Source organism: Ectopseudomonas chengduensis (assembly GCF_900102635.1).
Taxonomy (GTDB): Bacteria; Pseudomonadota; Gammaproteobacteria; order Pseudomonadales; family Pseudomonadaceae; genus Aquipseudomonas; species Aquipseudomonas chengduensis.
Genome location: NZ_FMZQ01000002.1, coordinates 277642 through 333499 on the forward strand (window position 1 = coordinate 277642; position 55858 = coordinate 333499).

Sequence of the window (55858 nt, forward strand, 5' to 3'; positions counted from 1 at the left end):
CCGGGGCGCGACAGCGTGCTCGACGTGCAATCGAAGGTCTACCTGCGTGAGAACGTCGAAAAGCTCGGCATCGCGCCGCTGACCAGCATGTACCTGTTCGGTGCCAACCAGCCCTGGCCGCGCCCGAATTACCGCCCGCAGCTGCATGACTCCGATGGTCTGGCCATCCATGCCGGCAATGGCGAGTGGATCTGGCGCCCGCTGAACAACCCGCAGCGCCTCAACGTCAGCAGCTATCGTATCGACAACCCACGTGGCTTCGGCCTGATGCAGCGTGGTCGCGACTTCAATCAGTATCAGGATCTCGACGACCGCTACGAGCTGCGCCCGAGCGGCTGGGTGGAAACAGTCGGCGATTGGGGCGCTGGTCATGTCGAACTGGTGGAGATCCCCACGCCGGACGAAACCAACGACAACATCGTCGCCCTGTGGCGCCCCGAGAAGCTGCCGGCACCGGGTGAGTCGTTGGATGTGGCCTATCGCCTACACTTCAGCCGTGACGATGCCAAGCTGCATGACCCGCAACTGGCCATGGTCAGCCAGACCCGGCTGTCGGAGGGTGATATCAAGCAGGCCAACCTGATTCGTCAGGCTGATGGCAGTACTGCGCTGGTGGTCGATTTCGTCGGTGAGGAGCTGGCCAAGCGTTCGCCTGACGCGGCGCCGACCGTTCAGGTCAGCGTCGACGGCAACGCCGAGTTGCTGGAAGACAGCCTGCGTTACAACCCGGTCAGCAAAGGCTGGCGCCTGATGCTGCGCATCAAGGTCAAGAACCCGGCGCAGCCGGTGGAGATGCGTGCTGCCCTGGTCGAGGACGGCAAGCCCTTGTCGGAAACCTGGAGCTATCAGCTGCCTGCCCATGAATAACACTCTAGACCCTACGCAAATCCAGGAGTATCTGGGAGAACTGCCGCTCGATCATGAGCGGCAGCAGGCTCTGGCTCATCGCCTGGAAGAGGAGGGCGGGGATCTCGCGACCTTGCATCGTGCCCTGCACGAGGAAGATCTCGTAGCCGCCGAGCCTTTGGAAGAAACCCGCGAGATGCTCGACTCGGTGCCAGCCCGCCTGGCACTGGGCTGGCCGGATGCGCTCGAGCGCGGCTGCCGCATCGTGCAGGATCACCAGGGTCGGCCCACCATCGATTCGACCCCTCCGATCAGACGCACGCGTATGGTGCCGGAGCCCTGGCAGACCAATATCCTGGATCGCGGCTGGCGCCGTCTGAAGGGCGAGAAACCCGCCCCGCGACCTCGTACACGCGAGAGCGAAGACTTCGCCGAAGAGCGTTGGCGGCATGTCGCGGCGGTGCGTCGTGCCGCGCTGCTAGTATTGATGATCACGCAGACCGTGGTCGCCACCTGGTACATGAAGTCGGTGCTGCCCTATCAGGGCTGGTCGCTGGTCGATCTGGGCCTGGTGTTCGAGCAGCCCTGGCAGGAGTCGGCGCGGCAGATCCTGCCCTATGTGGTGCAGACCAGCATCCTGGCGCTGTTCGCCCTGCTGTTCTGCTGGGTGTCGATGGGCTTCTGGACCGCGCTGATGGGCTTCTTCCAGCTGCTCAAGGGGCATGATCGCTACAGCATCTCGGCCACCAGCTGCGGTGATGAGCCGATTTCGCCACGGGCGCGTACGGCACTGGTGATGCCGATCGCCAACGAGCACGTGCCGCGCGTGTTCGCCGGTCTGCGCGCGACGTTCGAGTCGCTCAAGGCTACTGGGCAGCTCGATCACTTCGACTTCTTCGTTCTCAGCGACAGCAACGACCCGGATATCTGCGTGGCCGAACAACAGGCCTGGATGGAGCTGTGCCGCGAGGTGGAAGGCTTCGGCCATATCTTCTATCGCCGCCGTCGGCGTCGGGTGAAGCGCAAGAGCGGCAACATCGACGACTTCTGCCGGCGCTGGGGCAGCAACTACCGCTACATGGTGGTGCTCGATGCCGACAGCGTGATGAGCGGCGAATGCCTGACCCGCCTGGTACGCCTGATGGAGGCCAACCCGGGTGCCGGCATCATCCAGACCGCGCCCAAGGCGTCCGGGATGGACACCCTTTATGCGCGGCTGCAACAGTTCGCCACCAGCGTCTACGGGCCGCTGTTCACGGCTGGCCTCAACTTCTGGCAGCTGGGTGAGTCGCACTACTGGGGCCACAACGCGATCATTCGGGTCAAACCCTTCATCGAGCACTGCGCCCTGGCGCCGCTGCCGGGCACCGGTTCCTTCGCTGGCGCGATCCTCTCCCACGATTTCGTCGAAGCCGCGCTGATGCGCCGCGCTGGTTGGGGCGTATGGATCGCCTACGACCTGCCGGGCAGCTATGAAGAGTTGCCGCCGAACCTGCTCGACGAGCTCAAGCGTGACCGTCGCTGGTGCCATGGCAACCTGATGAACTTCCGCCTGTTCCTGGTGCGTGGCATGCACGCGGTCCACCGCGTGGTGTTTCTTACCGGGGTCATGTCCTACCTGTCCGCGCCGCTGTGGCTGTTGTTCCTGGTGCTCTCGACCTGCCTGCTGGCGATTCATACGCTGATGGTGCCGGAGTACTTCCTGCAGCCCAACCAGCTCTATCCGCTGTGGCCGCGCTGGCAGCCACACGAGGCCATCGCCCTGTTCTCGGCGACCATGACCCTGCTGTTCCTGCCCAAGTTGCTCAGCGTGCTGCTGATCTGGATCAAGGGCGCGGAGGCCTACGGTGGGCGTACGCGGGTGCTGTTGTCGATGCTGTTGGAGGCGTCCTGCTCGGTGCTGCTGGCGCCGGTGCGCATGCTGTTCCACAGCCTGTTCGTCACCGCTGCCTTCCTCGGTTGGTCGGTGCAATGGAACTCGCCGCAGCGCGTGGATGACTCGACCCCCTGGAGCGAAGCCTTCCGCCGTCATGGCACCCAGGTACTGATCGGTATCAGCTGGACGGCGCTGGTGGCCTGGCTCAACCCGGACTTCCTCTGGTGGCTGGCACCCATCGTCATTTCACTGGTGCTGTCGCCAGTGGTCTCGGTGCTGACCAGCCGCACGGCACCGGGCTTGGCAGCACGGCGCAGCAAGCTGTTCCTGATTCCGGAAGAACACAAGGTGCCGGTGGAGCTGAGCAACACCGCCGAGTACGAGCAACTGAACAGCTCACGGGCTCTGCGTAAGGGCTTCCTGCGTGCAGTGGTCGACCCGCTGTACAACGCCCTGGTCTGCGCCATGGCCCGTGCCCGCCACGCCAAGGTGGTGCCTGCTGCCGAAGCGCTGCGCAACGAGCGTATCGATGAGATCCTCAGCGCCGGACCTGAGGGTAAGGTCGAGGCGACCCGCTGGCGTCTGCTCAACGATCCTGACGGCATGGCGCGCCTGCACGCGCGCATCTGGCAGGAGCCGCAATATCACGCCTGGCGCGAAGCCCTGCGCGACGCCTGATCATCCGTCACGCCCCCGCCTGCCGGGGGCGTGACGTGATGCCCTTCTGACATACCCGCTAACATCTATAGGCGCATCAACGTTCTGCTGCACGGCACCATTGCGTCTGGGGCGGGTCTTTGCCTCGGATGGGGCATTCGGCCGTCTGGCCCGAACACCGTTTTCGTACATGACATTGGAGAGGAACCACGATGTCGAATCTGCATGATTCCGCGCAGCGCTATGGTGCGGTTACACGCTGGCTGCACTGGGGTATGGCCGTTTTGCTGGGGTGGCAATTCTTGACCGTACTGGCGCATGCCCTGATGGAAGACAGCGCGCTGGATAAATTCCTCTGGGGGACGCACAAGGCGACCGGGCTGTTGCTCATGGTGCTGGTGGTGATTCGCCTGCTCTGGGCGCTGTACAACAGCAGCCGCCGGCCGGCGCCTGTCAGCACACTGGCACGCGTCGGCCATCTGGCGTTGTATGGCCTGCTGTTCGTGATTCCCTTTGTCGCGCTGCTACGCCAGTACGGCTCGGGCCGCGAGTTCGTCGCCTTCGGCATGACCATCATGCCCGGCTTCAGCGACGCCAAGATCGAATGGATGATCGCGCCCGCCAGCCTGCTGCACGGCAACCTCGGCTGGCTGCTGCTGTTCATGGTCATCGGCCACGCGGCTATGGCGTTCGTTCATCGCCGCCAGGGCGGCGAGGACGTGCTGGCGCGAATGATCGGGCGCTGACTCTGTGTGGTATGGCAAAAGGCTTACACGGCCTGGCGGCAACCACCACTGTTGCCATTGCGAGCCGATCTCTAATCTACACACATCCCCTGCAGCGACTGATCGCTGAGGATCAAGGACGATGACCAAGCCAGGAATGGCTACCGACAGGATGTCGGATGGTTGGGAAGAAACCCGCTTCGGCGGGTTTTTTGTTGCCTGCGATTTTTGGCAACAAGCGCTCGGGCCTCGTAAGCGACGTCAAAAATTGTTCCCGACGGTTCCTGGTTGTCCACAAATGCTCAGCCCAATGTCAGGTGATTGCGACCGGCCTGTTTGGCCTGATAGAGCAAGTCGTCGACTTGGCGATACAGCTCTTCGCTGCTTTCGCCGTCCATGGCCAGGCGTGCGCCCATGCTGACGGTGAGGTGGTCGGCCGTCGGTGAGGCGGCGTGGGCAATGTTCAGGGTGGCCAAACCGCTACGTAGCGCCTCTCCGAGTGTTTGCAGCTGTTCAGCATCGCAGCCATACAGCAGCAGGGCGAACTCTTCTCCGCCTAAACGTACTGCCATGTCCATGGGGCGACGAGCGAAATTTTGCAGCAGTCGACCTACCCGGCGCAGAGCATCGTCGCCGGCCTGATGTCCGTAGTGATCGTTGAAACGCTTGAAATGATCGATGTCGAGCATCAGTAGCGCAACCTTGGCTGACTCGCGGTTACCCTGGCGCAGAACGAGATCCAGATGCTGAGTGAAGCTGCGGCGGTTGTGCAGAGCGGTCAGCGGATCGTGGTTGGCTTGCCAGTCCAGCAATTGCAGCAGCAGAAATTGCTCGCGCTGAGTGTGATCCCTGACATAGGCACCCATTGCACAGATCAGCAGTGCCAAGCTGAAAATGAAGCACAAGCGCAGGTGATCGACGTGTTGCGTCTCCGATAACAGCCACAGCCCAGGCGCCACGACCAGCGGCAGGCTGGCCGCCGCCAGCAGCAGATTGCCGCGAAACGACAGACCGAGCGGGAAGAACAGTGTGATGGCCATCAGTAACAGCACGCTGTTGGAGATTGGGACGCTCAGATTCTGGTAAAAAATGATCGTCAGCGTGGTGCCCAGCACCAGGCTCAGCAGGGTGACGGTGACCACCTGCGGGCCATAGTGCTTACGGCTGCCGTTGAGCAGTAACAGGGCGAGCAGGCAGAGCGTGAAGATGATCGAGCCGCGCACCAATAGCAGGCCCCAGAGCGCTGCTGGATAGTCTGGGAAGCGTTGCCACAGATCCAGGCGCAGTGCATCGACAAGGCTGAAAATCATCCATATGCCGAGCCCCAGGAGCACGGCGATTTTCTGATAGCGCGCCTGTACCTTGCTGATGTACTGGTGATATTCCTGTTCCAGCGGCTGGCTGAAACGCAAGAAACGAAAACCGCGGCGTAACTGTTCGGCGTAGCGGTTTTCCGGGATTGCACGGAGAGCTTCCGGGGCTGAATGCATGACGACTCCTTGTTTCACTGAGCATAAGGTGCCCGGCGGGATCGTCAATCAATAACGCTATGGCAAATGTCTTACACGCTCTGGAGCCAACCGCTGCTATTGCTACTCAGGCACGATCATTAATCTAGACACATCCCCTGCAGCGACGGATCGCTGAGGATCAAGGACGATGACCAAGCCAGGATTGGCTACCGACAGGATGTCGGATGGTTGGGAAGAAACCCGCTTAGGCGGGTTTTTTGTTGCCTGCGATTTTTATACTGCGCCGGCGCCTTCACCTCTCCTTGCCAATGAATGCCAGCAGTGCCAGCAGCGGCAACCCGGCGGCCAGTAGCGCCGTGCCTGACCAGCCGAAGCGCTCGTAGACCGGGCTGGCCAGTGCCGAGCCGATGGCGCCACCAACGAAGATGCTGGTCATGTACAGCGCATTGAGCCGGGCGCGGCTCTGCGGCTCCAGTGCGTAGATGCTGCGCTGACCCAGCACCATGCTCATCTGCACGGCGAAATCCAGCACGATGGCAGTGACGACCAGGCCGATCCAGCCCAGTCCGGCGCTCAACAGGTTGGGAGCGAAGGCCAGTGGTGCCAGGATCAGCGCCACCAGGCTGGCGCACCAGGTATGGCCGGCATCGGCCAGACGCCCGGCGATAGGCGCCGCGACTGCGCCGATGGCGCCGGCAAGGGCGAACAGGGCGATGTCCTGCTGGCTCAATCCCAGGTGGCGCGACAGTTCCAGCGGCGCGACCGTCCAGAACAGACTGAAACTGGCGAACATCAGGCCCTGATAAAGCGCACGGCGGCGCAGTGTCGGGTAGCGGCGCAGCAGGTGAACGAGCGAGGCCAGCAGTTGCCCGTAGCTGGCGCGGTGGCTGGGGGCGTGACGCGGGATGGTGGTGGCGATCACCAGGGTGATCAGCAGCATCAGTCCGGCTGCCATCAGGTACACCGCGCGCCAGCCGAATTCACCGGCTACCAGACTCGCCAGCGGCCGCGCGAGCAGGATACCCAGCAGCAGGCCGCTCATGATGTTGCCCACCACACGGCCACGGCTGGCCTCCGGCGCCAGGTTGGCGGCCAGGGGGATCAGCATCTGTACCGAAACCGAGCTGAGGCCGATCAGCAGTGCCAGGCCAAGAAACACATCCGGCTGATTCGCGAAGGCCGCCGCCAGCAGGCAGAGCAGGGCGGCTGCGGTGGTGATCAGCATCAGTCGGCGGCTTTCCAGCAGGTCGGCCAGCGGCACCAGGAACAGCAGGCCGAGGGCATAGCCGATCTGCGTCAGCGAAACGATCAGGCTGGCGCGCTCGGCGCTGAGGCCGACATCCGGGGCGATCAGCTCGATGATCGGCTGGGCGTAGTAGAGGTTGGCGACGATGGCGCCGCAGCACAGGGCGAACAGCAGCACCAGTGCCTGCGGCAGGGCTGGCGACTCGCTCGTGAGTGAGGAGGTCTGGCTAGTCATGATGGGATCTCGGTGAGAGGGAACGACAGGCGCAAGGTTAGGCAGGCGACGTCAGGCGGAGAAGCCGTCGAATCGGCAACAGTGCGTTGCGCACTGTGCAAAGGCATTCAGCGCTGCAGCAGCGCCTGAAGGAACTCACTGAACGCGGCGATGCGCTTCGACCCCCGGTGATTGGGCAGGTACAGCAGATGAATAGTGCCTTCGTGCGGGCCAGGGGCAACTTCGTAGTCGGGCAGCAGGCGCTGCAGCTTGCCACTGTCCACATCATCGCGTACCAGCCAGTCCGACAGCAGTGCCACGCCCTGACCGGCCACGGCTGCCTGACGCAGGATATCGGCGTTGTTGCTGCGCAGGCTCCCCGTGACCGGCACCTGCAAGGTCGTTCCGTCCTGCTCGAAGCGCCAGTAGTGCGCCGGGCTGCCGTAGTCGTACTGCAGGCAGGTGTGCGCCTGGAGTGCATCCGGATGTTCGATGGGCGAGGTGCGTGCCAGATACTGCGGACTCGCCACCAGCCAGCGCGTGAAACTGCCGACGCGCTGGCTGACCACGTCGTCGCTGACGATGGAAGAGCCCAGGCGCAGCGCCAGATCGACCCGTTCGCTGAGCAGGTCGACCACCTCGTCGGTCACGCGCAGGGTCAACTCCAGCTGCGGGTGTCGCTCCAGCAGTTCGCCGAGGTGCGGGGCGATGATGCGCCGAGCGAACTCCACCGGCACGCTTACCGCCAGGCGACCACGCACCTCTTCGCCGTTGTCGGTCACGGCGGCATCGGCTTCGTCCAGGGCGTCGAGGATGGCCAGGGCGCGCTCGAAGTAGTCGCGTCCGGCCTCGCTGACGCTGATCTGCCGCGTGTTGCGGTTGAGCAGTACGCAGCCCAATTCCTGTTCAAGAGCGTTGACCGCACGGGTCACCGACGAGGTGGCCAGGCCCAGCTGCCGCGCCGCAGTGGAAAAACCACCGCAGCGAACGGTGGCGACGAAGGTGCGCAGAGCCAGCAGTTTGTCCATGGAAACGCCCGAAATACCGATCAGCCTGAAGCTTGCGCGATTGGCCGGCTCGCTGCCAAGCATTGCGTGGCGCCCTGGGCCTTGCGTGTGTACCACAGCACCCGGCTTACGCCACGGGTGATGGCCACATAGGCCAGGCGCCGGGCTTCGTCCTGCATGGCCTGGTCGTAGCTGCCGGCGAAGAAGCCGCAGTGGGCGTAGAGCGCGTTGCGCAGCGGGTGCTTCTCCACCGGCAGGCAGTCGTCGAGGATGATCGCCACTTCGGCCTGCAGGCCCTTGGCGCGGTGGATGGTCATGGCTCTGACCGGCAGCGCCTTGTCCAGTTGCGCGCGCACCTGTTGCAGTGGCTCGTTGCGCCGGCTGAGCAGCAGCACGGCGGTACGATCCGCATTGGCGCGCTGGCTGACGTGTTGGCACTGCGCGGTGATTTCCTGGAGCAGCGCCGGCAGGCCGCTGGCCAGGTCGAAGCGCTGGATCAGCCTGACGCCATGGTCGCCCGGTTGCATCGCCTTGGCCGCGACGCAGGTCTTGGCCTGCTTGTTCTGGACCTCGGCCAGCACCTTTTCACCATCGCGGATCACCGGCTCGATGCTGCGGTAGTTGGTGCCCAGCAGCAGGGTGGTGCTCTTGCTGCGGCCACGGCTGGGGAAGTGCCGGTCGAAATCGATGAACAGTTCCGGCGAGCTGCCGCGCCAGCCGTAGATCGATTGCCAGTCGTCGCCGATGGCCATCAGGCTGATGCGCTCGCCCGCCGCGTGCAGGCGGCGATGCACGGCCTGCAGCCACAGCACGATCTGCGGCGAGATGTCCTGGAATTCGTCGATCAGCAGGTGGCTCAGGGCGAGCAGGGCCGGGCCGGGTTTGCCGTCGTCGCTGCTCAGCCGCTCGCTCAGTTGCGCGAAGGCACCGTTGAAGCTGATCAGCCCCTGATGCTTCAGCAGGTTGTTGAAGTGCTGGTGGAAGCGCTGCATCGCCTCGATGAAGTCACGCTCGCGTGCTGCGCAGCCCAGGGTTTTCACCTCCAGACGGTCGAGGCGAATCCCCAGGCTCTCGGCGAAGTCGATCTGCCCGTGCAACAGCTCGAACAAGGGCAGTGCAGTGAATTCACCGGGCAGTTTGCAGGCGTCCAGTGGCGCCTTGGCCTTGCCCTGTGGCGGCTCCTCGGGCGCCGGCAGCTTGAGCAGGCGGTGAGTCAGGACGCGAAAGCGCGCGTCCTCGGCGTAGGCGTTCTGGTAGGCCTGCTTGAGCAGGCGCTGCTGCGCGGGGCGCAGGCGCCCCCCGGTGAGCGGGTTGTCTGGTTCGTCGCCGGGTTCGTCCAGTTGCTCGAACCAGCGCGGGTTGCCCAGGTGTTCCTTGGCCAGTGTGGCCATGGCCGCATGGAAGGTGCGCACGCACTGGCGCGCATCGTGCGGGTAGTGCCAGAAGTCGAGCAGACGTTGCAGGCGCTCGCGCAACTCGCTGCAGGAGGCGTTGGTGAAGGAAATCACCGTCAGGCGCTTGGGATCGACCTCCAGGTGGCAGAGCAGGAACACCACGCGCAGTACCAGCGTGCTCGATTTACCGGAGCCGGCGCCAGCGAAGATGCGTGCCAGCGGCGCACGGCAGAGGATCATCGCCCATTGTTCGGCCGACGGTGCGCCGATCAGCCTGGCGTTCACCGCCTGCGCCACGCGTTCGCGCATCGCCTGTACCTGAGCATCTTCAACCTTCAGCCGGGTGCCGGGGTAAATCCCTGCAGGGCCGGGTTTACCGCTGTCAGTCTTGCGACCGCTGGCTTTCTTGTTGCCAGTGGACTTCTTCTTGCTTTGCTTGCGCGCAGGTTTACGTGGCTGCGCGGCTTCGCGCTCGGCACGCAGGTAGGCGGTGGTGTGAGGGAAGTAGCGGGCGAGGGCGCTGGACAGCAATTGTTTGTAGCGCGCGACTGCAGAAAGCATGCGTTGAGAATGACCTGACGGATAAAACCCGCATGATAAAGCCTGCAGCGCGATGGCAGGCAGTGATGGCGCAGCGATAAATGCGCAACTTTGTGCAAGCGCCTGGCGCCTATCGCTTCCAGACTGTGCTCAGTCTTGGGAGATACTCGATGAACCTGTCGCTTTACCTGCTTACCGTACTGATCTGGGGTACGACCTGGATCGCCATCAAATTGCAGATGGGCGAGGTGGCCGTTGCCGCTTCCATCGCCTATCGCTTCGCGCTGGCATCGCTGGTGCTATTCGCCATGCTCTGGTTCAGCGGCCGCCTGCAGCCGCTGGATCGCCGTGGTCAGGGCATCTGCCTGGTGCAGGGGTTGTGCCTGTTCTGCCTCAACTTCCTGTGTTTCTACACCGCCAGCCAGTGGATACCCAGTGGCCTGATCGCGGTGATCTTCTCCACCGCCACCCTGTGGAACGCGATCAATGCAAGGCTGTTTTTCAAGCAGCGCATCGCCGCCAACGTGCTGCTCGGTGGTGCGTTGGGGCTGGTCGGTCTGGGCTTACTGTTCTGGCCGGAGCTGGCTGGGCACCAAGCCAGCCGCGAAAGCCTGCTGGGCATCGGCCTGGCGCTGCTCGGCACGCTGTTCTTCTCTGCTGGCAACATGCTCTCCAGCCTGCAGCAGAAGGCCGGGCTCAAGCCGCTGACCACCAACGCCTGGGGCATGCTCTACGGCGCGCTGATGCTGGTGGGCATCTGCCTGGTCAGCGGTACGCCGTTCGCCTTCGAGTGGAACGCGCGCTACGTCGGCTCGCTGCTGTACCTGGCGATTCCGGGCTCGGTGATCGGCTTTACCGCCTACCTGACCCTGGTCGGGCGCATGGGGCCGGAGCGCGCGGCCTACTGCACGGTGCTGTTCCCGGTGGTGGCGCTGAATATCTCGGTGTTCCTGGAGGGTTACCAATGGACGGCCCCGGCGCTGCTCGGCCTGGGCCTGGTAATGCTGGGCAACGTGCTGGTGTTTCGCAAGCCGAAGCCGGTACTGACCGAGGCGAGGGTATAGGGTCGATCGAAATGCTGGTTGCTCATCGTAGAGCGGACTCATCAGGAGCGCCAGCGAACAGTCCGCCGGTTCATGCCGAGCCTGGTACCGAAACGCTCCATTGAAACTTAAACGGCGTACTGCTACGCGAGTACGCCCTACATCACTGCCTGGGTGATCAACTCCCGCGAATCAACTTGCGCAGCATGAAGCGATTGGGGTGGCAGGCCTCGGCCACCTCACGTGGCAGCGGCAGGGGCTCGTTCTCCAGCCAGGCAGCGATCAGCTCGCCGGCAAGCGGCGCCGTGATCAGCCCGCGCGAGCCGTGGCCGCTGTTGATGTACAGGCCGTGCAGCCAGGGGCAGGGCGCGTCCGGCACCTGGCGGGCGTCCTTGGCCAGTACCGCATAGGTCTCGGTGAAGGTTTCGGCATCGGCCAGCGGCCCGACTATCGGCAGGTAGTCCGGGCTGGTGCAGCGGAACGCGGCGCGGCCTTCCAGCGTCGCCGGGTCGAGTGTCTGTGCGTCCAGGCGTTCGGCGAGATCCGTGGAAATTTCCCGTAGCAGCTCCAGGTTGCCGGTATGCTCGGCCACGCTGGGCGTGAGGTCGTCGCTGTGGAAGTCGAAGCTGGCGCCCAGGGTGTGCTCACCGTCGCGTGGCGGCGCGACATAGCCTTCGGCGCAGACCACGGTACGTAATTGACTGCTGAGCGCGTTGGCCGGCAGACGGCTGATCTGCCCACGGATGCGCTTGAGCGGCAGGTTCGCATGCGGCAACAGGCGGCCGATCTCGGCGGCGCAGGCCAGTACCAGCACCGGTGCCTCGACCAGCGTGCCGCTAGGCCCGTCGACGCGCCAGCGGTCATCCTGCCGGCTCAGACTCAGCGCCTCCTGGTAGGGGCGCAGTTCGATCAATGGGTGTTGCACCAGTTGCCGGCACAGCGCCGGTGGGTGTACCCAGCCGGCGTCGGGGTAGAACAGACCGCCAGTCGGCAGACCAATACCCGCCAGCGCTTCGGCCTGCTCGCGCCCCACGGAATGCAGCAGATCTGCAGGGAAGGCGGCGGCCAGCTTGGCCTGGCGCGCGGCTTCCTTGTCATCGAAGGCCAGCTGCAGCACGCCGCAAGCGTCCCAGTCGGCACCGCGCTGCAGGCGTTCGAGCAGCCGACGAGTATGACCGAAGCCAGCGACGATCAACTGCGACAACGCGGTGCCATGGGCCGAGAGCTTGAGGTAGAGCACGCCCTGCGGGTTGCCCGAGGCCTCGCAGGCAACCGCCGCGTGGCGCTCCAGCAGGCTCACTCGCCAGCCGCGAGCGGCCAGGCTGGCGGCAGTGGCGCAGCCGGCCAGACCAGCGCCGATCACCACCGCGTGTTTTTCCTGCGTGGGGCGAGCGGGGCGGGCGAACCAGGGCTTGCCGACGCTTTGCGGCCCACCGATGAACAGCCCTTTAGCCACCTCCCATTTTTTGCCCAGACCGGGCACGCGTTTCATCTTGAAGCCGGCTTCATTCAGTGCGCGCCGTACCCGGCCGGCGCTGGAAAATGTGCCGATGGTTGTGCCGGGGGCCGACAGGCGCGCCAGTTCGGCGAACAGCTCGGGCGTCCACATCTCGGGATTCTTCGCCGGGTTGAAGCCGTCGAGAAACCAGGCGTCGATGCGCGCATCCAACTGCGGCAATTGCTCCATCGCGTCGCCGATCAACAATGTCAGCACCACCCGACCACCCGCCAACAACAGGCGCTGGAACCCGGGGTGAATGGCGCGGTACTGCGCTAGCAGTTCTGTGCTGAACGGTGCCAGCTCCGGCCACAGGGCCAGGGCGCGCTGCAGGTCGTCGTGATGCAGCGGATATTTTTCGACACTGACGAAGTGCAGACGCGCGCCAGCGGGTGCCTGTTGCTCGAACAACTGCCAGGCGCAGAGGAAATTCAGCCCGGTGCCGAAACCCGTTTCGCCGATGTTCAGGCATTCACCGTCGGCGAGAGCGGCGAAGCGCGCCGCCAGATCGTTGTTGGCGAGGAAGACGTAGCGTGTCTCTGCCAGGCCGTTTTCCTGGGAGAAATAGATGTCGCCGTAGCTGCGCGACAGAGGTTGGCCGCGCTCGTCCCAGTCGAGCTGGGCGTGATGGGTGTCTGACATGGCTGGGTTCCGCTGGATCGTGCGGCGATTCTACCGTGCACAGGTGTCGCGGCGCTGGAACAAGGCAGCGTGTCAGCGGGCAAAGCGTTGGATGTTCCGTTAGGCTGTGAGGATGACTCCAGGGAGGTTGCTTTATGTTCGAGTCCGCCGAAATCGGCCGCAGTATCGACAAGGCCACGTTCGAGGCCGAAGAGCCGGCGCTGCGCGAGGCGCTGCTGGAAGCGCAGTACGAGCTCAAGCAGCAGGCGCGTTTTCCGGTGATCGTATTGATCAACGGCGTCGAGGGCGCCGGCAAGGGCGAGACGGTGAAACTGCTCAATGAGTGGATGGACCCACGGCTGATCCAGGTCAGCACCTTCGATATACAGACCGACGAAGAGCTGGCGCGGCCGCCGGCCTGGCGCTACTGGCGCCAACTGCCGCCCAAGGGGCGCATGGGCGTGTTCTTCGGCAACTGGTACAGCCAGATGTTGCAGGGGCGGGTGCACGGCAAGTTCAAGGACGCGGTGCTGGACCAGGCCATCGACGGTGCCGAGCGCCTGGAGCGCATGCTCTGCGATGAAGGCGCGCTGATCTTCAAGTTCTGGTTTCACCTGTCCAAGCAGCACATGAAGGCGCGACTGGAGGCGCTCAAGGACGACCCGCTGCACAGCTGGCGCATCAGCCCGCTGGACTGGCAGCAATCGAAGACCTACGACAAGTTCGTGCGCTACGGCGAGCGTGTGCTGCGCCGCACCAGCCGTGACTATGCGCCCTGGTATGTGGTCGAGGGCGTCGATCACTATTACCGCAGCCTCACCGTCGGGCGCATCCTGCTCGAAGGCTTGCAGGCGGCGTTGGCCAGTCCGCAGCGTACCCAGCTGCAACCGCATGCTGCGCCGCTTGTTTCCAGTCTGGACAATCGCGGTTTGCTGGCCAGCCTGGACATGACCCAGGCACTGAGCAAGGACGACTACAAGGAGCAGCTGGCCACCGAGCAGGCGCGCCTGTCCGGCCTGATGCGCGACAAGCGCATGCGCAAGCACGCCCTGATCGCGGCATTCGAGGGTAACGATGCCGCCGGCAAGGGTGGCGCCATCCGTCGCGTCACCGGCGCCCTCGATCCGCGCCAGTACCGCATCGTGCCGGTGGCTGCGCCGACCGAGGAAGAACGTGCCCAGCCCTATCTGTGGCGCTTCTGGCGACACATCCCGGCGCGCGGCAAGTTCACCATCTTCGACCGCAGCTGGTATGGCCGTGTGCTGGTGGAGCGGGTCGAGGGGTTCTGCAGCCAGGCCGATTGGCTGCGCGCCTATGGCGAGATCAACGATTTCGAAGAGCAACTGGCCAATGCCGGAGTGATCCTGGTGAAGTTCTGGCTGGTCATCGACCAGCAGACGCAGCTGGAGCGCTTCAAGGAGCGCGAGCAGATCCCGTTCAAGCGCTTCAAGATCACCGAAGAGGATTGGCGCAACCGCGACAAGTGGGACGACTACGGCGATGCGGTGGGTGACATGGTCGACCGCACCAGCACCGAGATCGCGCCCTGGACGCTGATCGAGGCCAATGACAAGCGCTTCGCCCGGGTCAAGGTGCTGCGCACCATCAACGAGGCCATCGAGGCGGCGTTCGCCAAGGATTGAAGCGTTAATCGCGGCTAAAGCCGCTCCTACGGTATTCACTGCACTGTAGGAGCGGCTTCAGCCGCGATGCTTTTGTGTCGATCCCAAAGCCCCGGATTGCATCCGGGCTACGCCCCTGGCCCGATCTCCCCGTATACGCCAGATCAATGATGCTCGCGCCCAGGGATGGGCTGGATTTATCTTCATGCCATTCGCCATCCAATAACAACGAGGTGCGTCATGCGTGAAGTGGTGATCGTCGACAGCGTCCGGACCGGCCTGGCCAAGTCCTTCCGCGGCAAGTTCAATATGACCCGGCCGGACGACATGGCCGCCCATTGCGTCGATGCGTTGCTGGTGCGCAACGGCATCGACCCGAAGCTGGTCGATGATTGCATCGTCGGTGCCGGTTCCAACGAGGGTGCGCAGGGCATGAACATCGGCCGCAACGTCGCCGTGCTCTCACGCCTGGGTAATCCGGTGGCGGGCATGACCCTCAACCGCTTCTGCTCCTCAGGCCTGCAGGCCATCGCCATCGCTGCCAACCAGGTGGCGTCCGGCTGCAGCGACATCATCGTCGCCGGCGGCGTCGAGTCCATCACCATGACCCTGAAAAGCATGAACATGGACAACCTGTTCAACCCGCTGCTGCAGCAGGACAACCCCGGCATCTACTACCCCATGGGCAAGACCGCCGAGATCGTCGCCAACCGCTACGGCATCAGCCGCGAGGCCCAGGACGCCTACGCCCTGCAGAGCCAGCAGCGCACCGCGCGGGCCCAGGCCGAAGGCCTGTTCGCCGACGAAATCGTGCCGATGGCGGTCAAGTACCAGATCGAGGACAAGGCCACCGGCGAGAAGAAGATCGTCGACGGCGCTGAGTCCTGGCGCCGCTTCTGCTTGGGTTACTCTGTGTCTATGCAATAGAAAAGGCTATGTCTGCGTTAGCTGTTGCCAAGCGGTTCTAGGAAGGCTCTGAGCCTTGTAGGGTGGGCTTTTGTACCAACGCCCAACACTTAACGCAGGTATAGCCATAGAAAGCCAGGCGGTGACGATGGATCGGTTTCAGGAAATGAGGGTGTTGCTGGCGGTGACCGAGGGCGAGAGCTTCGCCGGAGGCGCCAAGCTGCTGGGCATTTCGCCGCCCAGCGTCACTCGCGCCATCGCCGCGCTGGAGGCACGTCTCGGTACGCTCTTGCTGGCCCGTAGCACGCGCAGCCTGCGCCTGACCGAGGCTGGCCAGCGTTATGTCGAGGACTGTCGGCGCATCCTGCTGGAGCTCGAGGAGGCCGAGGAGCTGGCCGCCGGTGGCAGTGTGCGCCCGCGTGGACGACTCACCGTGACCGCGCCGGTGATGTTCGGCGAGCTGTTCCTGATTCCGCGCATCGCCCAGTACCTCGACACCCACCCGGACGTGGAGGTCAATGCGCTGCTGGTCGACCGCGTGGTGAACATGATGGAGGAGGGCATCGACGTGGCCGTGCGCATCGGCTCGCTGCCGGAGGGCGATCATCCGGCGTTGCAGGTCGGGCAGATCCGCCCGGTGGTGTGCGCCTCGCCAGATTTTCTCGACCGCGTCGGGCGCCCACGCCACCCGGATGAGTTGCGCGATGCGCCCATCGTCATGTCCAGCGCCAGCACGCTGCTGTCGCACTGGCAGTTCGTCGGCACGGACGGCCCGTTCGGCTTCATGCCGCAACCGCGCTTCACCGTCAGCTCCAACCAGGCGGCGATCAGCGTGGCGCGCCTGGGCTGGGGCTATACCCGCGTGCTGTCCTACCAGGTGGCTGCCGCGGTGGCGCGCGGCGAGATCGAGCTGGTGCTCGAGGCGTTCGAACCGCCGGCCTTGCCGGTGCATATCATTCATCAGGGCGGTCGCCAGATTTCGGCCAAGGTGCGCACCTTCGTTGACCACTGCGCTGCCAGTTTTCGTGCCGACCCAGCCCTGCGCGCGGCTGGTGCAGCGCCTGTTTCATGAACGCTCATCGCGAGATGCAGGTGTTTCTCGTCGTGGCCCAGGCGGGCAGCCTGGCCGCTGCTGCTCGGCAGTTGCAGCTGTCGCAGGCCACGGTAATGCGCATCGTGGCTGGGCTGGAGAGTCGTCTGGACAGCACCCTGCTTCTGCGCGGGCCGCGCGGTGTGAGCCTGAGCGCGGCGGGTACCGCTTTCGCCGAGAGTTGCCAGCGCATCCTGCAGCGGGTGAAGGAGGCCGAGCGCTCCGTGACCGGCCTGCACGCCAACCCCGTCGGACAACTGACCCTGGCCCTGCCGCTATTGATGACGCATCAGGTGCTAACCCCCATCGCGGTCGACTACCTGGCGGAATTTCCCGAGGTGAGCCTGGCCACCCTGGCGCGCGAGGAGCCGCCCAGGTTGCTGGAGGAGGGCATCGACCTGGCCGTGGTGGTCGGCCATCTGCCCAGTTCGTCCGGTTTCGCCGTGCCGTTGGGATGGGCGCGACCGTTGGTCTGTGCGGCACCAGCCTATCTGCAGCGCTGGGGCTGGCCCGCCAACCCGCAGGCGTTGCACGCGCACCGCATCATCGCTCGTTCTTCGACCGGCCATGCGGGGGAATGGGGCTTTGTGGACGGCGCGGTGAAGCTCGCGCCGCGGCTGACTTGTAGCACGCCGCAGGCCGCGATCCGCGCGGCGCTCGCCGGTTTTGGCCTGACCCGCTGCCTGAGCTACGAGGCCTATCAGGAGTTGCAGAGTGGGCAGTTGCAGGCGGTGCTGGAAAACTTCGCCGCAGCGCCTTTGCCGGTGCAGCTGTATTACCGCGAAGGGCGCCGGGCGGCGGGACGGGTACGTAGCTTCCTCGACTTTGCCGTGCCGCGCCTGCGTGCTCATCCGGCGTTTCAGGCCTGACGTGAGAAAATTGCAGAAATTGAAATAGTGGATTGTTCTTTGTGGTGATTCTTATCCGAGTTGGATAGGGCGAACATGGCCCCATCGTCGCGAAGGCCAGTCGTCTCGCGGTGACCTTATCCAATCACGCTCGAAGGAGTCATCGTCATGTCCCGTCCCGCCATCAAGCTGTACAACTTCCCTCGTTCCGGCCACGCTCACCGCGCCGAGCTGATGCTCTCGCTGCTGCAATTACCCACCGAGCTGATCTTCGTCGATCTGGCCAAGGGCGAGCACAAGACGCCGGAGTTCCTGGCTATCAACCCCTTCGGCCAGGTACCGGCGATCGATGACAGCGGCACCATCATCAGCGACTCCAACGCCATCCTCGTCTACTTGGCCAAGCGCTACGGCAATGACGACTGGCTACCGCAGGAGCCCGCTGCCGCTGCCCGTGTGCAGCGCTGGTTGTCGGTGGCTGCTGGCCTGGTCGCGTTCGGCCCTGCTGCCGCGCGCCTGGTTACCGTATTCGGCTACTCGTTCAACACCGAAGAAGTGATCAATCGCGCCCATGCGCTGTTCACCGTGATGGAAGGCGAGCTGGGCGAAACCCCATTCCTCACCGGCGACAAGCCGAGCATCGCCGATGTCGCCAACTACTCCTACATTGCCCACGCGCCAGAGGGTAACGTCTCGCTGGAACCCTATCCGAACATCCGCGCCTGGCTGGCACGCATCGAGGCACTGCCGGGTTTCGTACCGATGCCGCGTACCGCCGCCGGCTTGCAAGCCTGAGTCGCCGATAGCTGCCGGGATCACTCGGCAGCTTCTTGCGTGGAGGACAGAACATGCAACAGCTCCCCAGCCATCGGCACTCGCCCTGGCATGCCGGTGAAAAGCAACTGCAGGAAAAGGTCGGCGTCGGCGAACGCATGGAAGTGCTCGGACAGAAGGTGATCCGCGACTACATGCCGGATCAGCACCGCGAGTTCTACCAGCAACTGCCGTTCATGATCGCCGGTGCTGTGGATGGTACAGGCCAGCCCTGGGCCACCTTGATCGAAGGCGAAGAGGGCTTCGTCACCTCGCCCGATGCACATCACCTGTCGTTCGACCTCGCCGCCATGGCGCTCGACCCGCTCGACCCGGCCACTCCCGGTCTGGACAGCGGCGAGGCCATCGGCCTGCTTGGCATCGAGCTGCATTCGCGGCGGCGCAATCGCATCAACGGGCATATTCATCAGGCGTCGGCACAGCGTCTGGACATCACCGTGGAGCATTCCTTCGGCAACTGCCCGCAGTACATCCAGCTGCGCCATTACCGCCGCGTACCCGAGCGGGGCGTCGAACGCCTGGAAGCGACCGAACTGGATGCGCGTACTGCCGAGATGATCCGTAGCGCCGATACCTTCTTCGTTGCCAGTTACGTCGAGCATGACGATGGCCGCCGTTCGGTGGATGTCTCGCACCGTGGTGGGCGCTCCGGCTTCGTGCGGGTAGAGGGCAATCGCCTGACCATCCCCGACTACGCCGGCAACCTGTTCTTCAACACCTTGGGCAACCTCAGCGTCAATCCGCGCGCGGGCCTGCTGTTCGTCGACTTCACCACGGGCGACGTGCTGCAACTGGGCGGACGCGCCGAAATACTCCTCGACAGTCCGCTGATAAACGTCTTCGAGGGGGCCGAACGGCTGTGGACACTCGACGTCGAGCAGGTGGTGCTGCGCCCGGCCGCGACTTCATTGCGCTGGGCCTTCGAGGAGTATGCGCCGACCAGCCTGATGACCGGCACCTGGGCAGAAAGCGATGCGCGCCTGCGCGAACGTGAGCAGCGCAACCAGTGGCAGCGCTGGCGTGTGCTCAGCCTGCAGCAGGAGAGCAGCGATATTCGCTCGTTCGTGCTCGCGCCGGAGCAGGGCGCTGCGCCGTTTTTTGCGGCTGGGCAACACCTGCCGATTCGCATCACCACCGCCACGGGCGACACCCTGCTGCGCACCTACAGCCTGTCCAGCGCGCCGTCCGACGGTCAACTGCGTATCAGCGTCAAGGCGCAGGGCCTGGTCTCGCGCCACCTGCACGAACAGGTTCAGGTCGGCGATGTGCTGGAAGTACGTCCGCCGCTAGGGAGCTTCACCCTTAATCGCGACACCAACCGGCCGCTGGTGCTGATCGGTGCCGGTGTCGGTATCACGCCGTTGCTGTCGATGCTGCGCGAGCAGGTGGCGCTGGGGCAGGGCAAACGCATCCATTTCTTCCAGAGCGCGCGGACGCTGGGCGACCTGCCGTTCCAGACCGAGTTGCACGAGCTGGTGCAGCGCGCGGGTGGTTTGCTAACGATTCACCGTGCCCTCAGCGCGCCCGAGACGGACGCTGTGCTGGGGCGCGACTACGAGCAGCAGGGACGTCTCGATCTGGCGCAGATCAAGGCGGCGCTGTCGTTCGACGACTACGACTTCTACCTGTGCGGCCCGGCCGCCTTTACCCAGGCGATCTACGACGGCCTGCGCGACCTGAACGTCGCCGACGCACGCATCCACGCCGAGGCGTTCGGCCCCTCGACACTGACGCGTCGCACGGACGGTCAGACCGACGCCTTTGTGCAGCCGCCAGCGGCAACCGAGCCGGTACCCGTTTACTTCACCACTTCAGCCAAGGAAGCACGCTGGCTGCCGGAGGGTGGCAGCCTGCTGGAGCTGGCAGAAAGTCGTGGCCTGACGCCCGAATTCAGCTGCCGTGGCGGTTCCTGCGGCACCTGCAAGACGCGCCTGGTCAGCGGCCAGGTGCATTACCCGAACCCGCCAGCCGAGCTGCCGGAAGGCGATAGTGTGCTGATCTGCTGCGCGGTGCCGGCACAGGGTGAGGATGGCGTGCAGCCCCTGGTGCTTGATCTGTAAGAGGGCCGAACTGATGAGCATTCGATCTGAACGTCGTTACGTCTGGGCTGATGTTGAAGCAGGCGATGCGCATAGCTCGCCTGGAAGTTACGAGCACGGCGAAATGGAGGTCGGCTATCTGGCATCGCAGTTGTTACTGCCGCGCGAGTTGCCGAGGTACGCACCTGAACGCTCGAGGGTCTGGCAGCAGGTGGTGCGGTGCCTGCGTTATTGGCCGTCGAGAGATTGTCGGGGCTTGCGGGCTGTTGGCGGGGTAGCGTCGGTGGCTCGGTTGAGGGCGCAGGGTGCGTTGGGCTGAGCGCTTGTCTGAAGCTGTTGCCGTTTCGATCGAAACGGCAACAGCCTCTGCTTATCCTTGCGGCTGCGCGTCTTCCAGCGCCTTGCGGTAGGCATCGGCTTCGTCCTGGGATGGGAAGATACCGACCAGCTCTCCATTCTGAATCACATCCCAGATCACCATCCCCATGGCACGGGCTTCACGGGAAAGATGTTCGCTGTCACGTTCGTGCACGATCACGTTCATGCTTGTCTCCTCGTAATACGAATGCGGCTAAATGTAGCAGTTCGTTTATACGCCTCGTTAGCAAGCTTATTAAACCGGGGATTTGGCAAAGGACTGTTCTTTTAATGCAACGAACAATGGAATTTTAGTTTGGTCGTTTCCTGCTTGGGACGTTTTGAAGCATCTTGAAATATTCAGTGGTGAGGATTGGCAGGAAACCCCGTTTCAAATCTCTGTGTATTACTGACGCCCGTACTGCTGGCGATATTGCGCAGGGGTCAACCCAGTCAGCGCCTTGAACATACGCCGCAGGTTGGCCGGGCTGCTGAAACCCAGTTCAGCGCTCAGGGTACTTAGCGGCGACGAGGTCATGGCCAGACGTTCGCTGAGTTGGTAGAGCTTGATGCGCCGCGCGTAGCTCGCCACCGGCTCACCGGTTTGCGCGCTTACCTTGCGCGCCAGGGTACGTTCGGACATCGCCAGTTGGTCCGCCAGCATCTGCACCGTCAGTTGCTCGGCAGGCGTTTTTTCGATCAGGGCATGCAGGCGGCGCAACAGACCCACGGGCTGCTGCATCAGGCTGGCGCTCTGGAACGCACTGTGCGGGACGGCTGGGCGGGGCAGCACCATCAGCTGACTGATGTCTCTGAAGGCCTGTTCGCTGAGGTGTCGCTCGATCACCCCCTGAGCGATGGGCAGGTAGCCGTTCACCCCGGATGCAGTGGCTACGCCCAGATCGAACACGCAGCTGCTCTCGCTCTGCCAGCGCACCCGGCCGAAGCTTTCACGCATCGCATCCGCCAGCCACCAGGTCACCGTTGCCGCCTGGCCGTTCAAACGGCCGCTGGCTGCAAGCAGGCCGACGCCGGTGCAATAACTCCATAGCTGGACGCGCTTACCGATTGACGCCAGCGCTCTGATCAGTGCGGCATTGCCGCTCAGCACTGCCTCTGCCTGCTCCGCCGACTCGGCCCAGAAGCCTGGAATCAGCAGGGCATCGAGTTCGCGTGGATCGAGAGCCGCGCCTGCCTGCAGACTCATCCCATGGGCGCATGGCACGGGCCCGGCGTGCTGGGCGACATAGATAGCCTCGAACAGTTGCCGTCCACTTCGGCGATTGGCAGCGTGCAGCAGATCGCCGAAGGCGAACAGCCCGGCAGGCATGCAATCGGGATACAGCAGCAAACCAATGCGCATGAGTGGGTGGCCTGAAATGAATCGAAGATGTCCAATACTGCCATTATTGCCCTGACGCCGGATAGGCAGCATGGAGCCCTCAGACCCCGAGGGCTTTTCATGAAGATTCAGCAGCTGCGCAACGCCACCATCATCATCGAGTTCGGCCAGCACCGCGTTCTGGTCGATCCCATGCTGGCCCGCCAAGGCGCCTTGCCACCGCTGCGATTGTTCGGTGCCCGTCAGCGCAATCCACTGGTCGAGTTGCCAGTCAGTGCTCGCGCCGCGCTGGAATCGGTCACCCACTGCCTGATCACTCATTGCCAGAAAGGCCATTTCGATCACCTGGATCGTGCCGGCGTGCGGTGGCTGCGCGAACGCAAGATTCCGGTGATCTGTACGCCACATGATGTGGACTACCTGGCGCAGCGCGGCCTGAACGTCCGGCCGCTATTGTCGGAACACGAATTTCCCGGCCCGTTTCTCGGTGGGCTTATCCGCACCATCCGCTGCACCCATGGCCGGGGACTGGTGGGGCGCCTGATGGAGCACGGCGTAGGTTTTCTGATCGAAATACCAGGCGAGCCGAGCCTTTATCTGGCCGGCGATACCCTGCTCACCGACGAGGTGCGCGCCTGTGTACGCGAGCACCGTCCAGCCATCAGCGTGGTGCCGGCAGGCGGGGCGCGTTTCGACCTGGGCGGCGACATCATCATGGGCATCGACGAGGTGATCGAGTTCGCCCAGTTGAGTGGCGCGGCAGTGGTTGCCAATCACCTCGAGGCGATCAGCCACTGCCCGGTCAGCCGCTTGGCGTTGGCCGAGGCTGCTAGCCACGCGCAAGTCGAGCTACTGATTCCGCAGGATGGCGAGGTGCTGGAATTCTGAGTGGTGGGGCGTAGTCACCGCGCCTGTCGCCGCGCCATCCGACGGCGATATTGGCGAGTACGGAAGAGGTCTTTCACCTGCTGCGTCACCAGCGCCCACAAGGGGGATACGCCGGGCTGGGAGTCCCGGCCCTGGCTAAGCTGGTGCAGCTGGTACTTCACCACCGCCATGTTCGCCAGCGAGGCCAGCACCTTGTTGTTCCAGGTGATCGGCGGCAGCTGGGGAGCGCTGCAGAGGCCGAGCTGCCAGTCACGCGGCAGGTTCGGGTCGATGGCCAGGGCCGTGCCGATGCCGACCATCTCGATGCCGCTATCCAGCACCTGTTGTGCAACCGGTGCACGGCGGATACCGCCGGTGACCATGACTGGCATGCTTGCCACGGCGCGAATCTCACGGGCGAATTCAAGGAAGTAGGCTTCGCGCGCCAGGGTGCGCCCATCGCGGGCCTGGCCCTGCATGGCCGGCGCTTCGTAGCTGCCACCGGACAGTTCGACCAGATCCACGCCCAGCCCGTCGAGCAGGCGCACCACCTGCTGCGCGTCCTCGGCGCTGAAGCCGCCGCGCTGGAAGTCTGCCGAGTTGAGCTTGACCGCCACGGCGAAGCTCGGCGACACCACGGCACGCACCGCCTTGACGATCTCCAGCAGCAGGCGCGCGCGATTTTCCAGCGAGCCGCCCCATTGGTCGTTGCGCTGGTTGGTCAGTGGCGACAGGAACTGGCTGAGCAGATAGCCGTGCGCCGCGTGGATTTCCACGCCCGTGAAGCCGGCCTGCTCGCCCAACTGCGCGGTGCGGGTGAAGCGCTCGATCACCTCCTGAATCACCGCCGGGGTCATTTCCTGCGGCGTGGCGAAACGCTTGGACAGGTTGCCCAGCTCCAGCGCTACGGCCGAAGGCGCCCAGGTTGGCTGGCCCAGGTTGGACTGCATCTGCCGGCCGGGATGATTGATCTGCAACCAGAACTGCGCCCCTTTGCCGCGGCCGATGCGTGCCCAGCGCTCGAATCGGGCCAGGTGCGTGTCGTCTTCCAGCACCACGCCACCCGGCCCGGTCAAGGCGCGGCTGTCGACCATCACGTTACCGGAAATGAGCAGGCCGGCGCCGCCCTCGGCCCAGGCCTGATAGAGGCGCATCAGGTGCTCGGACGGTGCGTGGTCGGCATCCGCCATGTTCTCTTCCATCGCCGCCTTGGCGATGCGGTTGGGCAGGGTCGAACCATTGGGCAGGACAAGGGGATCGAACAGGGTCATGGGTGCTTCCTCGGTTGAGCCAGAGGTGACCTTAACTTTAAAGTTCACTTTAATGTCAATGGGTATCTGCGCCCGCTTCAACGCGTTACCGCTTTGAAACAATCTCATCGGTTTGGCTGCTTGACCTTAAAGTTCTGTTTAACCTTAGGGTTGCCGCGTCTGCTTCTCGGAGACCATTCCGGTGGGCAGGGAACTTATGAATCTCTCAACGCGGATAACAACGATGAAGCAGTTTGCCGAGCTTACGAAACGTCTGAAACGCCAGCGCACTGCGCTGCTGGTCGGCGTGATTCTCAACGCCGTCGCCATGCCCTCGTGGGCACAGGAGGCCGATGCGCCCGCTGCCACGGTCGATATTGCCGGCCATTCGGTGCCGGTGGAGGCGGGCGGGCTTTACCAGCGTTTTCACTCCAATCCGCCACTGTCGGTGATCGCAGAAGAGGCGCCGGATATCGATCTCAGCTGGTTCCGTGGTCTGCAGAAAACCAAGGTGGACATGGGCTTCGAGTCCTACTCACCGAACTTCTACTACCGCAACACCCGCGTCACCGCCGTCTTCACCGCTGACCTCGACAGGCTGCGCGAACTGATGCCGACAGAGGTACTGGAGCAAGTGCAGCCACTGCAGATCTGGCCGGGCAGGGGGCTGGTCGCTTTCACTGCCTACGCCTATCACTACTGCGATAACGACAGCTACAACGAGATCGCGCTGTCCATCGTCACCAACAAGCCTGGCAATGCCAACCTGGGGCCCATCAGCCTGGTCGGGCAATCACTGTCCAAGGACTTCTGGGGTTACGTGCTCAAGCTGCCGGTCAACACCGAGCTGGCGCGTGTGCGTGGTGTGGTCGGTTACAACCTACCGAAGTGGCTGACGCCCATCGATTATCGCGAGACCGACAAGCGTCTCGTCTTCGAAATCGCCGACAGCGAAACCGGCAAGCTCGACGTTACCTTCGACGTAGAAAAACTTGCTGAGGTATCTAGCGAGCCTGAATGGGTGACCAATAGCTTCACCAATATTGGTCACGATGGTGAGCTTGCCTACGGCTACGCCGTTTCTCGGCAGATGAGTCACGCTTCCAACTCGAATGCGGATTCGGTGAACCTCAAACTTGGCGATGGCAGCCTCTCGACCTACATCGAGTCACTGAAGCTGGGCAAGATGCTGAAGTACGAATACGTGCCGGACTTCCAGAGCGCGCTCTATGCGCCGGAGCCGCTGGCGCAGATGCTCAGTCAGGAGTAAAGGCGCTTCCTTGTCGACTGCGGGACAAGTGCTTTTCGTAGGAGCCAGCTTGCTGGCGATGCTCTGTGCTTTCAGGCAGATCGCCAGCAAGCCGGCTCCTACGGATGTAGCGAGCACTCGTTTATTTCTTCGCGCGCTTGGGTGTCTCGCTCGGCTCGCCCGGGTTCATTTTCGACAGCACCCGCTTGGCGTTGGTGGCACAGTCGATATCGTCCGGTTTGCTTTCAATCTCGTCGATCAGCGCCAGCAGGTGCGCCTTGCTCTGTGCCAGGCGCTGCTCCAGCGCTTCGATGTCCTTCACTTTTGCCTGCAGGGTATCGAGCAGCTTGCCGTGTTCCCACTGCGCCAGATCCTGCGGCAGCAGGGTGCGCAATTCGTCCAGGCTGAAGCCGGCCTGCTGTGCGGTGGTGATCAGGTTGAGCACCAGCACGGCCTGTTCCGGGTAACTGCGATAGCCGTTGGCCTGGCGCTCCACCAGCTTGAGCAGGCCAATGCTTTCGTAGAAGCGAATGCGCGAGGCCGCAAGGCCTGTGCGTTGCGCCAGTTCGCCGATCTTCATCTGGGTAAATCTCCGTGGCAGGAGCGTTGTGAGCTCAAGGTTAACTTTAACCTTCGGCTTTGGCCATGAGGCTGCAACACTGGCATAACGTCTATGCTTGCCGAGCCCCCTGATCAGAGCCGCTCTTGAACTGCATCCCCTCCAGCAGGTACAGCCCGTGAAGCACTCGATACTCATCGCCGCGCTGCTCTGCCTGCTGATGGGTGCGCTTGCCAGAGCCGAGACGTATCAGCTCGTCACCGAAGAATGGGCACCCTACAACTACCGGGAGAACGAGCACATCACCGGCATGGCCACGGAGGTGGTGCGGGCCATCATGGCGCTGACCGGCGACGACTTCGAGATCAGAATGAGGCCCAGCATGCGTGCCTCTCGTGTACTGCAGACTCAGCCCAGAACCATCATGTACTCGATGTTTCGCACGCCAGAGCGCGAGCCCTTGTTCAAGTGGGTCGGGCCCATCGCCGAGGAATCCATCTACCCCTACCAGTTGGCCATTGCAGCGCAGCCGATCCACACCCTGGAGCAGTTGCTGCACACCCCACGTATAACCACCCGGCACGCCGGCCTGGTGCCAACGATGTTGGCTTCGATGGGGTTCGACAACCTCGACACGAGCGCAACGGAGAGTGAGCAGCTCTACCGCATGCTGTTGGCCGGGCGTACCGAGGTCATCATCGGCGACACCGACACCGGCGTGGCCTATTACAGTCGCCAGCTGGGTATCGCCCCGGGCTCTCTCAGGCGGGTGCCCATCGAGCTGTACCGCTCCTCGCTGTATATCGCCTTCAGCCGCGACAGCGACGATGCGCTGGTCGCGGCCTGGGCCGCTGCCCTGGCCAGGTTGCGCCGCTCGGGTGAGCTGGCGCGCATCCAGCGCCGCTACGAACGGCGCGACGATCAGTGACCGGCTGAAATGCCCTGATCGATGGCCAGGTCAGCACCGGTGATCGACCGCGCCCCAGGCTGGCAGAGGAAGAACGCCAGTTCCGCCACTTCTTCCGGCTGGATGAAACGCGCCTGATCTCCCTGTGGATATTTCCCCAGCAACTCCCGGTAGTAGGCGTCCGGATCGCCATTACCGTAGTGCTCGGCCTGGAACTTGAGCATCGGTGTCTCGATATCGCCAGGCGAGACGGCGTTGCAACGCACGCCGTAAGGTGCCAGATCCAGCGCCAGTGCCTTGGTGAACATGCTCAGGCCGCCCTTGCTGGCGCAGTAGGCGGCCGCATTGGGGTTGCCCTGGCGTCCGGCGTCGCTGGAAATATTGACGATGGCGCCTCGCGTCTGGCGCAGGTGAACAATGGCCGCAGCGCACATGAAGAAGCTGGCCTTGAGGTTGACGTCCAATACCAGGTCGAAATCCTCCTCGCTGAAGGCTTCCACCGGCCCTTCGCGCCATACCCCTGCCGCGTTGATCAATGCATCCAGTCGGCCAGCTGCTTCGATCACTGCCGTCACCACTGCATTGCAGTTGGCAGGCTTGCGGATATCCGTCGCCAGGTTGCCTACCAGCGCATGGCGCTGGCCCAGCTCGGCCAGGCCGGTAGCGTTGGCGTCGGTGGCGAATACCGCCCAGCCACCGGCCACGAAGCGTGCCGCCAGCGCACTGCCCAAGCCGCCAGCCGCGCCGGTGATCAGCACCACGGGGCTGATTTTTGGCTCGGTACTCATGGGGCCTTGTCCTCGATCAGGCAGTTGCCGCCGTCGACCACCAGCACCTCGCCGGTGATGTAGCTGGCTTCAGGGGAGGCGAGGAAGGCCACGGCTGATGCCACTTCCTCGGGGCGGCCGGCACGGCCTATCGGCACATAGGCCGCGGCGCGCTGTTCATGCGGCGTGCTCGAGCCCGTGGCGATCCAGCCCGGCGCCACGGTGTTGACCGTGATGCCCTGGCGTGCGACCTCCAACGCCAGGCCCATGTTCATGCCCACCATACCGGCCTTGGCGGCGCTGTAGGCCGCCTCGCCGGGATTGCCGCCACGCGTGCCGGTGGTGGAGCCGATGTTGACGATCCTCCCGTAGCTGCGCGCCTGCATGCCGGGGAGCAGGGCGCGGGTGAGCAGGAAGGCACTGGTCAGGTTGCGGGCGAGCGAGAGATTCCAGACCTCCAGGCTCATGCTGGAAAGCTCCGCGAACGGCTCGGGGCTGCCCTGCATCGCCATGCCGGCGTTGTTCACCAGAATATCGACGCGCCCCCACAGCTCTTCGGCCCAGGCGGCGAACGCCTGCACGCCGGCTTCGTCGGTAAGGTCGACTGCCCGGCCTTCGGCCTCGAAGCCTTCGGCGCGCAGCTCGGCGACGCGCTCGGCAATGCGCACACTGCTGGCGGTGACGATCAGCTTCGCGCCAGCCGCGCCCAAGCGCCGGGCGATGGCCATGCCGATGCCGTGTTCGCTGCCGGCACCGCTGACCAGCGCAACCTGGTCTTTCCAGTCCTGTTTCATGCAAGGCTCCCATCGGGTTGTCGATGGCTGGAAGTTAGAGGGAGTAAGCTGATAAAAAAAGACGATAGTCATCAGGAAAATTGACAACACCATGGCATTCAACAGCGAAACCCTGCGCGTGTTCCTCGCGGTGCTGGACGGTGGTTCCTTTTCTTCCGCTGCACGCCAGCTTGGGCGCGTGCCTTCGGCGGTAAGCATGGCCATCGCCCAGCTTGAGGCGGAGCTGGATCTGGAGCTGTTCGACCGTAGTACGCGCAAGGCCCTGCCAACCCAGGCTGCGCGGGCATTGGAGCCCCAGGCACGTCAGGCGGCGCGCCAACTCAACCGGCTCGACGCCCAGGCCCTGCAGATGCACCAGGGCCTGGAACGGCGGCTGGTCATCGCCATGGCGCCGGAGTTGCAGAGCGGCATGTGGAGTCAGCCACTGATCGACCTGGCGAACGAATTCCCCCTGCTGGAGGTCGAGGTGCGCTCCGCCTCGCAGGCTGAAGCCGTGCGCCTGATGCACGAAGGCAGTGTCCACCTGGCGCTGGTGTTCGAGCGCCCCGGCATCGATGAGCGGGAAAACTTTCTCGAAGCCGGCAGCCAGCTACTGACGGCAGTAGCGGCACCGGACTACCTCAGGCAGATGGATGAGCAGGGGATGGTCGAGGCGCGGCAGATCATCGTCGCGGCCGGCTCACCGTCGGCGACCGACCCACAGATGATCCTGTCCCATCACCTGTGGCTCACCGACAGCGACCTGGCCACCCTCAACCTGGTGCAGGCCGGGCTCGGCTGGGCTTATCTGCCGCATCCGCTGGTTGCCGCCCTGATCGAGTCGGGCAACTTGCGGACGGTGGCCTTCGACAACATGGCCAACCAGTTGCGTCTGTGGGTGGATATCGTCTGGAGCAGCAGCCGGCCACTTGGGCTAGGCGCGCGGCGTTATCTGGAGCTGATCCGCCAGCGCATGGCTGGGCAGCCGGCGCGTGGCTAGGGCGCGCGGATATCGCTGCGACCGGGTTGTCCGGTCGCAGCGGGGGCGATCAGATCGCCTGACCGCCGGATACCTCGATGCGCTGGGCGTTGACCCAGCGATTCTGCTCGCCGAGCAGGCTGGCGATCATCGGGCCGATGTCGTCCGGCACGCCGACCCGACCCAGCGCCGTCATGTCCGCGAACACCTTGTTCAGGTCCGGCATGTCACGTACGGCTCCACCCAGGAAATCCGTTTCGATGGCACCGGGCGCCACTGTGTTGACTGCGATACCCCGGCTGCCCAGCTCCTTGGCCATGTACAGGCTCAGCACTTCCACTGCGCCCTTTACCGCCGAGTAGGCGGAGAAACCGGGGTAGGACACACGGGTCAGCCCGGACGAGATATTGACGATACGACCGCCATCGGCCATCAGTGGCAGCAAGGCCTGGGTGAGGAAGAACACCCCTTTGAAATGCACGTTCACCAGGGCATCGAATTGAGCTTCAGTAGTGTCGGCAATCGACGCCATGTCGCCATGGCCGGCGTTGTTGATCAGGTGGTCGAAACTGTCGCGTTGCCAGGTCTCGTTCAGCGCCTGGCGCAGGCGTTGTACGAAGGCCGGAAAGGTGCTGACGTCGCCAGCGTCGAGCTGCAGAGCGACCGCCTTGCGTCCCAGGGCCTGGATATCGGCAACCACGGCCTGTGCGGTGTCGGCCTGGCTGTGATAAGTGACGACCACATCGATGCCCTGACGCGCGATGTTCAGCGCAGTGTTGCGGCCGAGACCACGGCTGGAGCCGGTTACGATGGCGATCTTGGTCATGGTAAAAATCCTCTCATGGGTGAACGGGATTTCATTGTGTGGCTCGTGGCGCAACCCCGTCGTTACCGAAACCTCGACGCTTTTTGCCTATTTCTCCAAGAGGAAAAGACATGCTCTGGATCAGCATCAGGAGCCCACGATGAGCGCAGCGCTGCTGGAGGTCGTCCGCGGTTATCTGGATCGACATGGCGAACCCGGCGGGCTTGCCCAAACCCCTATTCCCGGCTTGACCATCATTCGCACGTCAGAGCCCAGTGGGCTGGATTACGCCATCACCCGGCCTCTGGCCTGCCTGGTGTTGCAGGGCAGCAAGCGCGTCATGATGGGTACCCGGAGCTTCAACTTCAGCGCCGGTGATTCGCTGTTGATCACCGCCGACGTACCGACGGTCAGCCAGATCATCCAGGCGAGCCACGAGGTCCCGTACATCTCGCTGGTGATCGACCTCGATCCTGCACTGCTCACCGAATTGATGGAGGAGATGAAGGCCGTGCCGAGTGCGGAGCTGGAGCCCATCCGCATCGAACCGACCGATAGCGAAGTCGCCGAAGCGGCACTACGCCTGATGCGACTGCTCGAGCGCCCGGCTTCGGCGACGGTGCTGCATGCTTCGCTTGTGCGCGAACTGCACTACTGGCTGCTGGCTGGCCGACATGGCCCGGCGATCAGTCGCCTGGGCTGGCCGGACGGCCATGCGCAGCGCATCGCCCGGGCGGTGAAGGTGCTGCGCACCGAATTCACCCGGCCGCTGCCGGTGGAGCACCTGGCGTCCGTGGCCGGTATGAGTCCGTCGTCTTTTCATCACCACTTTCGCAACCAGACATCATTGACGCCGCTGCAATTTCAGAAACAGCTGCGACTGATCGAGGCGCGTCGCCTGATGACAGGGGAGGGCGCCACCGCCAGCAGTGCGGCGTTCGCGGTGGGTTACGAAAGTGTGTCGCAGTTCAGCCGGGAGTACCGCCGGCTGTTCGGCCTGCCGCCAGCGAGAGACGCCAGTGTCGCCTGCTGACACAGGCAACCGCCTTGCTCACACCTGCCTCAAGGAAAAAACCGCAGGTTCGAAGCGTTCGCTCGCGTCCATGCGAATCCCCCGCAGGCTGCGCGTCTGCAGATAGGACGCGTACAGTGGCTCGGCGAAGTAGCTGATCAGGATCGAGCGGCGACGTGTGCCGAGCCGGTTCAGGCTGCCGGCGTGTATCAGGTCCACATCAAACACCAGGATGTCGCCGGCCGCACCCGCAAGCTGCACTGAGCGGGACTCGTCGTTGAAGTCGAAGGGGGGCTCGCTGGCAGGCGGACGGTGGCTGCTCGGGACGATACGGGTGGCTCCATTGTCTGGGCCGTAGTCGTCGAAGTAGACCATGGCATTGGCGATATCGCCCGGGCGCTGCGCCGACAGATCGCGATGCAGTTGCTGATGACCGCCACCAGGCAGTGGCTCACGACCCTCCACCTGGGCGAGGAAGAAACGTTCGCCGATCAGCTCGCCGACCACTGCCAGCAGCTGTGGCAGGCGGCACACGGCCTGAATCATGGCGTCGTCGTCCAGCAGCGAGTGATGCCAGTCTGCGCCACGCGGTACCGGCCACTGATCCGAGGGGGTAATGCCCGCATCGAACAGGGTGCGCAAGCCATCCAGCCACCCGACAGGAACCGCCTGGCGCAGCAACGCATAGCCGTCGTGGTGGAGTTGTTTACGGTCCGTCATGGTCAGGCTCCCGTCATCCATGCATCCCGAAGAAAACAGGTGGAAGTCGAAGAGGCAAGCCCGTTCTTCAATGCATGACTCTCCGTCTGCAAATTCAGCCGCAGGCGATGACCAAGACTGAATACAATGGCGCCTGAACTTTCCGCGCCATGCACATGGCTGTACCGAACGAGGAACGCCCCATGGCCTCCGCAGACAAACAGAAGAAGCGCGCCCAACGGGCCAAGACCAAAGCCAGGCAGAACCGCATGGGCAAGCCCAAGGCGCTGGCCAATGTCGTCCATCCGATTCTCGCCAACCCGCTGATCAACGAGCCGTTCGATGACGTCGAGATCGACCTGAGCACCTTCGATTTCAAGGACATCGAAGAGAATGGCTTCGACCCCGCGCATTTCGATGACCTGTTCCAGGCGATGAAAGCCGGCGAAGGCATCAGCCTGCTCGCCCTGTGCCTGATATTCCTGCAGTACCCGGTGCTGGAGCTGGTGGTCGCCGAGGAATCGGAAGACGCCGCGACCGACTTCATGATGGGCCTGCTGATCGTCTACCGCGGCATCTTCCACGATGAAGACGAAGACGCCGCGATCATCTGGATCGGCAGCGACGCCTTCCAGAGCGCCTATAACGAAGCATCGCTGATCCTGCAGAAGAAGAACGCCCGCGTCTGATTCATCTCAGTCAGCCCTTCAGCGCAGCCTCGATTCTGGCGATGTCGATCTTGCTCATGGTCATCATCGCCTCGAAGGCGCGCCTGGCGGCTGCGCGATCAGGGCTGGCGATGGCGGCGCTGAGGATGCGCGGGGTGATCTGCCAGGAGATGCCCCATTTGTCCTTGCACCAGCCGCATTCACTGGCCTGGCCGCCGTGGTCGATGATCGCGTGCCACAGGCGATCCGTCTCGGCCTGATCGTCGGTCGCCACCTGAAACGAGAACGCCTCGTTATGCTGGAACACCGGGCCGCCGTTGAGGCCCAGGCAGGGAATGCCCATCACGCTGAACTCCACCGTCAGCACGTCGCCCTGCTGGCCAGAAGGATAATCGCCGGGCGCATGGTGTACCGCCAGCACGGCGCTGTCGGGAAAGGTCTTGGCGTAGAAAGTCGCAGCCTCCAGCGCGTCGCGGTCGTACCAGAGGCAGATGGTGTTCTTGCTGGTCATCCTGAGTCTCCCACCATGGTTTGAGAATCAGGAGTCTAGACGGCTGTGGGGCGCTGGCTTGTCCTTGCCTGTTCGTCGTTACGGCTGCGGCTCTCTCATCCAGAACGTCGGGAACTGATCGAACGGGTAGTGCTTGCCGTCGTAGCGGACGGTGGTGCTGACCTTGCGTAGCACGGGCTCCTGCCGGCCAGCACGAACATGAGCGGTTACCACCAGGTCGGCATAGCCATGAGCATGCTTGGGCCCAAGGCCCAGCGTCAGGTCGGCCTGCTCCGACTCGAAATCACCATCCAGTGCGCAGGCCATGCCCTTTACCGTCGTCCACGAGTACAGATAAGTGGCAAACACCGGCCTTAGCCGAGGCCCTTGCGGCACCACCAGCGTCAGCAGGTTATTGAAGCCGGCATCCGGACAACTTGCCCCACGCGCGACACTGCGCACCACCACACCGAAGGCGCGAACGTCCGGCGCCAGGTGATAACGCGCGGTATCCAACCACAGGCTACCGGCATCGATTTCCAGCGCAGCATCTTCGCCAAGGTAGTCGTCATAGCGCTCGCGCAATTGCCCGCTCTGCGCGTCCACCTTCGCCACCAGCCAGTTGAGATAGCGCTCGCCCGCTGGCGTGGTGTCCTCGGCGTCACGGTAAGCCAGGGTCACCACGGACAACGCCGGATCATCCGGCCAGGGCTTGCAGGCAGCCGCCACCAACGGCCCGTCACCACGCTCGTCAGGGGGCGTCCAGCCTTGTTGTCCCAGTTGGGTGGCCAGTGAGTCCAGCAATGCAGCGTTGCAGGGCTGAGGTTGGCGCGTGTCGGCGTGAGCGAGGGAGAGCAGGCAGAGCGCGAAGGCGGGGAGGGTGCTAGGTAAACGGTCCATGTTGGTGAGTCCTTGTTCGACCCCATTCGTCTGAGCGGAAACCGCAGGTGTGTGGGGGCGACTTTACGCTGAAAGAGGGGAGAGGGTGGAGTAGCTGGACTATGTGGGGACTGCTATCGGCCAGAAGCGGACTGATCAGCCGCGACTTAGCTGGCCATCCTTGATGGTTTGAGGATCTATGGGAAATCGGGCCTTGTCTCAAGCGAACTCAAGGGAAACTCAGACACCATCAAGGTATTGAGTCCCAGCTCATCAAAACACCGGGCAAGCAGATCTCTCTGACCGAACCCGAAGCCTGCACAATGAAGAAGTATTCTTGTGAACTCGACGCCTCGTTACGGGCTCGGTTACCGTTACAGACTTTCAACCGCTGATACAGGATATACCTGAATGGGATCTCGTTGCGTGGGGTTTGTTGTTGCAGGTGAGGACATCATTGTCATCGATACGGAGATCCCGGACGACGCTGATGAGCCCATCACGATCGTCATGGACGCGACTTGGAACCTTGCCAAAGGTGATCGCGGTGCAGCCTATGCCACGATGTTTCAACGTTGTGGTGACTACTTGCGGGAGAACAAGATTGCCAAAGCCGTGATCAAGGCAAGTGCACTCCCACAAGCCGCTGCGAAGCTTAGCCTCCTCGAAAGCGCAGAGCTTCGAGGTGTGATCATCGCCGCCTGCGCTTCGGTATGCGAGACGAAGGTACTGAAGAAGGCCCAGATCAGTCGTACATTCGGCGATCGTAAGGTCGATGAGTACGTCAAGGACGACGGCTTTTGGGATGCCAATGTGGAGGGCGGCAAGCTAAGAAAAGGTAGCCGCGAAGCCGCGATGCAGGTGATTGCCGCGAGGAGTCGTAAGTGACTGCAATACTCCCGAAGCTCGTCATCGGCGCGAAGCTAGGCAATGGGCATTTCGGTGAAGTGTTCCAGGGTGACGACAATGTCCACGGTCGGGTGGCGGTAAAGGTCCTTTCCCGCAAGCCCACCCACACCGATGCAGATTGGCAGAAGCACAAACGCGGCTTCTTGGCCGAAGCACAGTTCCTTTCAAAAGCCACGCACCGAAATGTGGTGCAGGTGTACCACATCAGTGAGGAAGGCGATTCTATCCACTTTGTCATGGCGCACTGCGCAGGCGGATCGTTGATGAGCGCCTACGAGATAGGGCCTATGACGCTGTCCTCCGTCCGCAAAGCCGCGACCGAAGTCTTGCTTGGGCTAAGCGCTTTGCACGCTCGCGGGATGCTGCATCGCGACATCAAGCCTGGAAACATCTTGATCGACCACACCGGCGTCGCGTTGCTTGGCGACTTTGGACTTGTGACTGACGATCTCTTGCTCGGGTATGCAGATCAGGCAGGCTACCGTGATCACATCGCATTCGAGGTTTGGCATGGCTCAGGTACCAGTGCCAGAACGGACATTTGGGCGTTGGGCATGACACTCTACCGGTTACTGCATGGCAAACAATGGTATGACTCAGAAGTCGGCCGCCCCAGGGACACCGTCAGGGATGGAGCCTTTGCCGATCGGCTTAAGTGGCTCCCTCATGTACCGACGGCGTGGCGACGAACCATACGCAAGATGCTGTGCGATGAGCCAGCTGCTCGGTTCCAGACAGCCAACGAGGCCCTGGATGCAATCGGGCGATTGCCAATTACCCCAGAGTGGACGGTTACTGACGTGTCAGCGCAAGGCGTACGCTGGGAGCGGCAAGTTGGTAAGCGTCTAGTCGTCGTAAAGTGGGATCGCATCTCACCGAGACAACATGATTGGCAGGCGTGGAGCCAGCCGTTGGATGCTGGCAGGAAGAAGACCCTGGGTGGATCGGGTGGCGTCGTTGGCGGGAAACTAGCCGTGAAGGAGATGGAGACATTCTTCGCTAAGTGCAAGTGAGCCTACCTGCCTCAGCCCCCAGGCCCCAAAAGTCGAGTCCGAAGACAATGCCTATGATCAGCCCGCTCCCAAGGAGCGGGGCAGTAAGTATCCATCCATGCCATCATCAGCCGTGATGGGCATAAGCTGAAAATGCGCACGCACGATGTCGCGACGCGCCTCGGCACATTGCGGACAAAAGGCGTTGCGTGCGTTGACGCCTTCCGGTGGCGCCCAGAAGGATCCGCAATACCCGCACCGAGGCATTGCCAAGGTCAAGTTCACTCGTCGTTGGTTCATGTGCTGCCTCCGTCGCCCTAGTCCTTATCCGACCCTCTCCTGTCCCAGCCACAAGCGCCTCGCGACGATTCACTCGTCTAGCAGGTTGCCCACGGGTACCAAATAGAGCCTCGTGTGCCAGGCGTATCGCCTCCGATTGAGCACAATCCGATCATGTGCACAATGTACTCATGTGACTCGTCGCACCCAGTGCTGATACATCGCGCAGATGTGAGAGGAAACTCTTCCTACGAGCACTGTATATATGAACAGCGCAATTTTCCAGTACATCGCGTACTGATTCCTCCGACTTCAGCATGATCTTGAGCTGCCGGCTATCCTGCGCCAACTGCCGAATAGGCTGCTGCTCCGGTGTCAGTGGCTTACCGATTCCAGCCTGGCCCAGCTGCTCCGACTCGTACTGCTGGGATCCAGCGTCGAACCGCCGAGTCGACCAAATTCAGATCCCGGCAGACCTGTGAAACAGCCAGCCTCTAGTCGGTGATCATCTTCACGACTTGCAGCTTGAAGCTGGTGTCGAATGTCCTGCGTTTGTAGGGCGTGAAAAACTCCTCGATAGATGCATTTTCCACCTATCGGGGTGTCCGGGGAAAACCACCACAATGACCTCGTTTACGAGCGTAAAAGGATTGATGAGCTTGCTGAGTTCATTGAGGTAATTTGCTGGATGAGCTGGCTGACCTGGAGTATGTTGAGGATGTCTGCTCTTGAATGCCAGGGTTTGGGAATTTCCCAAGTTAGAGGTGTTCAAGGAAATGTGGTGTACCGCAGCAGCTAGGCAGGTGTGGTACAAGTACAACCACTAATCTTCAGGTATGAAAGCCGGATCAGACATCCGGCTTATTTTCAATTCGGAACAGCGACAAGGGAGAGTCAAGGTACTCACCGTCCAGCAAGATATCGGATACCTTGATTTCACCTACGGCTTTAAGCTCATCAATAACACTACGAATGTTACTTATCTTGTTTAGGATGTCGTGGAGCTTCAGCGCAACCCTCAAGCGATCCTCGCCCCAAGTATCATTTGGCAGCCTGCTTACCTTGTAAGGCTCGCTCCAGCCCTTGCGATCAATACACTTCAGCGAGAATGACTTAACAACATCGAGCGCTGAGCTATAGCGATTATCATATTCAACAAGCTGACTGATGACCTCGATTTCTTCAGGTTTCTCTAGGAGAATGTAGGCATATACCGATTTACCTATCTGATTCTCATAGTCTTTTCCGTTTTGAAGTAACCATGAGTAAAGGGATCGAACCTCTGAATCGAGCGTGTCAAGCTTATTCGTGGCCACTGAGTCCTTCGAGAATCCAGACCTGAAACGCCAAAAGCCACTCATCACATAAACAAAAATTAAATTTGTATATGAGTCTAAAACTTCAAGGCTTGCGTCATCAAGGTAAGGTTCGTTGCTTTGAGGTGAAAGAATCTGAGAACTTCGCTCACCAAAAGCAGACAAGGACTTTCTAGCGTCTGTATTTAAAAGATCCAGATCACTGCCTTGTTCTTGATAAGCAGTCAGACCAACTATAACCTCGTCATATTTTATTTTAAGCTCGCCAGTTATGTATTTGTTTTGAATGTCGATAACAGCACTTAGGTATTTCGATGTGTCCGCTTCATAGATATAATTATTGTGAATCTGAACAACTGAGGAAGGGATTGTTGGAGTATCCTGACGTTCGAGATGGCGTACAAATGAATTATTGGCGTCACGAACTATGTCCACGGTTTTAGAGGTGAAAACGCCATCTTGGACTGCAGCCCTAACGCTTTTTTCGCTAAGCAACGTGTATTTCGAAGCCATGGTCACCCCTATTTGGCGCTGTATTCACCCTCAGTTGTCCCAAGGAGAGCTTCAAAATAGCCTCTGCCAAGGTGCATGTCATCTGGTTCGTACCGACAGATGGCAGCATGCGTACTCTTCTTTAAACAGCTTTGACAGACCACTGCCGCCCCGGCTTTAGGGGACGAATTTGTTTTTCCGGAACCAAACGTCGCTACTGGTCGGTAGCTGCCTTGGGCGAAGGGCTGCTTCTGGCCGATTGCAGCCTGTCACCCATCCACCGCCAGCATCAGTAGCAAGGCCATTGGAACGTCTAGGCGAACAGGCACATCGCAGGTTGCCAAAGCAGAAACCCATCTTTCGACAGGCTCCTGTCCGGCTCGATGCTGAGCTACTTGGCGGCCGTTTCCTTCGCAGAGTCGGTGCTGTACAGCGCCAGGTGGTTGGCGATGCACATATCCATCGCCTCGATCAGAAACAGGTGGGGCTTGTCCTTGATCGGCGGAACTAGGCAGCGGCTGGCCACGCGTTGGCCGAGCATTTCCGCATCGATGTAGATGAGGTTGACCGGCGACTTCTCCGGATTTTCTTCGGCGCTGAAGAAGGCGCGGGTGTATTCCTCGTCCCCTGCAGTTTTGTCGAAGATGCTGCTGTCGATCCGGGTTGTCAGAACTTCGCCAACGGGTAGTTCCTGGCGGCTGAGGATGGCGACGCCAATCGGGCCGGTCAGGCCTGCGACCAGCGAGCTTTTGCGCAATTGCGATTGCAGGTTGGCGTAGGTCACGAAGTGATGAACGTTGATGGCGGGTTGGCTGCCCAGCTCCGGGAAGGTCTCATAAGCCCGGTGAGCCAGCAGTCGAGGGCCTGTAGGCTTGGTGGCGGTGTCCGGCATGCGGTAGATGGCATAGGCGCTACTGGTGACCAGCAGGCTGAAAATTTCCTTTTCGCTTTCACTGCTGGGGCGTTGATCGTGGATGACGATCTTGTCGGATTGCTCGATGCCGGGGAATTCCGGTGGTGGCAGCGAAGGCTGACTGGCGCAGCCTGCAATGATCAGTGGGCTGGCGACGAGAAGGTATTTGAGAGCGCGCATACGACATCCTGTTGTCGGGAAAAGGTCTGTTGGCTCATGGCCAGGCATCTGCGCGAGTCGGCGATGCATGATGGCCATGGGCTATGCATGCTGGCTCAAGCCTCGAGCGTTTTCAATGCCTGCCGTGGTGGCCCGGACAAATGCCCGCTGCGCGCTCAGGCGGCAGGCAGAATATCGATATCGCGCTGCCGGCTCAGCTCACCCAGCGTTGCCGCGCCCAGCCACTCAGAGCATCCACCGCCAGCACCAGCAGGAGCATGGCCAGGATCACCGTGGCCGCCTGCGCTTCCTGGAACAGGCTGAGCGACACGTAGAGCATCTGCCCTAGCCCTCCGGCGCCGACGAAGCCGAGCACGCTGGCCATGCGGATGTTGTTCTCCCAGCGATACAGGGTGTACGCCACCAGTTGCGGCCAGACGCCGGGCAGGGTGCCGTAGCAGAAGGCGAGCATGCGCCCGCCGCCGCTTTCACGAATGGCGTCGGCTGGTTCGCGTGGGGTGTTTTCCAGCGCTTCGGCGAACAGGCGGCCGAGCACGCCGGCAGTGTGCAGGGCCAGCGCCAGGGTGCCGGCGTTGGGGCCGAGGCCGGCGGCCAGCACCATCAGCGCCGCCCACACCAGTTCGGGGATGGCGCGCAGGGCGTTGAGCAGCAGGCGTGTGAGGTGCAGGGCGACACCGCCGAAGCGCCCGGCGGCTGGAAGCGCCAGAGCCAGGCCGAGCAGGGCGGCGAGCAGGGTGCCGATGGCGGACATGGCCAGGGTTTCCAGCGCGCCGCGGCCGATGGCCTGCAGGTGTGCGGCCGAGACGTCCGGCTGCAGGAAGCCGCTGGCGTACTGGCCCATCTGCGCCAGGCTGTCGCCGGCGACCAGGGCGCCGAGGTCGATGCCCAGATAGAGGAACGAGGCAACTACCGCGGCGAGGAGGGCGGCGAGCAGGATCAGGTTGCCGGCTCTCATGTCAGCCTCGCGCGCAGCAAGCGGCTGAACTGGTCGGCCAGCAGCACCAGCAGCAGGAAGGTGAGCAGCATGCTGGCCACTTCACCGCCGGCGAACATGCGCAGCGACAGGTCGATCTGCTGGCCCAGGCCGCCGGCGCCGACGAAGCCCATCACCACTGAGGCGCGGATGGCGCACTCCCAGCGGTACACGGTGTAGGAGAGCATTTCCCCGGCGGCATTGGGTAGCACGCCGTAGGCGAAGGCGCTCAGGCGGCCGCTGCCGGCACCCAGTAGCGCGCGGGTGGGGCGGGCGTCGACCGACTCGAAGATTTCCGCATACACCTTGCCGAGCATGCCGGCGTAGGTGATGGCGATGGCCAGCACGCCGGCGGTGGGGCCGAGGCCGACAGCGCGGACGAACAGCAGCGCCCAGACGATTTCCGGCACGCTGCGCAGGAAGATCAGCACGCCGCGCACCGGCCAGCGCGCCAGGTTCGCCCACCAGGTCGGGCGGCCGCCACGATGCACGGCTGACAGCGACAGCGCACGACTGGCCAGCAGTGCGGCGGGTATGGCGATGAGCAGCGCCAGGCTCATACCGGCGGTGGCGATGGCCAGGGTTTCCAGGGTGGCGCGACCGAGCAGGGCGAGGAACTCGGCGTCATGCGAGGGCGGCCAGAAACCGGCGAGGAAGTTGCCCATGGCGCGGGTGTTGTCGCCATCGACCAGCACGGCCAGGTCCAGCTCGCTAAGGCTCAGGCCCGGCCACAACAACAGCAGCGCCAGGACGGTGATCAGCAGGCGTGGCAGGGCGGCGGGGTCGCGTGGGGCGGTTGTCAGCATCGCGGGATATGCGTCGGTTGCGGCGGCACGGGTGAGCTGGGCGTGGCCTGCAGTTGCTCGTTGGCGTACAGCGCTTTCAGTTGCTCGGGCAGCACCTGCTCGGTGGGCAGGTCGAAGGCGATGCGCCCGTCGCGAATACCGATAACCCGTGGGAAGTGCGCCAGCGCCAGGTCGACGGCGTGCAGGCTGGCCAGCAGGGTCATGCCGCGCTCGGCAGCCTCGCGGTTGAGCACGGCCAGAGTATGACCGGCCAGTACCGGGTCCATGGCCGAGACGGGTTCATCGGCGAGAATCAATTCCGGCGCCTGGTACAGCACGCGAGCGATGCCGACGCGCTGCAATTGGCCGCCAGAGAGCTGATCGCAGCGTTGGTAGAGCTTGTCGGCGATGTCCAGGCGCGCCAGGGCGGCCTGGGCACCGCTGGCATCCAGCGGACGCAGCAGGTTGAACAGGCCTTTGGCCAATGACCACTGGCCAAGCTTGCCGGCCAGCACGGCGGTGACCACGCGCTGGCGCGGTGGCAAAGGCGGTGCCTGGTGGATCAGGCCGATGCGCGCACGCAGGCGTTGGCGCTGGCGGGCAGCCAGGCGCCAGGGGTTGTGCTGCAGCAGGTCGATCTCACCCTGGGTGGGTTGCAGGCTGGTGGCCAGCAGGCGCAGCAGGGTGGTCTTGCCGGCGCCCGAGGGGCCGATGATTGCCACTCGTTCACCGGGGCTGACCTGCAGATCGATATCTTCGAGCGCGACCTTGCCGTTGGCGTGGGCCAGGCCCACGCCACGCAGGGCGATGCTCACTTCAACAGGCCAGCGGCGCGAGCGGCTTCTTCGATGCCTTCGTAGTTCTCGGGCTTGGTTTCGATGAAGCGGCTGGCGGCCTGCAGATCAAGAATCGCCTTCTGTTCCGGCTTGGCCGGGTCGAGGGCGAGGAAGGCGCTCTTGATCTTCGCCTGCAGGTCGGCGTCGAGGTTGCCGCGCACGGTCCAGTTGTAGTCGTAGTAGGTCGGGGTGGTGGCGAAGACCTTGACCTTGTCGGTATCGACCTTGCCGGCGTCCACCAGCTTCTGCCACACCGAGGCATTGAGCACGCCGCCGTCGGCCTTGCCGGCCTGCACCCAGGCTGCGGTGGCGTCGTGGGCGCCGGAATAGGCCACGCGGCTGAAGAAGTCTTCCGGCTTGATGCCGTCCTGCCGCATGAAGTAGCGCGGCATCAGGCTGCCGGAGGTGGAGGATACCGAGCCGAAGGCGAAGGTCTTGCCCTTGAGGTCCTGCAGGGACGTCACTGCCGGGTCGGAGGTGATGAATTTGCTGGTGAACTCGGCGTCCTGCTCGCGCTGCACCAGCGGCACGGCGTTGCCGGTTTTCAGGTGCGCCTGGACGAAAGTGAAACCGCCCAGCCAAGCCATGTCGATACGGTCGGCGGCCAGGGCCTCGACCACGGCTGCGTAGTCGGCCACTGGCACGAACTCCACCTTCATGCCCAGTTCCTGTTCCAGGTAGGCGCCCAGCGGCTTGAACTTGCGCAGCAGTTCGGTGGGGGCTTCGTCAGGAATGGCCGAGACCTTGAGGACGTCGGCGGCTTGCGCGAATACAGCAGATACAGACAGGGCGATGCCGGCGGCGAGCGCCAGGGTGTTCTTGAACATGTCGGATTCTCCGGTTCAATAGCGGGGAAGGCGCGCGGAGTATAGTGGTCCGGCGTTGCCGATGCAGCCCCGGCAGCACACAACTGACTCCGGGGTTAAGATGCGCGCTGGATACGAACTGCCTGGAGTTGATCGATGACCGCAACGCTTCCCGCCCTGGCCTTCGCCGGGATTGGTCTGATGGGCCTACCGATGACCCGCCGCCTGCTCGCCGCAGGCTACCCGCTGACCCTCTGGAACCGCACGCCTGACAAATGCGCGTCGCTGCTGGAGCAGGGCGCGCATCGCGTGGAGAACCCCGCCGAGCTGTGTCGCGATGCCAATGTGGTGATGCTCTGCCTGGCCAATACCGAGGTGGTGCGTGAGGTGGTGTTCGGCCCGGGCGGGATCGTCGAGGGCGCGCGGCCGGGGCAGTTGCTGGTGGACTTTTCCAGCCAGGAGCCGGCGGCCACCCGTGAGATGGCCGCCGAGCTGGAGGCACGTACTGGCATGCGCTGGGTGGATGCGCCGGTTTCCGGTGGTACGCCGGGTGCCGAAGCCGGCACGCTGGCGATCATGGCTGGCGGCCGGGAAGAGGACGTGGAGCGCGTGCGCCCGGTGCTGGCGCATCTGGGCCAGCGCCTGACGCGCATGGGCGAGGTGGGCGCCGGGCAGGTGACCAAGGTGTGCAACCAGATGATCGTGGCCTGCAACGCGCTGGTGATCGCCGAAGTGGTGGCGCTGGCCGAGCGCTCCGGCGTCGACGCCAGCCTGATCGCCTCGGCGCTGGCCGGTGGTTTCGCCGACTCCAAGCCGCTGCAGATCCTTGCGCCACAGATGGCCGCCAGCCAGTTCGAGCCGATCAAGTGGCACGTGCGCACGCTGCTCAAGGACCTCGATACGGCGGTCAAACTATCCCGTGAGCAGGGCAGCGCCACGCCCATGAGCGGCTTGGCCGCGCAGTTGATGCGCCTGCACGGCAGCCAGGGCAACCTGGAATGCGACCCGGCCACCCTGGTGGAACTGCTACGGGAGCAATGCCCATGAAGATCGCTGCCAACCTGTCCATGCTGTTCACCGAGTTGCCGCTGCGCGAGCGCGTGCTGGCGGCGATGACGGCGGGTTTCGATGGCGTGGAAATTCAGTTCCCTTATGAGTTGCCAGCGGTAGCCCTGAAAGAAGTGCTGGAGTTGACCGCTTTGCCGCTGGTGCTGATCAACGTGCCGGCGGGCGATCTGATGACCGGCGGTCCTGGCCTGGCCAGCGTGCCGGCGCGTCAGGCCGAGTTCGACGCCGCCCTGCAGGAGGCGCTGACCTACGCCGCCATGGCGCGCCCGGCCTGCATCAATGTGCTGCCTGGGCGCCTGGCCGAAGGCGTGAGCCGCGAGCAGGCGCTGGATTGCCTGGCTGCCAACCTGCGCAAAAGCGCCGAGGCCTTCGCGACGTTGGGCATCCGCGTGTTGGTGGAGGCGATCAACCCGATCGACATGCCGGGCTTTCTGATCAATACGCCGGAGGATCTGGATGCGCTGCTGCGCGCAGTGGATCACCCGAATCTGGCCGCACAGTACGACCTCTACCATATGGCGCGTCAGGGGCTGGACGTGGCCGCAGGCATGCGCTTGCTGGCCGGGCGCATCGGTCATGTGCAGTTCGCCGACGTGCCGGGGCGCGGCGCGCCAGGTACCGGCGAGCTGGCGTTCCCCGCGCTGCTCGGTGCTTTACGTGACAGCGGTTACAGCGGCTGGCTGGGCGCCGAGTACAAGCCGGGCGAGGTGGGTACGCAGGCCAGCCTGGGCTGGTTGCAGGCGTTCAGGGCTTGAGTGCGAGGCGTGCCTTGGTCGCGGCTGAAGCCCCTCCCACAAGGGCTGCACAGCTGCTTGTAGGAGGCGCTTCAGCGGCGTGCCTTTGCTCTGGGGCGAAGGCTCAAGACCTTGCCGCTACCCGTTCCAGCGGCCGGTAATGCGGCGGGAAGCGGGCCAGGATTTCCTCCAGCGGTACCGGTTTGCTGAACAGATAGCCCTGCACCTGATCGCAGTCGCGTTCCTGAAGGAACGCCAGCTGCTCGGCGGTTTCCACGCCTTCGGCGACGACCTTCAGATGCAGGGCGTGGGCCATGGCGATGATGGCGTGGACGATCTCGCGGTCCTGACTGGAGTGGGCCACGTCCTGAATGAAGGAGCGGTCGACCTTCAGCGTATCCAGAGGTAGGCGGCGCAGGTAGGCGAGCGAGGAATAACCGGTGCCGAAGTCGTCGATGGACAGGCTGACGCCCAGCGCGCGAATGTTTTCCAGCAGGCCGATGGCGCGATTGATGTTGCTCAGTAGCGCGCTCTCGGTCACCTCCAGCTCCAGGCAGTGAGCAGGGCAGCGCGTCGCGTTCAACAACTGCTCGATGCGGCCAGGCAACTGATCGTTGGCCAGGTTCAGCGCCGAGCAGTTGACCGCGATCTTCAACCCCGGATAACCCATTTGATCCAGGCTGTTGAGGTCGAGACAGGCGCGGCGCAGCACCCAGTTGTCGAGCTGATCGATGAAACCGTTGGCTTCGGCGATGGCGATGAAGCGCTCGGGTGTCAGCAGGCCGTGCTGCGGATGATGCCAGCGTACCAGGGCTTCGAGTTTGCTCAGCGCGCCGCTGCGCAGATCGATGATCGGTTGATAGAACAGGGTCAGGCCGCTGTCCTGCTGCAGGGCCTGGCGCAGGTCTTCTTCCAGTTGCAGCTCGAACGAGGCCTTCTGCTTCAGGTGCGGATTGAAGAAATGCACCACGTTGCGCCCGCTGCCCTTGGATTGATACAGCGCCAGATCGGCATGCTTGAGCAACTCGTCGGCGTTGCCGCCATCCTGGGGGAACAGGCTGATGCCGACGCTGGTGGTCATCACGATCTTGCGTCCGGCAAAGCTGATCGGCTCCTTCATGTGCTCCAGCATGCGTGCGGCCAGCGCGCGTGGGTCGGCGTTGCTGTCGAGGCTGGCGACCACGCAGAATTCGTCGCCACCGAAGCGCGCGATGATGTCGCGCTCACGTAACGCGCTGCGGATGCGCTGTGCCACCACACGCAGCAACTCGTCGCCAGCGTCGTGACCAAGGCTGTCATTGATGCGTTTGAAGTGATCGACATCGAGGAACATCACCGCCAGGCTGCGGCCGGTCACCGCGTGTTCCTCCAGGGTGGCGGCGAACACCCGGTTGAAGCCGCGACGGTTGAGCAGCTCGGTCAGTGGATCGAAATGCGCCACCTGCTCCAGCGATGCCTTGGCCTGATCGAGCTGCACCAGCAGGGTATTGACCCGTTGCAGGTCGCGCTCCTTGTCGTCGAGCTTGCGGCCGATCCAGGCTGCGGCCAGGCTCAGGCTGAGAATCAGCAAGGTGATGGAGGCGACGATCAGCACCAGTTGCACGCTGTTGTCGGCGCTGCGCAACTGCAGCGGCGTGCCGTCCGCTACCACCAGGTTGAGCGCGGCCATGCCGGTGTAGTGCATCGAGGCGATCGCCGCGCCCATGACCAGCGCCGCCGAATACTTCATCCAGCGTTGGCGAAGCTGCGAGCCGTGGCGCACGTAGCGGTTGAGCAGCAGCGCGGCGAAGCTGGCACTGATGGCGATGACGATGGAGAGGGTGAACAGGCCGCCGTGGTAGTAGGCCTGAGCCTCCGAGCGGATCGCCGCCATCCCGCTGTAGTGCATGGCGCTGATACCCAGGCCGATGATGCTGGCGGCCAGCAACTGGCGGCTCAGGCCGGGACGCGGCATGGCCATGTAGTACACGGCGAGGAGTGAGGCGGCCAGGGCCACCAGCAGCGACAGCACGGTGGTGGCGAGGTCATAGCGAATGGCGACAGGCGCCTGGAAGGCCAGCATGCCGATGAAGTGCATGGACCAGATGGCGCCGGCCAGGCACAGCCCGCCGAGCAGCCCCCAGACCAGACGCATGCTGCGCCTCAGGACGTTATCGAGGTGCCTGGCGATGGTCAGCGTGCTGAGGCTGCCGACGCTGGCGATGACGTAGGACAGTGCCACCAGCCAGGGGTCGTGTTCGCAATTGAGCAGGAGCTGGCCCTGCTCGGGTAGGTCGGCGAGAAAGCGGATCGACAGTCCTTCCATAGCCATCTCCCGCTTTGCGGCAGTATGAGTGCCCTAGTCAGTGAAGCACAGGCACGCCCGTACCACCTATTTTCCGTAATCGTTGAGTGAGATCACCCGGGTCTTGCCGATGCGGTGGCGATAGATTTCGCGCAGGTACTTGATCGCCTGTTTGACGCTTTCGCGTGTCAGTCGGATGTCGTTGATCGAGACGAACTTCTCGGCGTCGTGGATCAGCTCGCGGTACTTCTTCTCGTACATCGGTTTGATCGCATACCAGTTGGTGTCGAGGATCTTCGCCGGGTCTTCGTGCTCGTTGAGCATGGCGTCGAGCTGCGCTTCGTTGAAGCGCTCGGAGACGATGAAGTCGAGCATGGCGTCGTCCAGGCTGTCGTCGAAACGGTACTGGTCGCGGGCGAAGCAGCGCTTGATGTAGGCGACGATCAGGGTCAGGAAGTCGTCCGACAGGCACGGGCTCTTGACGATCAGGGTGGTCAGCGAGAGGTTGGCCGAGGCGCCGATCACCAGCGCGTAGCGCTTGAGCGTGGTGTTGGGGAAGAGGTTGTTGAGGTGGGTCTTGAGGCGGTTCAGGTCCATGTAGGACAGCTTGTAGTCCTTGGGCAGCGAGACGATGGACACCACCGAGGAGCAGTTCTTGAAGAAATGCAGGTCGCTCAGTTGCGTGGCGTCGTAGCCGCTGGACTTGTATTGCTCCAGCGCCTGGCGATAGCGCTTGGACTCGATCGGCAGCAGGCTGATGCCTTCGATGGCCTGGGTGACCTTGTTGAAGTGCGGCAGGTCGATGGAGCGGAAGAACAGGTCGTCGATGTTCAGCCGCGGCGGGCTCTGTTCCTTGTCCAGTACGCGGAATTTCTCCGACAGCTGGGCATGCTGTTCGGGCACCACGGATTCGGCATAAGCCACGGCCACTGGGCCGGCCAGGCTCATGAACAGGTCGTTGGCGTCGAGGCGGATGGTCTCGCCGATGTCGATGCCGGCGCGGCGGAAGTAGTTCTGGTCGTAGTCGCTGGTCACCGCCTGGGCAGTGAGGATGTTGAAGATCTGCTGCGAGATGTACTGGTTGGCGTGGCGCTCCATGGCGGTCACGTCGATGTTGTGGATGCTGCCGTCACCGCTTTCCTCGGCGTAACGCATGATGTCGTTGGAAATGAGCATCATCGCGTTCCACGGGCGGATGCGGCGCATCACGCTTTCGGCACTGTTCTGCTCGTTGTCGAAGTTGTAGGAGAAGTCCCATTCCTCGGCCAGGTACTTGCACAGCAGGCGTCCGGCATTGATGTGCAGGGCTTCGGACATCTCGCTGCGCTGGTCGGAAATGTTCGGCAGGATGCAGATGCCGCTGGTGAAGATCGGTTCGAAGACGAAACCACGTTCGCGCTCGGCCTCGCCATCGTCCGGCGTTTTGCTATCGAAGGTCTTGCTCATGTAGGCGAACTGCTGCGCCAGGCCGAACTCCGAGGCCATGCCCGAGCCGGTGCCGCCGCCGGCGCTGAAGATATAGAAGTACAAGCGCGATTGGTTGGCCTTGATCCCGCAGGAGTCGATCAGGTAGCTGTGGATGAACTTCCAGTCTTCGTTGGAGAAGCGCTGGGTGTCCTTGTTGAGGATGATCTTGGCCAGATACTGACCAAGGATCGGCGCGTTGCCGGCACCGCCGGCATGCACCTCGGACAGGTCCATGATCTTCATCTTGCTGTAATCGTCGAGAAACCCACTCATCTCGCCCTTGCGCGAGAAGCGGATGCGCCCGGCGATGTCCTTGTCCAGGTCGCCGAGCATCACCAGCGGCTCGATCAGGAATACCGGTTTGCTGCTCTTGCGCGGCGCGCGCAGCAGGTTGCTGCGAATCCAGCGGCTGGGGCGTGAGGCCTGCTCGATGGTGGCAGTGGCTTCGCTGTGAAACTCTTCCAGATAGAACTGGCGCGCGTTGTAGACCAGGGAGGCGACGTCCAGGGCGATGTTCGAGCCGCAGCGGCCAAGGCCGATCAGGCACACCGAAGGAAATTGCTGGATACGGCTCGACTCGCCTTCGTCCAGCGGCTCGCCCAGCGGGAACACCATGTTGCGCAGGCCATCGAGGTTATCGAGGATGCGCTCGATATCGCGTTCGGTGAAATACAGATACTGCTCGCCGCTAACGCTGTGCCCCGGCAGCGCGGGCGGTGCCAGCAGGTTGTCGGCGATATCGGCCAGGGTGGCTTCCTTTGCGGGGGCTACGGCGTCTTTTTTAGTTTTCATCAGTGACAGTCCGGCGAGTCAGTGGGGTATTGGCCATTGGCCATAAAATGACCAACCCCATAGGTTCTAGCACGGAAAAAAGTACTTTGCCTTATTCCTCACAGATATGAGCTGCTTTGGCTGAGCAGCTTCGCGCTGCGCATAAGCAGGCGAATGGCAGTGGTACTGCCCTGCACAGGGCGTACTCGCCCCAGGCAGTGCGCTGCTGGGGGCGGTAGGAGAGAGGGCGCCCCATGGGAGAAGGGGCGCCGGGTGCACTTCGGAGGCAGGGCGCGCTGTCAGCCTCAGGGCACCAGCAGAATCTTGCCGTCACGCTCGCCGCTGGCGGCTGCCGCCACGGCGTCCTTGATGTGCTCCAGGTCATAAGTCGCCGCGACGCGGGTCTTCAGCTTGCCACTGGCGATCAGTTGCACCAGTTCGCCGAACACCTTCATCTGCTGCGCCGGGCTGGCCTGCTGGAACCACTTGGCCAGCCAGAAACCGCGCAGGGTCACGTCGCGAAACACGAAGGAGGCGGGAGAGACCTGGCAGGCCTGGCCGCTCATCATGCCGTAGTTCACCAGTACACCGCCGTTGGCCAGCACTGCGGCCAGGTTGTCGGTGCTGACGCCGCCGACCGCGTCGATCCCCAGGCGTACTTCGGCGCCGCCAGTGGCTGCGCGCACACGCTTGGCCAGGTCCGGTCCGTCCACCAGCACCAGATCACCGCCCTCGGCCTCGACGCCGGCAACGGCCGAATCACGGCGTACCACGTTGATGGTCTTGAAACCGCGCAGCTTGGCCAGCTGAATCAGGTAGCTGCCGACGCCGGAGTTGGCGGCGTTCTGGATCACCCAGTCGCCCGGTTTGAGGTCGACGAATTCGCTGAGCAGCAGCGAGGCCGTGGGTGGGTTGACGGTAAGCATGGCCAGTTGCAGCGGGTCGGCATCCGGCAGCGGGATGAGTTTTTCCGCTGGCGCATTCAGAGCCGTGACCCAGGTACCGCAGCCGACCGGCAGCAGCACGGTCTGGCCGACCTTGAAGTTGCTCACGCCTTCACCGAGCGCCTCGACCTTGCCGACGCCTTCGTTGCCGCCCACGGCCGGCAGTGGCGGCAGCATGCCGTAGGCGCCGGTCAGGGTCAGCACGTCGGACGGGTTGATCGGTGCTGCCAGTACCTTGACCCGCACTTGTCCGGCAGCGGGTTCCGGCAACTGCAGTGGCACCGCGCTGATCACGTCCTGCGGCACCGGGCCGCGTTGTTGGTATTCGGCTTTGAGCATGGTCTTGATCTCCTGAAGGCAGGCGCAGAATGCGTGCAGCCAGTCTAGCCGCGATAGGGCAAAGCGGAATGAATCGGCCGGCATCCACTCTGGTTATGAAGGCGGCCAGGCGGCTATGCTCTGGCGGGACCGATAGTGGGGTAGAAGATGCTCAGATGGTGGCTGGGGGCGATGCTGGCATGCCTGAGCCTGACGGTTGCGGCCGAGCTGCTGCATGTCGGCTTTGGCACGCACAAGCCGCCTTATGTCTACGAAGGTGAGCCGCGTGGCCTGGAATATGAATTGGTGGAGCGTGCTGCGCACAACGCCGGTTTTGAAGTGACCGCCTATTACGCGCCGATAGAGCGCTTGCACCTGATGCTGCGCCGCGGCGAGATCGACGCCATTACCACCACTCACGAGCGCAGTGGCGTGCAGGCCTTCTATTCGGACGTCTACATCCATTACCAGAACGTGGCGGTGGCGCTGGCCAAGCGCGGTTATCGCATCGAGCAGATCGCCGACCTCGGCCAGTACGCGGTCAGCGCCTTTCAGCGTGCTCGACTGCTGATGGGGCCAGAGTTCGAGCGCATGGCCATGAACAATCCGCGTTATCGCGAGGAGGCGCTGCAGATCAATCGCAATCGTCTGCTCTACAGCGGTCGCACCGATGTGGTGGTGGGCGACAGGCGCATCATTCGCTACCTGGACCGCGAGGTGGATGATCAGGTCGACGTCACCCAGCCACTGGCCTGGTTCGATATTTTCCCACCGACGCCATACCGTGTCGGCTTTCGCCGGGACGAACAGCGTCGGCGTTTCGACGAGGGTCTTCGTATGCTCAGAGAGAGCGGCGAATACCAGCGTATCGAGCAGCGCTACCTGACGGACTGAAACCTGAGGAAACTTTTGTGGGGCTGCCACGGCTCAGGGGCTGTTGCACTATGGCCGCTTGTCTGACGCATGGAGACGCCACGATGCCGCGCCTGAAACCCCTCGCAGCCCTCGGTCTGCTCGCCCTGTTCGGTTATCAGTACAGCTTTGCCGAAGACCGGCAACTGAGCTCCGAACTGGGGCCGTTGAACGTTCACACCGTCGCCGAAGGTCTGGCCAACCCCTGGGCCGTCGCCTTTCTGCCGGATGGCCAGGGTTATCTGGTCAGCGAGCGGCCAGGTGCCTTGCGCCGGGTAAGCGCCGAGGGCGAGGTGTCGCAGCCGCTGCGCGGCGTGCCCAATGTCTTCGCCGTCGGCCAGGGCGGTTTGCTCGACGTGGTGCTGTCGCCTGACTTTGCCGAGGACCGCCTGGTCTATCTGTCCTACGCCGAGGAGGGCGACGGCGCGGCAGGTACGGCTGTCGGGCGCGGCAAGCTGTCGGCTGACGCCACGGCGTTGGAAGGCTTCGAGGTGGTCTTCCGCCAACAACCCAAGCTGTCCAGTGGCACGCACTTTGGCTCGCGCCTGGTGTTCGACCGCGATGGCCATCTGTTCATCGCCCTGGGCGACAACAACAATCGCCCCACCGCGCAGGACCTCGACAAGCTGCAGGGCAAGCTGGTGCGCATCTTCCCGGACGGGCGCATCCCCGAGGACAACCCCTTCGTCAGCCGCGACGGCGCGCGTGAGGAAATCTGGTCCTACGGCCATCGCAACCAGCAGGGTGCAGCGCTCAATCCCTGGAGTGGCCGCTTGTGGACCCATGAGCATGGTCCGCGTGGCGGCGACGAAATCAACGTTCCCGAGGCAGGCAAGAACTACGGCTGGCCGCTGGCGACCCATGGCGTCAACTATTCGATGCTGGCGATTCCCGAGGCCAAGGGCAAAACCGTGGCTGGTACCGAGCCGCCGCATCACGTCTGGGAAAAATCACCGGCCATCAGCGGCATGGCCTTCTACGATGCCGAGCGTTTCCCGGCCTGGCAGCACAACCTGTTCATCGGCGCACTTTCCGGTCAGGCGCTGATTCGCCTGCAGCTCGATGGCGACAAGATCGTCCATGAGGAACGTCTGCTGCAATCGCTCAACGCACGGGTGCGCGACGTACGGCAGGGGCCGGACGGCTATATCTACGTGCTGACGGATGCGCCGAAAGGGCAGTTGCTGCGCCTGGGGCTGGCGAGCGAGTAAAGCTGGAGAGAGGCTGGGTGCGCGATGCGCACCCGAGGCGATCACTTCTTGCTGATGGTGATCTGGCGCGTGCCGCCGTAAGTCTGGCCGCTGACGCCCTTGGCGATCTGCTGGATCTCGCCACCGCCCTGCAGGAAGGCAGCAATCTGCGCCTCGATGGACTCGCGGGTTTCCACGGCTGGGGCGGGTTTGCTGACTTTGCTGGAGGAGGACTTCACGCGCAGGGTGGCCATGACCTTGATCTCTTTCAGAAGGGCGGCCGGCCATTATGCCTCAAGCAGCCCCTTTCTGCTTGGTTAATCGCCCAGTTGAATAGCATAAGGCTGCGCCTGGCCAGCTTTTCGCGGCAACTTATGGCTTGTTTCCCAGTCACTTACACCACCATTCGACCGGCCGTCGATTCGCTACGACGTCGGCCCGGTCGCGGATTAACTCGGGTAGAATGGCCGGCTGTTTTGGTGAGGTGAAACGCGATGGCCTTGATTGGGCGGATGAATTCTTTGCAGGTGGTCAAGCACACCGACTTCGGTCTGTACCTGGACGGTGGTGCGGATGGCGAAATCCTCCTGCCCAAGCGCTACATCCCCAAGGACACGCCGAGCGAAGTCGATGATTGGCTCAACGTGTTTCTCTACCTCGACAGCGAAGACAAGCTGATCGCCACCACGTTGAAACCGAAGATCCAGCTCGGTGAGTTCGCCAGCCTCAAGGTGGTGGATATCAACCGCGTCGGCCTGTTCTTCGACTGGGGCCTGCCCAAGGATCTGCTGCTGCCGCATTCCGAAGAGAAGCGTCCGCTGCAGATCGGCGACTACTGCGTGATCTACCTTTACCTGGACAAGCGCACCCGCCGCCTTACCGCCACCGCACGCCTGGACCGCCACCTGGACAAGGTGCCGGCCAACTACCAGGTCGGCCAGGAAGTCGACCTGCTGGTGGTCGAACGTACCGACCTCGGTTTCAAGGCCATCATCGACGGCAAGCACTGGGGCCTGATCCACAAGAACGAGCTGTTCAAGTTCATCCGCAGCGGCATGCGCGAGAAGGGCTACATCAAGGAACTGCGTGCCGACGGCAAGATCAGCCTGAGCCTGCAGCCCATCGGTCACGAAGCCGCCAGTGGCCTGGCCGAGCAGATCATCGAACGACTGCGTGCGCAGGGCGGTGTGCTGGCGCTGGGTGACAAGAGCCCGCCGGAACTGATCTCCGAGCATTTCCGGGTCAGCAAGGGCAACTTCAAGAAGGCCATCGGCGGCCTCTACAAGCAGGGCCTGATCCGCATCCACGACGATCGCATCGAACTGCTCGACAGCTGACGTCGCAGCGACTTGAGCACGAGCGTGGCAACTCGCATAATGCCGAGGTTTTCCCGCCGGTGTAGCTCAGTCGGTAGAGCAGCGCACTCGTAACGCGAAGGTCGTAGGTTCGATTCCTATCTCCGGCACCATTTCCAGCAAAGGGTCAGCTTCGGCTGACCCTTTGTCGTATCAGCGCTGAAAATTCCCTCGCGTTGCTGTCAAAGCCGGTGTGATGATGATTTTCGGCTCAGGCGCGTGACGTCTGGCCCTGACTCGAAGGGGAGTTGCTCATGTTCATTCGCTCGCTTGTCCTGATCCTGGCGACGGCGTTCGCCAGTGCTGCGTTCGCCGATCAGCCGCAGACCATTCGCGTCATTCCCAAGAGCTACGTCAGCCCAGGGGCCAGTGGCAGCGTCTCGGGCTCGTCCAGTTATCAGCAGCACAATCTCTACGGTGGCCAGCGTCTGCCGCAGGGTAGCGTGCGTCAGGAAAGCAGTTATGGCAGCTATTCCAGCGAAAGCCGTGGGGGCATTCGCCAGAGCACCGAATATCCGGGCGGGCTGATCATCGAGCGCCAGCCCGGCAGTGGTAGTTATCAACAACACCGCAGCCGCTGACGCCTCAGTGGCTAGCGGCAGTCTTGTTTGGGCCGCTCGGGGCATCGGCGATCACTGCGCGATTGCGCCCCTCGCTCTTGGCGCGATACAGGCATTCATCGGCGCGCTGCAGCCAGCCTTCCCAGTGCTCGCCACTGTGCAGAATGGCGCCGCCGATGGAGACGGTCACCGCGCCGCCTGGGCTTTTGAGCTCTTGCGCCACCCAACTGAGCAGATTCTGCGCCGCCGCCTGCAGGCCCGTCAGCTCGGTGTTGGGCAGTAGCAGGAGAAACTCCTCGCCACCAAAGCGGAACAAGCGATCTTCCTTGCGTGAGCAGCGTTTGATCAGCTCGACGAAGGCCACCAGCACCTGGTCGCCGACGTGATGACCGAAGCGGTCGTTGATCTGCTTGAAGTGATCCAGATCCATCACCAGCAAGCCGTAGCTGTCGCTGTGGCGGCGATGGCTGGCCATGGCGATCTTCAGCTCTTCGTTCATCGCCCGGCGGTTGCGGGCGCCGGTCAGCGGATCATGAATGGCCAGCGATTGCAGTTGGTCGCGCTGGTTGCGGGTGCGGAAGGCGAAAATGAAGCTGAGCACGCTGGCCATCATGCAGGTGACCAGGAACGACACCATCTGGTAGTGGCTTTCGAACACGCTGCCAGGTACCAGCAGGGCGTGGCTGACCAGGCTGACCAGCACCAGCGCAGTGGCCAGCAGGGCCTTGCCGGGGGTGACCATGAAGAAGTTGAAGAGGATCAGCGGATAGATCCAGAACAGGCCGTTGACCCCCAGGTTGATGGCGATCAGCGTGGCGCCGACAGAGAACACGGCCGCCAGGTAGATACCGGGCTTGACCGTGTCGCGGGTGACCCAGGCATAGAGCACGGCGAACAGTGTGGAAAAGACGATGATGGTGTCGGCGATACCGACCAGGTAGTTGCCATGTAGCAGGCGGTAGACGGCATAAGGCGAGATGCCGATGACCCCGAACAGCCCCATCAAGGTGATGATCGATAGCTGGAAATCGTTGCGCAGGCGCTTCAGCAAGCGAGCGGTCTGGGTAGCCATAGCGTTTCTTTTCGTTGTTATGGACCAAGCATGCAGAGCTTTGACCGCTAATGGCAAGGGGCATTCCTGAGCAAAGTGCCAGTATTTTCGCCCAGACCGACAGGCTGCTCAGTGGATGCGCAGCGAGACAAGCGATTTGTTGCGCTGATAGCGGGTCAGCCGCACGGCCAGCTCGGTCGGCAGGCTTGGACAGTCCTCGAAGCCCAGGCGCTGATAGAAGCTGCGCAGCTCGGGATGACAGAACAGCCAGACGGGCTCGGGATGCAGCGCCAGGCTGTGGCTGAGCAGCGCTGCCGCCACGCCTTGGCGTCGCAGCGCAGGGGCGACGAACAGGCCGGTCAGCCACTGCCCACCCGCCATAGGGCGAAGGCTCAGGGCGGCGACGATCTCGCTGGCGCTTTGCGCCACCCACAGTTCATCCCCCGCCTGGCTGCGCATCGGCGAGCGGTGGTCGCGGTAGAACTTGTCGACCAGCGGTCGCAACTGGAGGGGCAGATGGCGAAAGCGCGGTGTGATCATGGGGGGCAGGCGGGAAGGATCTGGCGACTTATTTAAGCATCGCATTTTGGTTAACGGTTGCGCATTTACGGCCTTGCGGGCGGTGACAGCCCGTCCGCGTCGC

General features: G+C 63.0%; 50 protein-coding genes, 1 tRNA gene and 1 pseudogene (1 of these 52 cut by a window edge). 25 read left to right on the top strand and 27 right to left on the bottom strand.

Annotation, left to right across the window (positions count from 1 at the left end):
• The 3 genes from BLS08_RS05915 to BLS08_RS05925 form a co-directional block, all read left to right on the top strand.
• Positions 1–867, top strand: partial view of a glucan biosynthesis protein G gene (locus tag BLS08_RS05915; RefSeq protein WP_059391212.1) — the 3' portion only. The gene continues 669 nt to the left of window position 1, outside the view; the window shows 867 of its 1536 coding nt (coding positions 670–1536); the start codon falls outside the window, past its left edge; the stop codon is at positions 865–867.
• A complete protein-coding gene (mdoH, locus tag BLS08_RS05920; RefSeq protein WP_090336208.1) occupies positions 860–3400 on the top strand; it encodes a glucans biosynthesis glucosyltransferase MdoH in 2541 nt (846 codons plus the stop codon). Before BLS08_RS05915 ends, mdoH begins: the two co-directional genes overlap by 8 nt.
• Positions 3401–3591: 191 nt before the next feature.
• Positions 3592–4125, top strand: a complete 534-nt coding sequence (locus BLS08_RS05925; RefSeq protein WP_055986742.1) for a cytochrome b — start codon at positions 3592–3594, stop codon at positions 4123–4125.
• A gap of 281 nt (positions 4126–4406) precedes the next feature.
• On the opposite strand, the gene BLS08_RS05930 is transcribed toward BLS08_RS05925, so the two are convergent.
• From BLS08_RS05930 to BLS08_RS05945, 4 genes are all read right to left on the bottom strand, one after another.
• On the bottom strand, positions 4407–5594 hold the full coding sequence (locus tag BLS08_RS05930; protein ID WP_055986736.1) for a GGDEF domain-containing protein: 1188 nt from the start codon (positions 5592–5594) through the stop codon (positions 4407–4409).
• A 274-nt stretch (positions 5595–5868) separates the two neighbouring features.
• The gene (locus BLS08_RS05935) at positions 5869–7056 is read right to left on the bottom strand and encodes an MFS transporter (RefSeq protein ID WP_021490212.1); all 1188 of its coding nucleotides are present in this window, start codon (positions 7054–7056) and stop codon (positions 5869–5871) included.
• Between the two features lie 107 nt (positions 7057–7163).
• Entirely contained in the window at positions 7164–8063 is a 900-nt protein-coding gene (locus BLS08_RS05940; RefSeq protein ID WP_055986901.1) for a LysR family transcriptional regulator, read from the bottom strand.
• A 20-nt stretch (positions 8064–8083) separates the two neighbouring features.
• Entirely contained in the window at positions 8084–9997 is a 1914-nt protein-coding gene (locus tag BLS08_RS05945) for a DEAD/DEAH box helicase (protein WP_090336210.1), read from the bottom strand.
• Between the two features lie 149 nt (positions 9998–10146).
• Here BLS08_RS05945 and BLS08_RS05950 point away from each other — a divergent pair, with 149 nt between their 5' ends.
• Positions 10147–11040 carry a DMT family transporter gene (locus BLS08_RS05950; RefSeq protein WP_055986732.1) on the top strand — a complete coding sequence of 298 codons (894 nt, stop codon included), beginning with the start codon at positions 10147–10149 and terminating at the stop codon, positions 11038–11040.
• A 157-nt stretch (positions 11041–11197) separates the two neighbouring features.
• Here the strand turns inward: BLS08_RS05950 and mnmC are convergent, their stop codons facing one another.
• Positions 11198–13159, bottom strand: coding sequence for a bifunctional tRNA (5-methylaminomethyl-2-thiouridine)(34)-methyltransferase MnmC2/FAD-dependent 5-carboxymethylaminomethyl-2-thiouridine(34) oxidoreductase MnmC1 (mnmC, locus tag BLS08_RS05955; RefSeq protein WP_055986729.1), 1962 nt, complete (start codon positions 13157–13159; stop codon positions 11198–11200).
• A 134-nt stretch (positions 13160–13293) separates the two neighbouring features.
• Between mnmC and pap the strand changes: the two genes are divergently transcribed.
• The 6 genes and pseudogenes from pap (at position 13294) to BLS08_RS05985 (ending at position 20498) form a co-directional block, all read left to right on the top strand.
• Positions 13294–14781: a polyphosphate:AMP phosphotransferase gene (gene pap, locus BLS08_RS05960; protein WP_055986726.1), complete on the top strand. Its 1488-nt coding sequence runs from the start codon at positions 13294–13296 to the stop codon at positions 14779–14781.
• A 219-nt stretch (positions 14782–15000) separates the two neighbouring features.
• Positions 15001–15636 (top strand): annotated as a pseudogene (locus BLS08_RS05965) (thiolase family protein); the annotation flags it as partial.
• Positions 15637–15814: 178 nt separating this feature from the next.
• Positions 15815–16738: a LysR family transcriptional regulator gene (locus BLS08_RS05970; RefSeq protein WP_055986723.1), complete on the top strand. Its 924-nt coding sequence runs from the start codon at positions 15815–15817 to the stop codon at positions 16736–16738.
• Positions 16735–17625, top strand: coding sequence for a LysR substrate-binding domain-containing protein (locus BLS08_RS05975; RefSeq protein ID WP_055986720.1), 891 nt, complete (start codon positions 16735–16737; stop codon positions 17623–17625). Before BLS08_RS05970 ends, BLS08_RS05975 begins: the two co-directional genes overlap by 4 nt.
• A gap of 147 nt (positions 17626–17772) precedes the next feature.
• The gene (locus BLS08_RS05980; protein WP_055986717.1) at positions 17773–18399 is read left to right on the top strand and encodes a glutathione S-transferase family protein; all 627 of its coding nucleotides are present in this window, start codon (positions 17773–17775) and stop codon (positions 18397–18399) included.
• Positions 18400–18452: 53 nt separating this feature from the next.
• The gene (locus BLS08_RS05985) at positions 18453–20498 is read left to right on the top strand and encodes a 2Fe-2S iron-sulfur cluster-binding protein (RefSeq protein ID WP_055986715.1); all 2046 of its coding nucleotides are present in this window, start codon (positions 18453–18455) and stop codon (positions 20496–20498) included.
• Positions 20499–20847: 349 nt separating this feature from the next.
• Here BLS08_RS05985 and BLS08_RS26290 read toward each other — a convergent pair whose 3' ends face one another.
• Positions 20848–21021 carry a hypothetical protein gene (locus BLS08_RS26290; RefSeq protein ID WP_167375869.1) on the bottom strand — a complete coding sequence of 58 codons (174 nt, stop codon included), beginning with the start codon at positions 21019–21021 and terminating at the stop codon, positions 20848–20850.
• Between the two features lie 219 nt (positions 21022–21240).
• On the bottom strand, positions 21241–22197 hold the full coding sequence (locus BLS08_RS05990; RefSeq protein WP_236699095.1) for a GlxA family transcriptional regulator: 957 nt from the start codon (positions 22195–22197) through the stop codon (positions 21241–21243).
• Positions 22198–22296: 99 nt separating this feature from the next.
• On the opposite strand from BLS08_RS05990, the gene BLS08_RS05995 reads away from it, so the two are divergent.
• Entirely contained in the window at positions 22297–23064 is a 768-nt protein-coding gene (locus BLS08_RS05995) for an MBL fold metallo-hydrolase (protein WP_055986711.1), read from the top strand.
• 14 nt (positions 23065–23078) lie between these two features.
• Here the strand turns inward: BLS08_RS05995 and BLS08_RS06000 are convergent, their stop codons facing one another.
• Positions 23079–24314: an NADH:flavin oxidoreductase/NADH oxidase family protein gene (locus tag BLS08_RS06000; protein WP_055986708.1), complete on the bottom strand. Its 1236-nt coding sequence runs from the start codon at positions 24312–24314 to the stop codon at positions 23079–23081.
• A 223-nt stretch (positions 24315–24537) separates the two neighbouring features.
• Here BLS08_RS06000 and BLS08_RS06005 point away from each other — a divergent pair, with 223 nt between their 5' ends.
• A complete protein-coding gene (locus BLS08_RS06005) occupies positions 24538–25563 on the top strand; it encodes a hypothetical protein (protein WP_055986706.1) in 1026 nt (341 codons plus the stop codon).
• 121 nt (positions 25564–25684) lie between these two features.
• Here the strand turns inward: BLS08_RS06005 and BLS08_RS06010 are convergent, their stop codons facing one another.
• Positions 25685–26122 (bottom strand): MerR family transcriptional regulator, encoded by a 438-nt coding sequence (locus BLS08_RS06010; protein WP_055986703.1) that lies wholly within the window; start codon positions 26120–26122, stop codon positions 25685–25687.
• 157 nt (positions 26123–26279) lie between these two features.
• Between BLS08_RS06010 and BLS08_RS06015 the strand changes: the two genes are divergently transcribed.
• Positions 26280–27029, top strand: a complete 750-nt coding sequence (locus tag BLS08_RS06015) for a substrate-binding periplasmic protein (RefSeq protein ID WP_055986699.1) — start codon at positions 26280–26282, stop codon at positions 27027–27029.
• On the opposite strand, the gene BLS08_RS06020 is transcribed toward BLS08_RS06015, so the two are convergent.
• Positions 27023–27796, bottom strand: coding sequence for an SDR family NAD(P)-dependent oxidoreductase (locus BLS08_RS06020; RefSeq protein ID WP_055986698.1), 774 nt, complete (start codon positions 27794–27796; stop codon positions 27023–27025). The two genes, BLS08_RS06015 and BLS08_RS06020, sit on opposite strands and share 7 nt — an antisense overlap.
• Positions 27793–28569, bottom strand: a complete 777-nt coding sequence (locus BLS08_RS06025; RefSeq protein WP_055986695.1) for an SDR family NAD(P)-dependent oxidoreductase — start codon at positions 28567–28569, stop codon at positions 27793–27795. The genes BLS08_RS06020 and BLS08_RS06025 overlap by 4 nt, the downstream gene beginning before the upstream one ends.
• Positions 28570–28660: 91 nt before the next feature.
• Here BLS08_RS06025 and BLS08_RS06030 point away from each other — a divergent pair, with 91 nt between their 5' ends.
• On the top strand, positions 28661–29548 hold the full coding sequence (locus BLS08_RS06030; RefSeq protein WP_045734968.1) for a LysR family transcriptional regulator: 888 nt from the start codon (positions 28661–28663) through the stop codon (positions 29546–29548).
• Positions 29549–29597: 49 nt separating this feature from the next.
• Here BLS08_RS06030 and BLS08_RS06035 read toward each other — a convergent pair whose 3' ends face one another.
• Positions 29598–30353: an SDR family oxidoreductase gene (locus BLS08_RS06035; RefSeq protein ID WP_055986692.1), complete on the bottom strand. Its 756-nt coding sequence runs from the start codon at positions 30351–30353 to the stop codon at positions 29598–29600.
• Between the two features lie 139 nt (positions 30354–30492).
• Between BLS08_RS06035 and BLS08_RS06040 the strand changes: the two genes are divergently transcribed.
• Positions 30493–31365: an AraC family transcriptional regulator gene (locus tag BLS08_RS06040; protein ID WP_017674949.1), complete on the top strand. Its 873-nt coding sequence runs from the start codon at positions 30493–30495 to the stop codon at positions 31363–31365.
• A gap of 18 nt (positions 31366–31383) precedes the next feature.
• On the opposite strand, the gene BLS08_RS06045 is transcribed toward BLS08_RS06040, so the two are convergent.
• A complete protein-coding gene (locus tag BLS08_RS06045) occupies positions 31384–32064 on the bottom strand; it encodes a phytanoyl-CoA dioxygenase family protein (RefSeq protein WP_017674948.1) in 681 nt (226 codons plus the stop codon).
• Between the two features lie 182 nt (positions 32065–32246).
• On the opposite strand from BLS08_RS06045, the gene BLS08_RS06050 reads away from it, so the two are divergent.
• Positions 32247–32732, top strand: coding sequence for a hypothetical protein (locus tag BLS08_RS06050; RefSeq protein WP_017674947.1), 486 nt, complete (start codon positions 32247–32249; stop codon positions 32730–32732).
• 10 nt (positions 32733–32742) lie between these two features.
• On the opposite strand, the gene BLS08_RS06055 is transcribed toward BLS08_RS06050, so the two are convergent.
• Together BLS08_RS06055 and BLS08_RS06060 are read right to left on the bottom strand one after the other, a co-directional pair.
• Positions 32743–33222, bottom strand: a complete 480-nt coding sequence (locus BLS08_RS06055) for a VOC family protein (RefSeq protein ID WP_017674946.1) — start codon at positions 33220–33222, stop codon at positions 32743–32745.
• A 78-nt stretch (positions 33223–33300) separates the two neighbouring features.
• On the bottom strand, positions 33301–34101 hold the full coding sequence (locus tag BLS08_RS06060; RefSeq protein ID WP_017674945.1) for a PA3715 family protein: 801 nt from the start codon (positions 34099–34101) through the stop codon (positions 33301–33303).
• 390 nt (positions 34102–34491) lie between these two features.
• Between BLS08_RS06060 and BLS08_RS06065 the strand changes: the two genes are divergently transcribed.
• Together BLS08_RS06065 and BLS08_RS06070 are read left to right on the top strand one after the other, a co-directional pair.
• Positions 34492–34968, top strand: coding sequence for a hypothetical protein (locus BLS08_RS06065; protein ID WP_017677727.1), 477 nt, complete (start codon positions 34492–34494; stop codon positions 34966–34968).
• Entirely contained in the window at positions 34965–36002 is a 1038-nt protein-coding gene (locus BLS08_RS06070; protein WP_017677728.1) for a serine/threonine-protein kinase, read from the top strand. The genes BLS08_RS06065 and BLS08_RS06070 overlap by 4 nt, the downstream gene beginning before the upstream one ends.
• Positions 36003–37108: 1106 nt before the next feature.
• Here the strand turns inward: BLS08_RS06070 and BLS08_RS25980 are convergent.
• The 6 genes from BLS08_RS25980 to BLS08_RS06100 all read right to left on the bottom strand — a co-directional run bounded on the left by BLS08_RS25980 (position 37109) and on the right by BLS08_RS06100 (position 42582).
• Complete coding sequence (locus tag BLS08_RS25980) at positions 37109–38089, bottom strand: hypothetical protein (RefSeq protein ID WP_139204190.1); 981 nt, start codon at positions 38087–38089, stop codon at positions 37109–37111.
• Between the two features lie 370 nt (positions 38090–38459).
• A complete protein-coding gene (locus BLS08_RS06080; protein WP_017674942.1) occupies positions 38460–39161 on the bottom strand; it encodes a hypothetical protein in 702 nt (233 codons plus the stop codon).
• A 193-nt stretch (positions 39162–39354) separates the two neighbouring features.
• Positions 39355–40116 (bottom strand): phosphonate ABC transporter, permease protein PhnE, encoded by a 762-nt coding sequence (phnE, locus tag BLS08_RS06085; RefSeq protein ID WP_055986690.1) that lies wholly within the window; start codon positions 40114–40116, stop codon positions 39355–39357.
• Positions 40113–40940, bottom strand: a complete 828-nt coding sequence (locus BLS08_RS06090) for a PhnE/PtxC family ABC transporter permease (protein ID WP_055986687.1) — start codon at positions 40938–40940, stop codon at positions 40113–40115. The genes phnE and BLS08_RS06090 overlap by 4 nt, the downstream gene beginning before the upstream one ends.
• Positions 40934–41734, bottom strand: a complete 801-nt coding sequence (locus BLS08_RS06095) for a phosphonate ABC transporter ATP-binding protein (RefSeq protein WP_055986686.1) — start codon at positions 41732–41734, stop codon at positions 40934–40936. The genes BLS08_RS06090 and BLS08_RS06095 overlap by 7 nt, the downstream gene beginning before the upstream one ends.
• Positions 41731–42582: a putative selenate ABC transporter substrate-binding protein gene (locus BLS08_RS06100; RefSeq protein WP_055986685.1), complete on the bottom strand. Its 852-nt coding sequence runs from the start codon at positions 42580–42582 to the stop codon at positions 41731–41733. Before BLS08_RS06100 ends, BLS08_RS06095 begins: the two co-directional genes overlap by 4 nt.
• Before the next feature lie 135 nt (positions 42583–42717).
• On the opposite strand from BLS08_RS06100, the gene BLS08_RS06105 reads away from it, so the two are divergent.
• Together BLS08_RS06105 and BLS08_RS06110 are read left to right on the top strand one after the other, a co-directional pair.
• Entirely contained in the window at positions 42718–43608 is an 891-nt protein-coding gene (locus tag BLS08_RS06105; protein WP_055986680.1) for an NAD(P)-dependent oxidoreductase, read from the top strand.
• Positions 43605–44384 carry a hydroxypyruvate isomerase family protein gene (locus BLS08_RS06110; RefSeq protein ID WP_055986678.1) on the top strand — a complete coding sequence of 260 codons (780 nt, stop codon included), beginning with the start codon at positions 43605–43607 and terminating at the stop codon, positions 44382–44384. Before BLS08_RS06105 ends, BLS08_RS06110 begins: the two co-directional genes overlap by 4 nt.
• Before the next feature lie 103 nt (positions 44385–44487).
• Here BLS08_RS06110 and BLS08_RS06115 read toward each other — a convergent pair whose 3' ends face one another.
• The 3 genes from BLS08_RS06115 to BLS08_RS06125 all read right to left on the bottom strand — a co-directional run bounded on the left by BLS08_RS06115 (position 44488) and on the right by BLS08_RS06125 (position 50168).
• Complete coding sequence (locus BLS08_RS06115) at positions 44488–46668, bottom strand: putative bifunctional diguanylate cyclase/phosphodiesterase (RefSeq protein ID WP_055986675.1); 2181 nt, start codon at positions 46666–46668, stop codon at positions 44488–44490.
• 66 nt (positions 46669–46734) lie between these two features.
• The gene (locus BLS08_RS06120) at positions 46735–48906 is read right to left on the bottom strand and encodes a hypothetical protein (RefSeq protein WP_021490164.1); all 2172 of its coding nucleotides are present in this window, start codon (positions 48904–48906) and stop codon (positions 46735–46737) included.
• Between the two features lie 284 nt (positions 48907–49190).
• Positions 49191–50168, bottom strand: a complete 978-nt coding sequence (locus BLS08_RS06125) for a zinc-dependent alcohol dehydrogenase family protein (RefSeq protein ID WP_017674933.1) — start codon at positions 50166–50168, stop codon at positions 49191–49193.
• 171 nt (positions 50169–50339) lie between these two features.
• Here BLS08_RS06125 and BLS08_RS06130 point away from each other — a divergent pair, with 171 nt between their 5' ends.
• Both BLS08_RS06130 and BLS08_RS06135 read left to right on the top strand, forming a co-directional pair.
• Entirely contained in the window at positions 50340–51041 is a 702-nt protein-coding gene (locus BLS08_RS06130) for a substrate-binding periplasmic protein (RefSeq protein ID WP_055986674.1), read from the top strand.
• A gap of 83 nt (positions 51042–51124) precedes the next feature.
• Positions 51125–52270, top strand: a complete 1146-nt coding sequence (locus tag BLS08_RS06135) for a PQQ-dependent sugar dehydrogenase (RefSeq protein WP_055986666.1) — start codon at positions 51125–51127, stop codon at positions 52268–52270.
• A gap of 41 nt (positions 52271–52311) precedes the next feature.
• Here BLS08_RS06135 and BLS08_RS06140 read toward each other — a convergent pair whose 3' ends face one another.
• Positions 52312–52503 carry a hypothetical protein gene (locus BLS08_RS06140; protein ID WP_003462311.1) on the bottom strand — a complete coding sequence of 64 codons (192 nt, stop codon included), beginning with the start codon at positions 52501–52503 and terminating at the stop codon, positions 52312–52314.
• Between the two features lie 240 nt (positions 52504–52743).
• Here BLS08_RS06140 and BLS08_RS06145 point away from each other — a divergent pair, with 240 nt between their 5' ends.
• The 3 genes from BLS08_RS06145 (at position 52744) to BLS08_RS06155 (ending at position 54185) form a co-directional block, all read left to right on the top strand.
• Positions 52744–53586, top strand: coding sequence for a CvfB family protein (locus BLS08_RS06145; protein ID WP_003462310.1), 843 nt, complete (start codon positions 52744–52746; stop codon positions 53584–53586).
• Between the two features lie 55 nt (positions 53587–53641).
• A tRNA-Thr gene (locus BLS08_RS06150) sits at positions 53642–53717 on the top strand.
• A gap of 141 nt (positions 53718–53858) precedes the next feature.
• Positions 53859–54185, top strand: coding sequence for a hypothetical protein (locus tag BLS08_RS06155; protein ID WP_003462307.1), 327 nt, complete (start codon positions 53859–53861; stop codon positions 54183–54185).
• Positions 54186–54189: 4 nt separating this feature from the next.
• Here BLS08_RS06155 and BLS08_RS06160 read toward each other — a convergent pair whose 3' ends face one another.
• Together BLS08_RS06160 and BLS08_RS06165 are read right to left on the bottom strand one after the other, a co-directional pair.
• Positions 54190–55236 carry a GGDEF domain-containing protein gene (locus tag BLS08_RS06160; RefSeq protein ID WP_003462306.1) on the bottom strand — a complete coding sequence of 349 codons (1047 nt, stop codon included), beginning with the start codon at positions 55234–55236 and terminating at the stop codon, positions 54190–54192.
• A 108-nt stretch (positions 55237–55344) separates the two neighbouring features.
• On the bottom strand, positions 55345–55755 hold the full coding sequence (locus tag BLS08_RS06165) for a GNAT family N-acetyltransferase (RefSeq protein ID WP_021490158.1): 411 nt from the start codon (positions 55753–55755) through the stop codon (positions 55345–55347).
• Positions 55756–55858: the final 103 nt, after the last annotated feature.

Coding starts and splice junctions, on each gene's coding strand:
- BLS08_RS06145 (WP_003462310.1), top strand. CDS start 52,744: ATGGCCTTGATTGGGCGGATGAATTCTTTGCAGGTGGTCAAGCACACC.
- BLS08_RS05980 (WP_055986717.1), top strand. CDS start 17,773: ATGTCCCGTCCCGCCATCAAGCTGTACAACTTCCCTCGTTCCGGCCAC.
- BLS08_RS06005 (WP_055986706.1), top strand. CDS start 24,538: ATGAAGCAGTTTGCCGAGCTTACGAAACGTCTGAAACGCCAGCGCACT.
- BLS08_RS06055 (WP_017674946.1), bottom strand. CDS start 33,222: ATGACCAGCAAGAACACCATCTGCCTCTGGTACGACCGCGACGCGCTG.
- mnmC (WP_055986729.1), bottom strand. CDS start 13,159: ATGTCAGACACCCATCACGCCCAGCTCGACTGGGACGAGCGCGGCCAA.
- BLS08_RS06110 (WP_055986678.1), top strand. CDS start 43,605: ATGAAGATCGCTGCCAACCTGTCCATGCTGTTCACCGAGTTGCCGCTG.
- BLS08_RS06030 (WP_045734968.1), top strand. CDS start 28,661: ATGGCATTCAACAGCGAAACCCTGCGCGTGTTCCTCGCGGTGCTGGAC.
- BLS08_RS26290 (WP_167375869.1), bottom strand. CDS start 21,021: ATGAACGTGATCGTGCACGAACGTGACAGCGAACATCTTTCCCGTGAA.
- BLS08_RS05940 (WP_055986901.1), bottom strand. CDS start 8,063: ATGGACAAACTGCTGGCTCTGCGCACCTTCGTCGCCACCGTTCGCTGC.
- BLS08_RS06105 (WP_055986680.1), top strand. CDS start 42,718: ATGACCGCAACGCTTCCCGCCCTGGCCTTCGCCGGGATTGGTCTGATG.
- BLS08_RS06000 (WP_055986708.1), bottom strand. CDS start 24,314: ATGACCCTGTTCGATCCCCTTGTCCTGCCCAATGGTTCGACCCTGCCC.
- BLS08_RS05970 (WP_055986723.1), top strand. CDS start 15,815: ATGGATCGGTTTCAGGAAATGAGGGTGTTGCTGGCGGTGACCGAGGGC.
- BLS08_RS06130 (WP_055986674.1), top strand. CDS start 50,340: ATGCTGGCATGCCTGAGCCTGACGGTTGCGGCCGAGCTGCTGCATGTC.
- BLS08_RS06025 (WP_055986695.1), bottom strand. CDS start 28,569: ATGAAACAGGACTGGAAAGACCAGGTTGCGCTGGTCAGCGGTGCCGGC.
- BLS08_RS06135 (WP_055986666.1), top strand. CDS start 51,125: ATGCCGCGCCTGAAACCCCTCGCAGCCCTCGGTCTGCTCGCCCTGTTC.
- mdoH (WP_090336208.1), top strand. CDS start 860: ATGAATAACACTCTAGACCCTACGCAAATCCAGGAGTATCTGGGAGAA.
- BLS08_RS06010 (WP_055986703.1), bottom strand. CDS start 26,122: ATGAAGATCGGCGAACTGGCGCAACGCACAGGCCTTGCGGCCTCGCGC.
- pap (WP_055986726.1), top strand. CDS start 13,294: ATGTTCGAGTCCGCCGAAATCGGCCGCAGTATCGACAAGGCCACGTTC.
- BLS08_RS06065 (WP_017677727.1), top strand. CDS start 34,492: ATGGGATCTCGTTGCGTGGGGTTTGTTGTTGCAGGTGAGGACATCATT.
- BLS08_RS05925 (WP_055986742.1), top strand. CDS start 3,592: ATGTCGAATCTGCATGATTCCGCGCAGCGCTATGGTGCGGTTACACGC.
- BLS08_RS06100 (WP_055986685.1), bottom strand. CDS start 42,582: ATGTTCAAGAACACCCTGGCGCTCGCCGCCGGCATCGCCCTGTCTGTA.
- BLS08_RS06060 (WP_017674945.1), bottom strand. CDS start 34,101: ATGGACCGTTTACCTAGCACCCTCCCCGCCTTCGCGCTCTGCCTGCTC.
- BLS08_RS06035 (WP_055986692.1), bottom strand. CDS start 30,353: ATGACCAAGATCGCCATCGTAACCGGCTCCAGCCGTGGTCTCGGCCGC.
- BLS08_RS06045 (WP_017674948.1), bottom strand. CDS start 32,064: ATGACGGACCGTAAACAACTCCACCACGACGGCTATGCGTTGCTGCGC.
- phnE (WP_055986690.1), bottom strand. CDS start 40,116: ATGAGAGCCGGCAACCTGATCCTGCTCGCCGCCCTCCTCGCCGCGGTA.
- BLS08_RS05945 (WP_090336210.1), bottom strand. CDS start 9,997: ATGCTTTCTGCAGTCGCGCGCTACAAACAATTGCTGTCCAGCGCCCTC.
- BLS08_RS06165 (WP_021490158.1), bottom strand. CDS start 55,755: ATGATCACACCGCGCTTTCGCCATCTGCCCCTCCAGTTGCGACCGCTG.
- BLS08_RS06040 (WP_017674949.1), top strand. CDS start 30,493: ATGAGCGCAGCGCTGCTGGAGGTCGTCCGCGGTTATCTGGATCGACAT.
- BLS08_RS06020 (WP_055986698.1), bottom strand. CDS start 27,796: ATGAGTACCGAGCCAAAAATCAGCCCCGTGGTGCTGATCACCGGCGCG.
- BLS08_RS06080 (WP_017674942.1), bottom strand. CDS start 39,161: ATGCGCGCTCTCAAATACCTTCTCGTCGCCAGCCCACTGATCATTGCA.
- BLS08_RS05995 (WP_055986711.1), top strand. CDS start 22,297: ATGAAGATTCAGCAGCTGCGCAACGCCACCATCATCATCGAGTTCGGC.
- BLS08_RS06050 (WP_017674947.1), top strand. CDS start 32,247: ATGGCCTCCGCAGACAAACAGAAGAAGCGCGCCCAACGGGCCAAGACC.
- BLS08_RS06140 (WP_003462311.1), bottom strand. CDS start 52,503: ATGGCCACCCTGCGCGTGAAGTCCTCCTCCAGCAAAGTCAGCAAACCC.
- BLS08_RS05990 (WP_236699095.1), bottom strand. CDS start 22,197: ATGCGCATTGGTTTGCTGCTGTATCCCGATTGCATGCCTGCCGGGCTG.
- BLS08_RS25980 (WP_139204190.1), bottom strand. CDS start 38,089: ATGGCTTCGAAATACACGTTGCTTAGCGAAAAAAGCGTTAGGGCTGCA.
- BLS08_RS05985 (WP_055986715.1), top strand. CDS start 18,453: ATGCAACAGCTCCCCAGCCATCGGCACTCGCCCTGGCATGCCGGTGAA.
- BLS08_RS06155 (WP_003462307.1), top strand. CDS start 53,859: ATGTTCATTCGCTCGCTTGTCCTGATCCTGGCGACGGCGTTCGCCAGT.
- BLS08_RS06160 (WP_003462306.1), bottom strand. CDS start 55,236: ATGGCTACCCAGACCGCTCGCTTGCTGAAGCGCCTGCGCAACGATTTC.
- BLS08_RS05930 (WP_055986736.1), bottom strand. CDS start 5,594: ATGCATTCAGCCCCGGAAGCTCTCCGTGCAATCCCGGAAAACCGCTAC.
- BLS08_RS06090 (WP_055986687.1), bottom strand. CDS start 40,940: ATGCTGACAACCGCCCCACGCGACCCCGCCGCCCTGCCACGCCTGCTG.
- BLS08_RS05935 (WP_021490212.1), bottom strand. CDS start 7,056: ATGACTAGCCAGACCTCCTCACTCACGAGCGAGTCGCCAGCCCTGCCG.
- BLS08_RS05975 (WP_055986720.1), top strand. CDS start 16,735: ATGAACGCTCATCGCGAGATGCAGGTGTTTCTCGTCGTGGCCCAGGCG.
- BLS08_RS06115 (WP_055986675.1), bottom strand. CDS start 46,668: ATGGAAGGACTGTCGATCCGCTTTCTCGCCGACCTACCCGAGCAGGGC.
- BLS08_RS06125 (WP_017674933.1), bottom strand. CDS start 50,168: ATGCTCAAAGCCGAATACCAACAACGCGGCCCGGTGCCGCAGGACGTG.
- BLS08_RS06120 (WP_021490164.1), bottom strand. CDS start 48,906: ATGAAAACTAAAAAAGACGCCGTAGCCCCCGCAAAGGAAGCCACCCTG.
- BLS08_RS05950 (WP_055986732.1), top strand. CDS start 10,147: ATGAACCTGTCGCTTTACCTGCTTACCGTACTGATCTGGGGTACGACC.